This is a genomic window from Bradyrhizobium centrolobii, from assembly GCF_001641635.1.
GTDB classification, from domain to species: domain Bacteria; phylum Pseudomonadota; class Alphaproteobacteria; order Rhizobiales; family Xanthobacteraceae; genus Bradyrhizobium; species Bradyrhizobium centrolobii.
Window position 1 is genome coordinate 1 of sequence record NZ_LUUB01000061.1, and the last position, 56,785, is coordinate 56,785.

General features: G+C 62.2%; 51 protein-coding genes and 1 tRNA gene (1 of these 52 cut by a window edge). 22 read left to right on the plus strand and 30 right to left on the minus strand.

What is annotated here, in order from left to right:
• Both AYJ54_RS18770 and chpT read right to left on the minus strand, forming a co-directional pair.
• Positions 1-410: Hpt domain-containing protein (locus AYJ54_RS18770; protein WP_201724222.1), on the minus strand; the 410-nt coding region annotated here is incomplete at its 3' end.
• A gap of 196 nt (positions 411-606) precedes the next feature.
• Complete coding sequence (gene chpT, locus AYJ54_RS18775) at positions 607-1,260, minus strand: histidine phosphotransferase ChpT (RefSeq protein WP_063700973.1); 654 nt, start codon at positions 1,258-1,260, stop codon at positions 607-609.
• A gap of 192 nt (positions 1,261-1,452) precedes the next feature.
• Between chpT and AYJ54_RS18780 the strand changes: the two genes are divergently transcribed.
• The gene (locus AYJ54_RS18780; RefSeq protein WP_063700975.1) at positions 1,453-2,277 is read left to right on the plus strand and encodes a 3'(2'),5'-bisphosphate nucleotidase CysQ family protein; all 825 of its coding nucleotides are present in this window, start codon (positions 1,453-1,455) and stop codon (positions 2,275-2,277) included.
• Here AYJ54_RS18780 and AYJ54_RS18785 read toward each other — a convergent pair.
• Complete coding sequence (locus AYJ54_RS18785; RefSeq protein WP_063700977.1) at positions 2,271-2,756, minus strand: YHS domain-containing (seleno)protein; 486 nt, start codon at positions 2,754-2,756, stop codon at positions 2,271-2,273. The genes AYJ54_RS18780 and AYJ54_RS18785 overlap by 7 nt on opposite strands.
• A gap of 139 nt (positions 2,757-2,895) precedes the next feature.
• On the opposite strand from AYJ54_RS18785, the gene AYJ54_RS18790 reads away from it, so the two are divergent.
• The 3 genes from AYJ54_RS18790 to AYJ54_RS18800 all read left to right on the plus strand — a co-directional run bounded on the left by AYJ54_RS18790 (position 2,896) and on the right by AYJ54_RS18800 (position 5,159).
• Positions 2,896-3,501, plus strand: a complete 606-nt coding sequence (locus tag AYJ54_RS18790) for a DUF1134 domain-containing protein (RefSeq protein ID WP_063700978.1) — start codon at positions 2,896-2,898, stop codon at positions 3,499-3,501.
• A 119-nt stretch (positions 3,502-3,620) separates the two neighbouring features.
• The gene (locus tag AYJ54_RS18795; protein WP_063700980.1) at positions 3,621-4,919 is read left to right on the plus strand and encodes a coiled-coil domain-containing protein; all 1,299 of its coding nucleotides are present in this window, start codon (positions 3,621-3,623) and stop codon (positions 4,917-4,919) included.
• Between the two features lie 165 nt (positions 4,920-5,084).
• Positions 5,085-5,159 (plus strand) — tRNA-Val (locus AYJ54_RS18800).
• A gap of 331 nt (positions 5,160-5,490) precedes the next feature.
• On the opposite strand, the gene AYJ54_RS47430 is transcribed toward AYJ54_RS18800, so the two are convergent.
• Together AYJ54_RS47430 and AYJ54_RS18805 are read right to left on the minus strand one after the other, a co-directional pair.
• Positions 5,491-5,898, minus strand: coding sequence for a hypothetical protein (locus AYJ54_RS47430; RefSeq protein WP_082905733.1), 408 nt, complete (start codon positions 5,896-5,898; stop codon positions 5,491-5,493).
• A 15-nt stretch (positions 5,899-5,913) separates the two neighbouring features.
• Complete coding sequence (locus tag AYJ54_RS18805) at positions 5,914-6,114, minus strand: hypothetical protein (protein WP_063682169.1); 201 nt, start codon at positions 6,112-6,114, stop codon at positions 5,914-5,916.
• 685 nt (positions 6,115-6,799) lie between these two features.
• Here AYJ54_RS18805 and AYJ54_RS49480 point away from each other — a divergent pair.
• From AYJ54_RS49480 to leuD, 4 genes are all read left to right on the plus strand, one after another.
• The gene (locus AYJ54_RS49480) at positions 6,800-7,066 is read left to right on the plus strand and encodes a hypothetical protein (RefSeq protein ID WP_136623796.1); all 267 of its coding nucleotides are present in this window, start codon (positions 6,800-6,802) and stop codon (positions 7,064-7,066) included.
• A 309-nt stretch (positions 7,067-7,375) separates the two neighbouring features.
• Positions 7,376-8,362, plus strand: a complete 987-nt coding sequence (locus AYJ54_RS18810; protein WP_063682170.1) for a Bug family tripartite tricarboxylate transporter substrate binding protein — start codon at positions 7,376-7,378, stop codon at positions 8,360-8,362.
• A gap of 24 nt (positions 8,363-8,386) precedes the next feature.
• Entirely contained in the window at positions 8,387-9,793 is a 1,407-nt protein-coding gene (leuC, locus tag AYJ54_RS18815; protein ID WP_063682171.1) for a 3-isopropylmalate dehydratase large subunit, read from the plus strand.
• Positions 9,790-10,410: a 3-isopropylmalate dehydratase small subunit gene (gene leuD / locus AYJ54_RS18820; RefSeq protein ID WP_063682172.1), complete on the plus strand. Its 621-nt coding sequence runs from the start codon at positions 9,790-9,792 to the stop codon at positions 10,408-10,410. Before leuC ends, leuD begins: the two co-directional genes overlap by 4 nt.
• Before the next feature lie 30 nt (positions 10,411-10,440).
• On the opposite strand, the gene AYJ54_RS18825 is transcribed toward leuD, so the two are convergent.
• The 4 genes from AYJ54_RS18825 to AYJ54_RS18840 all read right to left on the minus strand — a co-directional run bounded on the left by AYJ54_RS18825 (position 10,441) and on the right by AYJ54_RS18840 (position 15,291).
• A complete protein-coding gene (locus AYJ54_RS18825; RefSeq protein ID WP_063700982.1) occupies positions 10,441-11,589 on the minus strand; it encodes an ABC transporter substrate-binding protein in 1,149 nt (382 codons plus the stop codon).
• 164 nt (positions 11,590-11,753) lie between these two features.
• The gene (gene hmgA, locus AYJ54_RS18830) at positions 11,754-13,100 is read right to left on the minus strand and encodes a homogentisate 1,2-dioxygenase (protein WP_063700984.1); all 1,347 of its coding nucleotides are present in this window, start codon (positions 13,098-13,100) and stop codon (positions 11,754-11,756) included.
• Between the two features lie 108 nt (positions 13,101-13,208).
• A complete protein-coding gene (fahA, locus tag AYJ54_RS18835; RefSeq protein WP_063700985.1) occupies positions 13,209-14,525 on the minus strand; it encodes a fumarylacetoacetase in 1,317 nt (438 codons plus the stop codon).
• A gap of 88 nt (positions 14,526-14,613) precedes the next feature.
• Positions 14,614-15,291: a GntR family transcriptional regulator gene (locus AYJ54_RS18840; RefSeq protein WP_063700987.1), complete on the minus strand. Its 678-nt coding sequence runs from the start codon at positions 15,289-15,291 to the stop codon at positions 14,614-14,616.
• A gap of 93 nt (positions 15,292-15,384) precedes the next feature.
• Between AYJ54_RS18840 and AYJ54_RS18845 the strand changes: the two genes are divergently transcribed.
• From AYJ54_RS18845 to AYJ54_RS18855, 3 genes are all read left to right on the plus strand, one after another.
• A complete protein-coding gene (locus AYJ54_RS18845; protein ID WP_082905736.1) occupies positions 15,385-16,170 on the plus strand; it encodes a helix-turn-helix transcriptional regulator in 786 nt (261 codons plus the stop codon).
• A 112-nt stretch (positions 16,171-16,282) separates the two neighbouring features.
• Positions 16,283-17,035, plus strand: coding sequence for an SDR family NAD(P)-dependent oxidoreductase (locus AYJ54_RS18850; protein ID WP_063700990.1), 753 nt, complete (start codon positions 16,283-16,285; stop codon positions 17,033-17,035).
• A 38-nt stretch (positions 17,036-17,073) separates the two neighbouring features.
• Complete coding sequence (locus AYJ54_RS18855) at positions 17,074-18,048, plus strand: tripartite tricarboxylate transporter substrate binding protein (RefSeq protein WP_063700995.1); 975 nt, start codon at positions 17,074-17,076, stop codon at positions 18,046-18,048.
• A gap of 357 nt (positions 18,049-18,405) precedes the next feature.
• On the opposite strand, the gene AYJ54_RS18860 is transcribed toward AYJ54_RS18855, so the two are convergent.
• From AYJ54_RS18860 to AYJ54_RS18880, 5 genes are all read right to left on the minus strand, one after another.
• Complete coding sequence (locus tag AYJ54_RS18860; protein WP_245329070.1) at positions 18,406-19,293, minus strand: type 2 periplasmic-binding domain-containing protein; 888 nt, start codon at positions 19,291-19,293, stop codon at positions 18,406-18,408.
• 12 nt (positions 19,294-19,305) lie between these two features.
• The gene (locus AYJ54_RS18865; RefSeq protein ID WP_245329071.1) at positions 19,306-20,733 is read right to left on the minus strand and encodes an MFS transporter; all 1,428 of its coding nucleotides are present in this window, start codon (positions 20,731-20,733) and stop codon (positions 19,306-19,308) included.
• Positions 20,734-20,827: 94 nt separating this feature from the next.
• Positions 20,828-21,859: an SMP-30/gluconolactonase/LRE family protein gene (locus tag AYJ54_RS18870; RefSeq protein WP_201724221.1), complete on the minus strand. Its 1,032-nt coding sequence runs from the start codon at positions 21,857-21,859 to the stop codon at positions 20,828-20,830.
• Between the two features lie 55 nt (positions 21,860-21,914).
• Entirely contained in the window at positions 21,915-23,117 is a 1,203-nt protein-coding gene (locus tag AYJ54_RS18875; protein WP_063700998.1) for a CaiB/BaiF CoA transferase family protein, read from the minus strand.
• Positions 23,107-24,075 carry a hydroxymethylglutaryl-CoA lyase gene (locus AYJ54_RS18880; protein WP_063701000.1) on the minus strand — a complete coding sequence of 323 codons (969 nt, stop codon included), beginning with the start codon at positions 24,073-24,075 and terminating at the stop codon, positions 23,107-23,109. Before AYJ54_RS18880 ends, AYJ54_RS18875 begins: the two co-directional genes overlap by 11 nt.
• A gap of 132 nt (positions 24,076-24,207) precedes the next feature.
• Between AYJ54_RS18880 and AYJ54_RS18885 the strand changes: the two genes are divergently transcribed.
• Both AYJ54_RS18885 and AYJ54_RS18890 read left to right on the plus strand, forming a co-directional pair.
• Complete coding sequence (locus tag AYJ54_RS18885; RefSeq protein ID WP_063682181.1) at positions 24,208-25,110, plus strand: LysR family transcriptional regulator; 903 nt, start codon at positions 24,208-24,210, stop codon at positions 25,108-25,110.
• 133 nt (positions 25,111-25,243) lie between these two features.
• Complete coding sequence (locus tag AYJ54_RS18890) at positions 25,244-26,584, plus strand: RidA family protein (RefSeq protein ID WP_161491880.1); 1,341 nt, start codon at positions 25,244-25,246, stop codon at positions 26,582-26,584.
• A gap of 107 nt (positions 26,585-26,691) precedes the next feature.
• Here AYJ54_RS18890 and AYJ54_RS18895 read toward each other — a convergent pair whose 3' ends face one another.
• Positions 26,692-27,690 (minus strand): LysR family transcriptional regulator, encoded by a 999-nt coding sequence (locus AYJ54_RS18895; protein WP_063682183.1) that lies wholly within the window; start codon positions 27,688-27,690, stop codon positions 26,692-26,694.
• A gap of 219 nt (positions 27,691-27,909) precedes the next feature.
• Here AYJ54_RS18895 and AYJ54_RS18900 point away from each other — a divergent pair, with 219 nt between their 5' ends.
• Genes AYJ54_RS18900 through AYJ54_RS18930 form a run of 7 tightly spaced genes read left to right on the plus strand, consistent with a single transcriptional unit; the run spans position 27,910 to position 36,816 of the window.
• The gene (locus AYJ54_RS18900; protein WP_063701004.1) at positions 27,910-28,815 is read left to right on the plus strand and encodes an NAD(P)H-binding protein; all 906 of its coding nucleotides are present in this window, start codon (positions 27,910-27,912) and stop codon (positions 28,813-28,815) included.
• Complete coding sequence (locus tag AYJ54_RS18905; RefSeq protein WP_063701006.1) at positions 28,812-30,116, plus strand: MFS transporter; 1,305 nt, start codon at positions 28,812-28,814, stop codon at positions 30,114-30,116. Before AYJ54_RS18900 ends, AYJ54_RS18905 begins: the two co-directional genes overlap by 4 nt.
• A 45-nt stretch (positions 30,117-30,161) precedes the next feature.
• On the plus strand, positions 30,162-31,784 hold the full coding sequence (locus tag AYJ54_RS18910) for a thiamine pyrophosphate-dependent enzyme (protein ID WP_063701008.1): 1,623 nt from the start codon (positions 30,162-30,164) through the stop codon (positions 31,782-31,784).
• Between the two features lie 30 nt (positions 31,785-31,814).
• Positions 31,815-33,326, plus strand: coding sequence for an aldehyde dehydrogenase family protein (locus tag AYJ54_RS18915; protein ID WP_063701009.1), 1,512 nt, complete (start codon positions 31,815-31,817; stop codon positions 33,324-33,326).
• A 41-nt stretch (positions 33,327-33,367) separates the two neighbouring features.
• Complete coding sequence (hpaE, locus tag AYJ54_RS18920; protein ID WP_082905738.1) at positions 33,368-34,909, plus strand: 5-carboxymethyl-2-hydroxymuconate semialdehyde dehydrogenase; 1,542 nt, start codon at positions 33,368-33,370, stop codon at positions 34,907-34,909.
• Between the two features lie 22 nt (positions 34,910-34,931).
• Complete coding sequence (hpaD, locus tag AYJ54_RS18925) at positions 34,932-35,912, plus strand: 3,4-dihydroxyphenylacetate 2,3-dioxygenase (RefSeq protein WP_063701011.1); 981 nt, start codon at positions 34,932-34,934, stop codon at positions 35,910-35,912.
• Between the two features lie 25 nt (positions 35,913-35,937).
• On the plus strand, positions 35,938-36,816 hold the full coding sequence (locus AYJ54_RS18930) for a fumarylacetoacetate hydrolase family protein (RefSeq protein WP_063701013.1): 879 nt from the start codon (positions 35,938-35,940) through the stop codon (positions 36,814-36,816).
• 61 nt (positions 36,817-36,877) lie between these two features.
• On the opposite strand, the gene AYJ54_RS18935 is transcribed toward AYJ54_RS18930, so the two are convergent.
• From AYJ54_RS18935 to AYJ54_RS18945, 3 genes are all read right to left on the minus strand, one after another.
• Entirely contained in the window at positions 36,878-38,971 is a 2,094-nt protein-coding gene (locus AYJ54_RS18935; RefSeq protein WP_063701014.1) for a methyl-accepting chemotaxis protein, read from the minus strand.
• A gap of 154 nt (positions 38,972-39,125) precedes the next feature.
• Positions 39,126-40,364, minus strand: a complete 1,239-nt coding sequence (locus AYJ54_RS18940) for a CaiB/BaiF CoA transferase family protein (protein ID WP_063701016.1) — start codon at positions 40,362-40,364, stop codon at positions 39,126-39,128.
• Positions 40,361-41,317, minus strand: a complete 957-nt coding sequence (locus AYJ54_RS18945; protein WP_063701018.1) for a hydroxymethylglutaryl-CoA lyase — start codon at positions 41,315-41,317, stop codon at positions 40,361-40,363. Before AYJ54_RS18945 ends, AYJ54_RS18940 begins: the two co-directional genes overlap by 4 nt.
• 291 nt (positions 41,318-41,608) lie before the next feature.
• Here AYJ54_RS18945 and AYJ54_RS18950 point away from each other — a divergent pair, with 291 nt between their 5' ends.
• Positions 41,609-43,030, plus strand: coding sequence for an MFS transporter (locus AYJ54_RS18950; RefSeq protein WP_245329072.1), 1,422 nt, complete (start codon positions 41,609-41,611; stop codon positions 43,028-43,030).
• A gap of 114 nt (positions 43,031-43,144) precedes the next feature.
• On the opposite strand, the gene purU is transcribed toward AYJ54_RS18950, so the two are convergent.
• The 11 genes from purU to AYJ54_RS19000 all read right to left on the minus strand — a co-directional run bounded on the left by purU (position 43,145) and on the right by AYJ54_RS19000 (position 55,158).
• Entirely contained in the window at positions 43,145-44,029 is an 885-nt protein-coding gene (purU, locus tag AYJ54_RS18955; RefSeq protein ID WP_063701020.1) for a formyltetrahydrofolate deformylase, read from the minus strand.
• Between the two features lie 54 nt (positions 44,030-44,083).
• Positions 44,084-44,974 carry a bifunctional methylenetetrahydrofolate dehydrogenase/methenyltetrahydrofolate cyclohydrolase FolD gene (folD, locus tag AYJ54_RS18960; RefSeq protein ID WP_063701022.1) on the minus strand — a complete coding sequence of 297 codons (891 nt, stop codon included), beginning with the start codon at positions 44,972-44,974 and terminating at the stop codon, positions 44,084-44,086.
• A gap of 234 nt (positions 44,975-45,208) precedes the next feature.
• Positions 45,209-46,003: an ABC transporter permease gene (locus AYJ54_RS18965; RefSeq protein WP_245315880.1), complete on the minus strand. Its 795-nt coding sequence runs from the start codon at positions 46,001-46,003 to the stop codon at positions 45,209-45,211.
• 11 nt (positions 46,004-46,014) lie between these two features.
• On the minus strand, positions 46,015-46,881 hold the full coding sequence (locus AYJ54_RS18970; RefSeq protein ID WP_063701023.1) for an ABC transporter permease: 867 nt from the start codon (positions 46,879-46,881) through the stop codon (positions 46,015-46,017).
• Positions 46,878-47,897, minus strand: coding sequence for an ABC transporter ATP-binding protein (locus AYJ54_RS18975; RefSeq protein WP_245329073.1), 1,020 nt, complete (start codon positions 47,895-47,897; stop codon positions 46,878-46,880). Before AYJ54_RS18975 ends, AYJ54_RS18970 begins: the two co-directional genes overlap by 4 nt.
• 109 nt (positions 47,898-48,006) lie before the next feature.
• Positions 48,007-48,585: an extracellular solute-binding protein gene (locus tag AYJ54_RS52485; protein WP_245329074.1), complete on the minus strand. Its 579-nt coding sequence runs from the start codon at positions 48,583-48,585 to the stop codon at positions 48,007-48,009.
• Positions 48,497-49,069, minus strand: coding sequence for a type 2 periplasmic-binding domain-containing protein (locus tag AYJ54_RS52490; protein ID WP_245329075.1), 573 nt, complete (start codon positions 49,067-49,069; stop codon positions 48,497-48,499). Before AYJ54_RS52490 ends, AYJ54_RS52485 begins: the two co-directional genes overlap by 89 nt.
• Positions 49,070-49,171: 102 nt before the next feature.
• A complete protein-coding gene (locus AYJ54_RS18985) occupies positions 49,172-50,851 on the minus strand; it encodes a hydantoinase B/oxoprolinase family protein (protein ID WP_063701025.1) in 1,680 nt (559 codons plus the stop codon).
• Positions 50,844-52,916 (minus strand): hydantoinase/oxoprolinase family protein, encoded by a 2,073-nt coding sequence (locus tag AYJ54_RS18990; protein WP_063701027.1) that lies wholly within the window; start codon positions 52,914-52,916, stop codon positions 50,844-50,846. Before AYJ54_RS18990 ends, AYJ54_RS18985 begins: the two co-directional genes overlap by 8 nt.
• Before the next feature lie 165 nt (positions 52,917-53,081).
• A complete protein-coding gene (locus AYJ54_RS47435) occupies positions 53,082-53,858 on the minus strand; it encodes an aspartate dehydrogenase domain-containing protein (protein WP_082905742.1) in 777 nt (258 codons plus the stop codon).
• A gap of 61 nt (positions 53,859-53,919) precedes the next feature.
• Positions 53,920-55,158 carry a pyridoxal phosphate-dependent aminotransferase gene (locus AYJ54_RS19000; protein WP_063701031.1) on the minus strand — a complete coding sequence of 413 codons (1,239 nt, stop codon included), beginning with the start codon at positions 55,156-55,158 and terminating at the stop codon, positions 53,920-53,922.
• 190 nt (positions 55,159-55,348) lie between these two features.
• Between AYJ54_RS19000 and AYJ54_RS47440 the strand changes: the two genes are divergently transcribed.
• Positions 55,349-56,245 carry a LysR family transcriptional regulator gene (locus tag AYJ54_RS47440; RefSeq protein WP_082905739.1) on the plus strand — a complete coding sequence of 299 codons (897 nt, stop codon included), beginning with the start codon at positions 55,349-55,351 and terminating at the stop codon, positions 56,243-56,245.
• A 13-nt stretch (positions 56,246-56,258) separates the two neighbouring features.
• On the opposite strand, the gene AYJ54_RS19010 is transcribed toward AYJ54_RS47440, so the two are convergent.
• Positions 56,259-56,785, minus strand: partial view of a hypothetical protein gene (locus tag AYJ54_RS19010; RefSeq protein WP_063701035.1) — the 3' portion only. 121 nt of this gene lie beyond the right edge of the window; the window shows 527 of its 648 coding nt (coding positions 122-648); its start codon lies off the right edge, out of view; the stop codon is at positions 56,259-56,261.

Consider the following 56,785-nt stretch of genomic DNA (forward strand, 5'->3'; position numbering starts at 1 on the left):
GCGATCGGCGGAGCCGACGCTGACATCGCCGCCATGCCCTGCTCGACCATCGCTTCCAGCTTGTCGATCAGGTCGCGGTCATTGCCCTCGGGCTCGGCTTCGGTCGCCTCCAGCCCGGCCAGGATCTCCTTGATGCGGTCGATCGAGGACAGGATCACCGTCACCGCCTGTCCCGTCACCGGCATGCCGTCGCGGAACTTGCCCATCAAGGTCTCGCCGGCATGCGCCAGCGCTTCCAGCCGCGGCAATCCCAGAAAACCGCACGTACCCTTGATGGTGTGGACCAGGCGGAAGATGTTATCCAGGATCTTGGCGTTGTTCGGCTCCTGCTCGAACTTCACCAACTGATTGTCGACGGTGTCCAGGCTCTCGCTGGTCTCCGTCAAAAACTCCCGCAACAGATCATCCATGAAAAACAGGCCTTCATACAGTGAGGGCACGCACGCCGCGTGATGCGCCATTCAGAATGGGGCCAGCTTCACCGCAAAGCGTTTAATAATGGTTGAGTATTTGCAAAAGAACGGAACCAACAAAGAGATAAGGCGCTCCGGACAAGCCGAAGCGCCCCGTAAAGCTTTGATTAACTGTCCGAGAACGACGCCGCGCTTACGAAGCGGTAACGATGATGGCTTCGCCTTCCGGCGCGAGCGTCACGGTGAGACCGCAGGCCTGCGCCAGCAGCCGCGTATAATAAGGCTGGATCGCGTGCGCATCCGCGGCGGGGCCACGCTCGCCGCTCAGCAGCTCGGCGATGTTCTGCGGCAGGCGCGCATTGTGCCCGGTGGACGTGACACGAAAGCTCATCGTCTCGCCCTCGCCGATCGGATCAACCGTCAGCGTGCCGCCGCGCGGGATCGTGTGCTGCGCGATCACGAGCATGTTGAGCAGCAGCTTGACGCGATTCTTCGGCAGAAGCAGCCGCGGCAGATTCCAAGTGATCGTGCACTTGCCGTCCTCGATGTGGCCGCGCGCCATGGTCTGCGCGTCGCCGAGATCGATCTGCGCGCCCGAGGATCCGGCCGCGCCGAAGGCGAGGCGGCAGAACTGCAACCGGGCAGACGCCGTCTTCGCGCTCTTGCGAATCAGCTCGAGCGCGAAGTCGCGGTCCTCCGGCTTCGGATCGTCGTCGAGCACCTCGAGCCCGTTGACGATGGCGCCGACAGGGCTGATGAGATCATGGCAGACGCGCGAACACAGCAGTGCCGCGAGTTCGAGCATATCGGGAGCAGTAGCGGTACCGGGTGACGAGGTGCCAGACATTAAAGGGGTCCTGGAGGGTTCCTGGAGTTGCACGGCGCGGACGCGGCGAATCACGCATGCTTGACGGATCGCGCGGGTTCTAACATTCGCAAGCCCGTTGCAGCTAGCTTGCGATAGGTTCGAAGCGGCCATAATGCCGCGGGCGAATCAACCGACGAGAGGGTGAAACTTGCCGATGAATGAGGCACTTAGGTGAAGCGGATCATCGACGCCGAGGCCGCGACCGGCCTGATGGAGCCGCTCACGGCGCTGGTGGTGCAGGCGGGCGTAGCCATCCTCGCGGTCAACCGCGCGGCGATGCGGGTCGACGGCAAGCAGGACGGCTCGCCGGTCACCGAAGCGGATCTCGCCGCCGACCGAATCATCGCGGACGGCCTGGCCCAACTCGCAGGCGACGTGCCGACGCTCTCTGAAGAGCGGACCCAGCTCGCCTCTCCGCCGTTTCGCGACAGCTTCTTCCTGATCGATCCGCTCGACGGGACCAAGGAGTTCGTCGCCGGCCGTGACGAGTTCACCGTCAATCTGGCGCTCGTCACTCACGGCGTGCCGCTGCTCGGCATCGTCAGCGCGCCAGCGCTCGGATTGCTCTGGCGCGGCATCGTCGGACGTGGCGCCGAGCGTGTGACGTTTGACGGCGCTGTCATCGGTGCTGCCGAGCCGATTCATACCCGCAAGCTGCCGGATCAGGGCGAGCCCTGGGTCGCGGCGGTGAGCCGCTCGCATGGAGATAAGAAGAGCGAGGCGTTCATTGATGCTCGGCCCAATGCCGTGAGAAGGACGGTCGGCTCGGCGGTGAAGTTCGGCCGGATCGCGGAGGGCACCGCCGATATCTACCCGCGCTTCGGGCCCACCTCGGAATGGGACGTTGGCGCCGGCTGCGCGGTCGTGACCGCGGCCGGTGGCAAGGTGACCGACGGCAAGGGCGGCGAGCTCCGATTCGGCGAGCGCAGCGATACCGGCTTCATCATCCCGGAGTTCATCGCCTGGGGTGACGCGGAGGCTGTACGGCTCTACTGACTGAGCTGTTCCTGGAGCGCCGGCCAGCGCTTGCCCACTTCATACAGGAAGCGTTCCGGATCGGCGGCGAAGGCATCGCGGTTGTCTTCCCGGCTGAACAGATAAAGTCGCTGCGCCGCGATCACGAAGAAGCGCGGATTGCTGGCGACGGTCACGCCCCGGGCGATATCGGCCGGATCATAACCGCCGAACTGCGGCCCGTAGATTTCGGGATGGGCCAGGAAGGAGGCCCGGTTGCCCTCGTTGCGGAAGCGCCAGACCGCCCCCCAAAGGTTCGCCTCGAACTCCGCCGTCCCCTGGACCGGCTGGCCCTCGACGAAATAGGCTACGGGGTCGAAGCCTTCGATTGCCACCCCACTGAAGCGGTTGACGACGATCCGTTCGGTGGTGGCGGCTTCCGCCGGCAACCCGGAGCAGACGATCCATGTGCTTGCCAGGAGGCCGACCAGAAGGCCGATCAAGGCAATTCCGGGGCGCAAAGGGCTAGCTTCCTGCCGTTGTGCCGTCATAGTTGCTGCGGATAACATCCGAGTCGAGGGGACATTCGGCGCAACCTAGAGCCGTGCCTGTTGGCGTTAGGTTAAGGGAAGCGATCGGATTCGGTACCAGGGGTTTTTTATGACTTTCGCATCACGTCTCGCTGCGGTCGCGCTTGCCGCGCTGGTCGGCTGGATCGTGCCGGCCTCCGCCCAGCAGCCGCCGCCGCCCAACCTGCCACCGCCGCAGCGGACCCCGTCGCCCAATACCTATGGGCCCGACGAGCTGGTGACTGCCGGCCATCGCTTCTTCGGCAACGTCTCGCGCGGGCTTGCCTCGATCATCGAGAAGGCGGTCAGCCAGTGGGGCCTGCCGAACGGCTATATCCTGGGCGAGGAAGGTTCCGGCGCCTTCGTCGCCGGCCTGCGCTACGGCGAAGGCACGCTCTACACCAAGAACGCCGGCGACCTGCGCGTCTACTGGCAGGGTCCCTCGCTCGGCTTCGACTGGGGCGGTGACGGCGCCCGCACCATGACGCTGGTCTATAACCTGCCCGCCACCAACGCGATCTACCAGCGCTTCGCCGGCATCGACGGTTCGGCCTACATCATCGGCGGCTTCGGCATGACGGCGCTCACCTCCAACAATATCGTGCTGGTGCCGATCCGCTCCGGCCTCGGCCTGCGGCTGGGAGCCAATATCGGCTACCTCAAATACACCCCGCGCGCGACCTGGAACCCGTTCTAGGGCCCGTTCTCCCGTCCCCATACGGATCAACGTTAACGACAGGCCGGGGCTGGCTTTTTGCCGGCCCCCCATGGCATTGTTGTTGGTAAATTTTTCCTTGATTTGCGGAGTCCTGCCCCATGGTCGAACCGATCATGTATCTGGCGATCGGTTTCCTGCTCTCGATGCTGTGCGGGCTCGCGGTCGTGCCGCTGGTGCACAACCGGGCGGTTCGCCTGACCACGCGCCGGCTCGAGGCCGCAACGCCCCTGTCGATGGCGGAGATCCAGGCCGACAAGGACCAGCTTCGCGCCGAATTCGCCATGTCGGCGCGGCGGCTCGAGATGAGCGTCGAGCAGCTCAAGAACAAGACCACGAGCCAGCTCGCCGAGCTCGGCAAGAAGAGCGACGCCATCAACCGCATGAAGATCGAGCTCGGCGAGAAGAACGCCACGATCTTCGCGCTGGAGGCACGCGAGAAGGCGATGAAGGAGCAGCTCCGCGCCACCGAAGAAGAATTCAACGCCAAGACCGAGGCGCTGCGCGGGGCCGAGCAGGCGCTCACCGACAAGCAGGGCGAGCTCGCAAAGATCAACTCGGAGCTTTCCGACCGCTCGATGATGGCGGAGAGCCGCCAGGTCGAGCTCGTCACGGTGCGTACGCAGATCGAGGAATTGAAGAACCGCGTCGGCGACGCGGAGAAGGAGTTCGCGGCGACCCAGCAGCGATTGACGCACGAGCGCTCGGAATCGGAGACCGCCTCGCGCGAGCTCGCGGATGCGCGCGGTCGCGTCGAGAATCTGAGCCAGCGCGTCACCGATCTAGATCGCCAGCTCATCGTGCAGGTCAAGGAGGCCGAGATGCTCTCGGGCCGCGTCGCCGACCTCGAGGGGCGGCTCGCGACCCAGGGCAAGCTGCTCGCCGAGCGCGACTACGAGAACAATCAGCTCCGTCAGGCCAATGAGGGCGCCGAGCGCACCGTCAAGGAGCTGCGCGTCGAGATCGCCGCGCTCAGCGGCGGCAAATCGTCGGCCGCGTTCGAGGCGCTGCGCGCGGAAAAGACCGCGCTGGAAGAGCAGCTGAGGACCGCGCGCGACGAGCGCGCAAAACTCCAGCGTGACATCAACGCGATCCAGCAGCAGGCCGAGAGCTCCTGGGCCACCGAGCGCATGGAGAATGCGCTGCTGCGCGAGCGCATCAACGACATCGCGGCCGAAGTCGCCAAGCTCGCGATGCAGCTCGAAGGCCCGAACTCGCCGATCGAGGCGCTGCTTGCGGCCGAAGCGGGCCAGCCGGCGAAGCCTGCTCCGCGCCCGGCCAATGGCGCTGCGGCGAACGGCGCGGCGGCGGCAGGCCTGCCCGAGGGCGGCGGAACACTCGCCGAGCGCATCCGCGCGCTCCAGGCCCACGCCTCCCGCGCCCGCCAGCAGGGGGCGTAAGGCGGCGCAGAATCTGCACTGTTTACGGGGATTGCGGGCCGGCGCGCCGACTTTTCTGCGCCACCCGCGCCTGAAAACTTGACACCTTCGGCCCGCACTTCTAAATCGCGGGCTCCACAGGATTGTCGGCCGGCCGAAAGGTCCGGCCGCCTGCATGATGGTCCCGGGCGCATAGCTCAGCGGGAGAGCGTTCCCTTCACACGGGAGAGGTCCAAGGTTCGATCCCTTGTGCGCCCACCATTCGCCCTTTATTTTCAACGACTTACTGAATTGATTCCCTAGAGGTGTGCCCCAGAAAAGCTGGGGCACAATAGGGGCACTTCGCGGCAAGAGAAAATCGCTCCGCGCCCGCCGAGACCTCAACGCCGCTTATCCGTTACGACGACATCGACCAGGACGAATGGAGTCGGAGAGTTCGCTTCTTTTTCGGCGCGCATAGCGGTTGCCTGGCAGGATCGCCACTTCATTCAATGCCGGCTGCGCTGTGTTCGAAACGCTCGGCCACTACAGCGAGACCCAAAGGTGATCCAGCAGTTGGTGAAGTTACAGGCCTGAAAAGAAACCCAGTTCGCTATGAGGCATTTGCTCGTGCTCGTTGCCGGGCGGCGCGCCGTCGCTCACGGCGTTCGCGACCGTGCCGGCGCTTCTCGACCCGAAATTGCAAGGGCGCCGTTGACGAATGGGACTGGCTGAGCTTGATCTTTGCGCTTGCCTCGTCTGCAGCGGCAGGGCGTGCTTCCATGAGTGCCAATACAGCGCGCCCTTTATCGGTGATCCGCCATCCACCGTTTAGGCGCTCAACTAGACCCTGAGAAAAGATATCTAGATCCGGCACTCGCGAACCTAGGCGTTTGGTACGCTTGGCCCAGTCGCTGCCGCTGGTAGCTAGAATCGCCATGTCGCGCTTGAGATCGGCCATCGCAGCGAAGCCGCCGGGATAGCTCTCCAAAATCTTCAGGACCGTGACCTGAAAATTCACCTCGGCCTCGCGCGACTACCGCCACATGGTCGGAGCGTCGGACAAAGCTGCTCGGCCAGCCCGCTTGAGACCGTCTGGCGACGTCTCGCCTCTGGTGGCGGCTTCCAGAATTTTGGAGGCGACATGGGTCCGGGCGCCGGTCTCATGACGGGCGACGTTCTCACAGACCTCGTCGAGGACCGCGCGCAATAGCGCGGTGGTAGCGGCATCGAACATGGTACACTCCAAAAGGAAAAGCTTATCTTAGGACAATCAGTTCGAAGTCGGATTCAAGAGTGTTAAAGGTCGTCGGAAAATACTGACAACTTTACATTCCAAGCGACGCTTTGCAACGGCTGGGCGCATGCGTGGCAGGAGACTATGTAGCTGCCATTGGGGCGACTAGGTGCGGACCCGCCGCTAGATGCATCCTCACGAACCGCTTCTGCGAGGGTGCTGAAGCCTTCCCAAAGTTATTTACCACTCATCGATAGGCTAATAGGTGTGATGATATCGTCCCAGTCGCGCTCTTCCGTAGCCAGCGCGCAGTGAAATCAATCCATTCGAAGCATACTATGCGCCCGCCAATACATGCCTGAAGATCGAGCTAACAAGATCGCGCTATGCCTGGGCGTCGTTGCTCCTAGCCGTCAGGAGAGCCGCGACGAGCAAGCTGCAGGTCGATCTGTCAGTTGCTCGCGATGCGAGTGAATTGCTATTAGTCGTGCGACGATCCATTCCGTCGGCCCTCTCACCCGAGCGCGGCGCTCTGACAGATCCCGAGGCATAGCTTACTCGCATACTTGAACAGCCACCTGTGCCAAACCCATCCCATGCACCGGGGCTTCAGATTAGAGATCGAGGAATTTCCAGTCCCAAGCGGCGCAGCTCACTCAGACGGTGGTGGGACTGCACAGGGCAATTGGCCTTCTACGTGAAGCGAAGGCTTGGTCGGCATTGCCGTCGCGCTACCAGCGCGTATTCGAGGTGGCGGCCGCAGGGCCTCCTCGGACATGCTGTCGCATTACGACGCCAGCAACATGGCTCCGCTGCGCCGGCTGATCGCAACGGCACCGAGCTCAAGCCATTCTCGCGCGAGATCATGGAGGGCGGTTACCGCGCGGCATTTTCGCTCTCCGCAGAAGACGCGGAAAAGAAGCTGGATTTCCGCAAGATTTACTGCAAATAGCTCAAGTTTCGCGAGGACATCGTGACCTGGTTCAGGGTCGCGGAGGCAAGCTTCGAGTCCAGCCTGTACAATCTCTACAAGACGTGAGCCGGACTGCCAGTCTCGATCGACCAGGTCATCAATCTGGTTTCCAGATAACCGCTATCGCTAAGTTCTACTGGTGCGGTCCGGCTGCCTCCGACAAAAATCTTGCAGGCTGGCACACGATCAGCCGGCCAAGACTCGTCTGCGATGACGAGGGCGGACCAGCCCCGGAGGAACCATGGAGCGGCATTTCTCGGCGCGGATAGCACCCTGCGGGAGCGTGGCATGATTACGCGACGCTCCTTCCTGGCCACTCAGGCCGGCATGCTGGCAACGACAGCGATCGCCACGCGAACGGCAGCAGCCCAGTCGCTTCCCCAAATCTCGCGAGTTGTGGTCGGCTTCCCGGCCGGCGGAGCCGCCGACACGATGGCACGCCTGTTGACCGACAGGATGAGAGAGCAGGCGCCAAAAGTCATCGTCGACAACAAACCTGGCGCCGGCGGTCGCATCGCGCTCGATGCGATCAAGAGCAGCCCTGCCGACGGCTCGGTTGTCATCCTCACGCCGGCATCGATGATCGTGCTTTATCCGCACGTCTACAAGAAGCTCAGCTATGATCCGCTGCGGGACTTCACGCCGATCAGCACGGTGTGCACCGCACCCCTGGTGATCGTCGCCGGTCCGAAGGTCGGGCCGGACGTCAAGTCGATTTCCGATTTCGTCGCCTGGTGCAAAGCCAACCCAAATCAAGCCTCCTTCGGCACTCCCGGCGCAGGCTCGATGCTGCACTTCATCGGCGACATGCTCTGGCGCGCCGCCGGCGTCCAGCCGACTCACGTTCCCTACAGGGGCGGCTCTCCCATGATGCAGGACGTGATTGCCGGACAAATTCCGGCAGCGCTGACCGTCCTCTCCTCCGCATTGCCGCTGGTCGCATCCGGAACGCTGCGTGTGCTGGCCATCACGGGAGCCCAGCGCTCACGCTTCCTGCCCGACGTGCCAACTTTGCACGAACTCGGCTTCAAGGATGTGATCGCCGAGGAATGGTACGGCATTCTCGGTCCGGCCGGGCTGCCTTCGCCGATCGTCGCCAAGCTGAACGACGCCATCCGTGGCGCATTGAAGAACGAGAAGGTGCTCGAAAGTTTCAACACGTTCGGATTCACCGCGACGGGCGAAAGCCCGGAGGAGTTTCTGGCGCTGATCAAGGCAGACACCGAACGGTGGGGCCAGATCGTCAAGGCGTCCAGCTACGTCCCCGAAGATTGAACAAAGGAAATCAAGGGGAACTTTGTGACGACAACGCCGCGAACCCTGTTCGAGAAAATCTGGGGACCTCACACCGCCACCTCACGCAGCGGCAGAGACCTGCTGACGCTAGACCGCGTCTTTCTCCACGACATGACGTCGCTGCCCGCATTCGAGCAATTGCGCCAACGCAACCTGCCCGTGGCGGATACTGCGAGGACCCTCGCGGTCATCGACCACACGGTCGCGACGGCTTCGGGCAGGACCGAAGAGACCTATCCCGTCATGGCCCCGACCGTCCGCTCGTTCCGCCGCGAGGTCACAGATCGAGGCATTCAATTGTTCGGGCTGGGGGATCCGGCCCAGGGAATCGTGCACGTCGTCGCCGCCGAACAAGGCGCCATCCTACCGGGAATGACGGCGGTCTGCGGGGACAGCCACACCTGCACCAACGGCGCACTCGGCGCCATCGCATTCGGTATCGGCAGTACCGAAATCGCACACGCGCTGGCGTATCAGGCACTCTGGCTCCCGCGGCCAAAAGCCCTGCGCGTGACGGTAGACGGTTCGCTCAACCCGCTGGTCAGCGGCAAGGACGTCGCGCTTGCGATCATCTCCCGCTTCTCGACCGACGGCGGGGTCGGCTGCGCCGTCGAATACGCCGGCAGCGCAATTCGCCGCTTGACGGTCGAGGAGCGGATGACGCTCTGCAATCTCTCGATCGAATTCGGGTCGCGTATCGGGCTGGTCGCGCCCGACGATGCAGTCTTCTCCTATCTCGAGGGACGACCGAGAACACCGAAGGGAGCGGCGTTCGAAACCGCGGTGGCGGCCTGGCGCAACCTCGCCAGTGATGAGAACGCCGCCTACGACAAGGAATATTCGCTCGATGCGGGCTCGATCGCGCCGATGGTGACGTGGGGCACCAGTCCGGAGGATGCGATTGCGGTCGACGGATCCATTCCACAATTGAACCAGGCGCGAAATCCAGCGCAGCGCGCGCGCTGGGAGCGCGCACTGTCCTACGTCGACCTGAAGCCCGGCGCACCCATCGCAGGCACACCGATCGACGTCGCCTTCATCGGCTCCTGCACAAACGCGCGGCTGTCCGATCTGCGCGCGGCGGCGCGCGTCGTTCGAGGCGGCAAGGTTGCCAGCACGGTACGCGCGCTGGTGGTCCCGGGCTCGTCCAGCGTGAAGCGCCAGGCCGAGGCTGAGGGGCTCGACAGGATCTTCCGCGAGGCCGGCTTCGAGTGGCACGAGTCCGCCTGTTCCCTCTGTGCCTCGCTCGGCCCCGATATCGTCGGTCGCGGAAAGCGATGCGCCTCGACGTCGAACCGCAACTTCGAGAACCGCCAGGGCCCCGGCTCGATCACCCATCTGATGAGCCCGCCCATGGTCGCCGCCGCCGCGCTAAATGGCGGGATTGCCGATGTCAGGACGCTCGCATGACTGAAAAGCTCACCCGCATCCAGGGCATGGCCGTCCCGCTTCTGTGGGACAATGTCGACACGGATGCGCTCGTCCCCGCCGCCCCGCACAAGCGGATCAGCGGAGGCGGGCTGGAGCGTCTTGGCGAAATCCTCTTCTACGAATTCAGATTCAATGCCGACGGAACCCCCAAACCGGACTTCGTGCTTAGCGATCCCCGATTTGCGCAAGCACCCATTCTGATCGCGGGCGAAAATTTCGGCTGCGGCTCGTCGCGCGAGGTTGCCGTGTGGGCATTGCAGGACTACGGCTTCCGCGCCGTCATCGCCCGAAACTTTGCCGACATCTTCGAGCAGAACTCGTACAAGAACCAGTTTCTGCCAGCGGCCGTCGACACGGCGACCCACGCGCGGCTCGTCGCGCAACTGCGTCGATCGCCGGGCCCGATATCGATCGACCTCGTCGAAAAGTGCATACGAATCGGCGATGAAAGCGTTGGGGTGTTCAGTGCCGATGAAATGGGGCTGGACATGCTTATCAACGGCGTGGACGAATTCGCCCTGACGGCACGCTATGCCGCGGACATCAAGGCGTGCCAGGACCGGCTGGTCGAAGCGTATCCGTGGTTCGCGGTATGAACAAGTGCCCGAAATCTGATTGGCGCGCCGCTACTTTGCCAGGCGGAACTTGCCGCCTTCAACCTTGATCAGAAAGGCCGACCGTTCGTCGTAGCCATTGTGGTCGGCCTTGCTCATGTTCGACAGCCCGTTGTTGAGATAGACGTTCTGCCCGCGCTCAAGCTCATCCCGCAGAGACATGCGAAACTCGGGCGTGCCCGGCTTCGCGGCCTTCAGCGCATTCGGTGCAGCTTTTCCGATCAGCGCGACGACATCCCAGAGGTGAGCGGCGAACATGTTCGGCTTCTGCCCGTTCGCCGCTTCATACGCGGTCACGAACTCCGCCGTTGCGCGACGGAACGGATCTCCAGCCGGAAGATCGGCGGCAATGGTAAAGGCCTCGCCGGCGAATACGGCGCCTTCGACGTTCTCGCCTCCAAGCTTGATGAACTCCTCGCTGGCCACGCCATGCGTTTGAAAGATCTGTCCGGTGTATCCGCGCTCGCGGAGCGCCTGTTGCGGCAGGACCGCTGGCGTTCCCGCAGAGGCAATGAAGACCGCGTCGGGATTCGTCGACATCACCTTCAGCGCCTGGCCGGTGACGCTCGTGTCGGATCGCGCGTAGACCTCATGCGTCGTGATGGTCAGCCCCAGACCTGGCGCGAGGCGGCTCACCTCCTTGTAGTAGCCCTCGCCGTACCCATCCGAAACGCCGACATAACCCAGCGTCTTCACGCCGGATTTCGCGATATGCTTGAGGATGGCGCTTGCCATGAGATCATCATTGGGAACGACCTTGAAGGCCCAGGCGCGCTTCTCGTCCATCGGTTGAACGATGGCTGTGGCGGCCGCGAGCGACAGCAGCGGCGTCTTCGATTCGAGCGCGACGTCCAGCATCGGCATGGTTACCGGCGTCACAGATGAGCCGACCAATACGTCGACCTTGTCCTGGATCACAAGCCGGCGTGCGTTCTGTATCCCCTTGGTCGAATCCGACTCGTCGTCCAGGGTAATGTAGGTCACCTTCTCTCCGCCGATCTCCTTCGGAAGAGCTGCGACCGTCTTGAGCTGCGGCTGCCCGAGTGCAGATCCCGGGCCAGTTGCCGAGATCACAATTCCGATCTTGATCTCCGCGTTCGCCGGGTATCCATAGAGAACGCATGCCACGAGAAGACAAGCTCGCGCGAAACCGATCTTCATCCGCAGTTCCTCCGCCTTGATGCCTTCGCCGGTTGCCCCGGGTGAGCGATCCTAGACGGGGTCGGAGGTCCGTGTCTGTCCCTATCCCTAGGGACAAGACATTGGCGCCCGAAGGCCGGGCGCAGGAACCCGCCTCCAAAATCTTCGGTTTGCTTTCCGAAGCGCTATGATCGATCGAACTTGCGCGCGAGGCCGTCCCAGCAATCGGGATAGGCGCCATCGAGCAATTCGAGCTGCGACGCATAGGCGGTCGCGCTCAGGGGATAGCGGGTCTCGAACATGAAGGCCATTGTGCCCGACAGGCGTTCCGGGACGAGATCCTTGCGCGATGCCTTCTCGAAAACTTCGGCATCAGGTCCATGCGCGATCAGGGCGTTGTGGAGGCTCATGCCGCCCGGCACGAAGCCGCCGGGCTTGGCGTCATAGACGCCGTAGATCAGCCCCATGAATTCGCTCATCACGTTCATGTGGTACCACGGTGGACGGAACGAGCTTTCCATCACCACCCATCTCTCGGGGAAGATCACGAAATCGACGTTCGCTGTGCCTGCCATGTCGGAAGCCGAGGTCAGCACGGTGTAGATCGAGGGGTCCGGATGGTCGAACAGCACCGAACCGACAGGCGAGAAGCGGCGCAGATCGTACTTCACGGGCGCGAAGTTGCCGTGCCAGGCGACGACATCGAGCGGCGACTGCGGCAGGTCCGTCACATAGAGCCTGCCGAGCGATTTGACGTAGAGTTCGCAAGGTGTCTCCTTGTCTTCATAGCCGGCGACAGGCGCGAGAAAATCGCGGGGGTTGGCAAGGCAGTTCGCGCCGATCGGTCCGCGCTCGGGCAGTGTGAGATAGCTGCCGTAGTTTTCGCAAACATAGCCGCGTGCAGGTCCGTTGGGCAGATCGACCTTGAACTTCATGCCTTTCGGAATGATCACGATCTCTCCAGGACCTGCGTCGATCACGCCGCATTCCGTGAAGACCCGGATCAAATTGTGCTGTGGCACGAGCAGCAGCTCGCCATCGACATTGTAGAAGTAGCGGTCTGCCATCGAGCGGTTGGCCACATAGACATGCGCGGCCATACCAAGTTGCAGATGCGCATCGCCCCCCGTCGCGATCGTCCGAAGGCCGGAAAGGAAATCGCACGGCTCGTCAGGGATGACGATCGGCGGCCATCGGAGCTGCGCGATCGGAAGCCGCGATTCGTCGCGGCAAGGCGCCGTCCGGATCAGTCCGGCATGGACCTCGCGAAAGCCTCGGCCGTGCAAGACCGAGGGGCGCACCCGATAGAACCATGTACGCTTGTTGCTGTGGCGAGGCGCGGTGAAGGCGGTGCCGGACAGTTGCTCGGCGTAGAGGCCCAGCGGCGCCTTTTGCGGTGAATTGCGCATCACCGGAAGCGCGCCAGCAACGGCTTCGGTTGCAAACGAATTCTCGAAGCCGGTCATGTAGGCCGGCGAGCCGTCACGGGGCGACAGCACCGCCTCGCTGAAAGCATTGGTATGAACGGTCATGGGCGAACGAGCCTCGCGGCAAATCATGTGGAGCTGACCGCAATCCTGCCACCCCGCGCGATCTGGTCAGTCACATGCGCGGGGGACAACGCGGGGGGCTCGCCGGATTCAGCCGGCGAGCGCGGGAAGGATCCGTCCGACGCAACGACCGAAGCCGATCGGCACGAAGCCGTCGCGGATGCATCGGCCGGTCATGGTGACTTCGTCGCCGTCTTCCAGGAATGTCCGCTGCTCGCCGCTCGGCAGCTTCAGCGAACGTGCACCAGCTCTCGATATCTCAAGCAGGCTGCCGAGACCACTCTCGTCGTCGTCGGAGACGGTGCCGCTGCCGTAGAGATCGCCCGCCTCGATGCTGCATCCGTTGCTGGTGTGATGAGCGACCATCTGGCCGACCGACCAGTACAATTCGCGCGTCGAGGCTCGTCCGAGACGGACCGCCTCGCTTCCCTGTTGCCGCATCCTTGCGGTTGCCAGCCGGGTCTCCAGCACGATGTCCACGGCGCCGGTAGCCTGGTCCTCGTCGTCGGCAAGATAAGGCAGCGGTGCTGGGTCGCCATCCGGGCGCGCCCGCACGGGCACGCGAAACGGACGCAGCGCATCCACCGTGACCACCCAGGGCGAGATGGTGGTCGCAAAGCTCTTACCAAGGAACGGGCCGAGCGGCTGATACTCCCAGGCCTGAATGTCGCGTGCCGACCAGTCGTTGAGGAGGCAAAAGCCGAACACATGTTGCCAGGCTCGTGCCAGCGGCACCGGCTCGCCCTGCACCGAATGTCCGCCGAGGAAGACGCCAAGCTCCGCCTCGAAGTCGAGGCGCCGGCTCGGACCGAATGACGGCGCATCCTCGCCGGCAGAACGCGTCTGGCCGCGAGGCCTGCGCACCTCGCCTCCCACGCCGATGGTCGAGGTCCGGCCATTATAGGCGATCGGCACGTATTTGTAGTTCGGCAGCAGCGGATTGTCCGGCCGGAAGGTGCGACCGGCATTGGTCGCGTGCTGGATCGAGGCGAAGAAATCGACGAAGCCGCCAGGCTTGGCGGGGAGAAACATCTCGACAGAGGACATCGCATGGAGATGGTGCTCGGCCCGACGATGCTCGCCGTGGCCGGCAGACAAGAGATTCGAAAGGGCAAGGCGCAAGGCGGTCCACGCGCCCGGCGACAGCGACATCAGTGGCTGCAGGGTTGGAGCGGCCAGGAGCGCCCCCAGAGCCTGCGCCTCTCCGAGCAACGGCGCGACCGCAGAGACATCGAGAATGTGATCGCCGATCGCGACCCCGCCGCGGGGCGTGCCGTCATCAGCCGCAAGGCGAAAGATGCCGTACGGCAGATTCTGGATGGGAAAATCTGTGGAGGCCTGGTTGGCACTCGGCACCCAGCTTCGGCGTGACGCGTCGTGGCTCGCGTCGAGGGCAATGTTCGGCATACCGAGGATCTCCGCGCGTCAGCAGCCGACCTAGCATGCACGCCGCATCTCTTCTGTCACATGCGCGGGGGACCAACGGCGAACGCGATCATTCCTGCCGGACGTCTAACGGCTCCGCAAGACCAGTGACCCGCCAAAACAAGGCGAAGGTTCGTTGAATATGCGCCCGCATCGCCTTTTCGGCGGCCGGACCATCTCGCTTCTTGATGGCGGCAACGATCAAGGCGTGATCCGCATTGCCGAGCGCCAGCTCCTCGCCCGTGGTCACGCGAGCGATCGGCGCGTTGAAGTAGAATTGCCCCGAATGATAGATCGCATCGGTGAGCCTTGGATTGCCTGAAGCCCGCATGATGGCATCGTGGAAATCGCGGTTGGTCTTCACCCGCATGGCCTCGTCCGAGCTGCGCAATTTCAGCCGCCGTTCGTGGATGGCCACGATCGCGGCGATGTCCGAAGGAGAGCCGCGCAATGCGGCAAGGCTTGCGGCGTAGCCCTCGAGCGCCATGCGCACCTCTGCGTTCTGCCTGATCTCATCCGGCGTGAATTCGCGCACCGCCCAGCCGCGCTTGCGCGGCACGACGAGGCCCGCGTGGGCGAGGCGCTGAAGGCTTTCCCGCACCGGCGTGCGGCTGACCTGCAACCGTTCGGCGATATCCAGCTCGATGAGGGGTTGGTTCGGGCGCAGCTCGCCAGTCACGATCTGGCGACGCAGCACAGCATACACGTCGCTCGACAGACGGGATGGCAGCGGATCGTCGGGAGGCATGGGTGGGCCGCTTTGCACGCAAGTTTGCATACAAATTTCATTTCGTCTATAGAAAGCTTAAAGTCAACGTGAGGGGGAACACGAGGAGCGTGCATGCGGACACACCGCCTCATTGGACCGCCATCGACGTCAGCGGACATGCCCGGGCTTACCGATCTGATCGAGCATCTCGGCACGCCGGCTTTTCCCGCGACACTGTTCCGTTCGACGTTTGACTGGGCGAAGGCCAGCCACCTCACCGCATTCGCTTTCGAGCCCCGTCAAAAGCCTCGCCTGATCTTCGCTGAAAACACCGGCACGGCACCGATCGCTCGCGGGGTCGCCGATCAGTATTGCCGCGACTACTGGCGGCACGACCTCGCCAATCGCGTCCCGCTGGACACCGGGACAGCCGACCGCAGCGAGAGCTGGATACTGCATACGCAGGCCTCGGAGATCGTTCACTCCGACTATCGCCGCGCCTGCTACGCCTCCGTATGTCTCGATCATCGCGTCAGCCTGATCGACATGAAGGGCAATCACACATTGCGCATCAACATCTATCGAAGCAAGGGCGACGCCTTTTCCGATGACGATGTTCAGCGTATCGCCGATCGTGCAGGCCTGTTGCTGGCACTGACACGCCGCCACGCCGACTACGGCCTGGCCGACCGGCAAAACTCCTTCACGCGTTATCGGGACCGCCTTGCCGGCGTCGCCCCCGGGCTGACACGTCGCGAGAGGGAGGTCTGCGCCGCCATCATTCTCGGCCTCACCTCCGAGGGTATTGCCCTGGAGCTGGGTGTAGGGCTGAACACAGTTCTCACCTACAAGAAGCGGGCCTACGCGCGTCTCGGCATTTCCTCGCAGAATGAGCTGATGCGCCTTGTGCTGAATTGACGAGGTTCGTTGCAAGTCTACCTCGCCGCAGGGTGCCGCCGCTGTCCCTCGATCAGGTGACAGACTTCCCTGCGCGACCGGCTCAAAATCGCAATCCGAACGGGGATCCTCAATGAGCGCTATCGATAATTTGGCCGGCCGCCTCGCCGTCGTGACCGGCGGCAGCAACGGCATCGGCGCGGCCACGGTCAAACGCCTTGCGGCCGCGGGAGCAGATGTGATCATCGGCTATCACAGCAGCGAGGTGCGTGCGCAGGAGCTGCTGCGCAGCCTGCCTGCCGGTCGGCATGCAGTCGCGCACCTTGCGCTGGAGGATCCCGCCAGCTTCCAGGCGCTTGCCGCACAGATCGACGGGCGGGGCGGAAAGCTCGATATCCTCGTGAACTCGGCCGGATTCACCCGCGCAATTCCACATCACGATCTCGAGGCTCTGACCGACGAACTGTTCGAGCAGATCCTGATCGCCAACATCCGCGGCCCCTATTCGGCTATCCGCGCGCTGCGTACGCAATTGCGGGCGTCCGGCGACGCCGTGATCGTCAACGTCTCGTCGATTTCCGGCTTTACCGCCTCGGGCAGCAATGTGGCCTATTGCGCCTCGAAGGCCGCGCTCGACAATATCGGCATGTCGCTCGGCCGCGCACTCGGACCGGAAATTCGCGTGATCAGCGTATCGCCCGGGGCCGTCGCCACCGACTTCGTTCCGGGCCGCGACCGGGCGGCGTTGGAAGCGGGCGCGAAGTCGACGCCGCTCCGTCGCGTGGTCGAGGCAGACGACGTCGCCGCGGCGATCCTGGCATGTGCCACCCATCTGAAGGTCAGCACCGGAACCACCATCGTGGTCGATGGCGGCCGTCATCTCTAGGTGCAGCGCAGACGACGTTGATTGGAGAGACAGGTTCCATGCTTCGCAATCTTGCGGCAATGACCGGCGCGTGGCTGTTGACAGTCATGATCGCCTCGCCCGCCACTTCTGCCGACCAGTGGCCGCAGAAACCGATCACGCTGATGCACGGGTTCGGCGCCGGCGGCAACGCGGACACGATCTCGCGCCTCGTTGCCGCGGGGCTTGCCGAAAAGCTCGGAGCTACGGTGACGGTCGATGCGAAGCCGGGCGCCGGCGGAAACCTTGCATCTGAGTTGGTGTCCAGAGCGGCGCCGGACGGACACACGCTGATCCTGTTGACGGGCGGCCATGCCGTCTCGGGCGCGCTTTACAAGAGCCTCAGATTCGACCCGGTGCAGGCCTTTAGCTTTGTCTCGCTCATCGGCACGTTCCCCTTCGTCGTCGCGACACGCGCGGACAGTCCCATCACGGATCTGTCCAGCCTGATCGCGGCGGCCAAGGCCGCGCCCGGGAAGCTGACCTTCAGCTCGGTCGGATTTGGTTCGACCCAACATCTGATCGGCGAGCTTCTATCGCTGTCCGCCGGCATCAAGCTGACGCATGTGCCGTATCGCGGCGGCATGCAACCGCTGACCGATCTGCTCGGCGGCAACATCGACCTGATCGTCGATACCATCACAGTGACGCGTCAGGGCATCAACGGCGGCACGCTGCGCGGTCTCGGCGTCACGAGTGCCGAACCCTGGCCCGCCCTGCCGACCGTTCCCTCGATCGGCACCCGCATTCCCGGCTTCGAGGTGATCTCCTGGATCGGCATCGCCGCACCCGCCGGCACGCCGGCGCCCGTGATCGCGCGGCTGAACGAAACATTGCGCGCGCTGGTCGAAGACGCGGCGTTCCAGCAAAAGCTTGACGATCTCGGCGTGCGCGCCAAGGCGAGCTCGCCGGCCGAAATGCGCGACTTCGTAGCGGGCGAGATCACGCGATGGAATGGCGTGATCGATCGAGCCGCCCTATCGAGGATCGATTAACGACGCGCGGTCAGACCTGACTGCCGCAGAAGAGGATTTGAATCGAACTCTACGAGATAAAATGGTCGCCGCTTCGTGCCGGCAACGGGCTTCGCGCTGCTGGCTCATCTCGCAAGCAAGGATGCCCAAGTACGCTTAGCCTTCTGATTCCAAGATGGATGCTATCGCCAAGTTCTGCTGGTGCCGAACGCTTCCGCATGCTCTTTCCTGAAGCTGCGCATCGCGACTGCTCGACGCGGTCGCACTGGCGAGACATTTTCTCCTCCCATACTGCCCGCCCCTTCGGGGCGGGCTTCTTTTTTGTTGCGATGGATCGGAACACGGCGGGAAGCCGTTTGCCGTCCGGACGGCAGGCTGTCAGATCAGGCCCAAGGTCAGGTCACTGAACAGCTCTTCGACGCGAAACGACCGCGACACCAGATTCTGCTGCACCGCATAGTCGATCAGCATTTGCAAGGCGGGACGCATGGCTTCCACGCCAAACGGCGTCGAATCCCGAGACAGGCCAAGATCGTTCGATTGCTTCAACAAACGGACCACTTCCTGCACCGAACCGGGGTCATCGTCGTGCATCGCCCGGGTGACCACGACCGAATGATTGATCGGGGTGACACCATATTTTCGAAACCAGGCCTCGCCCGCAGCGCGCGGATCCGGAAACAGAGGTTTCAGCCGCGGATCGGCCGACGTCTCGCCAAGGACGACGTCCACCTCTCCATCGAGCAACATCTGTAAGATGGTTCGTCCCGCAGGCGCGCGCGTGCCATCCTCACGGCATTCGGCGACATGAGGGTCCTCGAATGTAACCCATTCGATGCGATGGAGGTCAACGCCGTAGTCGTTGGCGAGTATGCCGCGCAGCCAAACGCCGGTCGTCGTCGTCAGCGACCGCACCGCGACGCGCTTGCCGGCAAGATCCGACGGCCAGAGCCGGCCCCGCTCCCCGTTGTAGAGCGCGCGTGCATGCGGCAGCCGTCCGGTCGTCGTCACCGGCAAGAGCACCAGCGGCTTGCCGAAATCACGGGCGACCAGATAGCTGACGATTGCGAGTTCGGACACGTCGAACGCCCGGTCCCGGATCATCGGCTTGAGGCCATCGACCACCGAAGGATAGTCGGCGAAATCGAACCTCACACGATCGGAGGTTAGCACGCCGCTCCTGAGCGCAGCGGTCCCCGGATAGTCGCCCAGCAGGGTTCGCAACCGTCTCGGTCCGGCCATCGTCTCGGGCATCAGCTCTGACATCGTGGCGTCGACCTATGCGGATACCGTCTCCAGCTTGAGCCCGTTCGTGCGCGGGCCGAAGATGCCGATCGTCGCAACGACGATCGCCATCGATCCAGCGATCAGCGCAAAGACGCCCGTCACACCGAAATCGCGAAGGCAGAATGCGATCAGGAAGCCCGAAAACATCGCGCTGATGCGGCTGATCGAATAAACGGCCCCGATCGCCCGGCTGCGCATGCGGGTCGGAAAGAGCTCAGCCTGGTAGGCGCGATAGGAGAATGTCAGGCAATTGCTCGCCAGCGCCATCGCGACTCCCAGGGCGACGATGAGCGCAGCATCGTCCTGCCGCGAGAAGATCAATCCAATGATTGCCATCGACGTCGCCGAGCCTACCACGATCCACTTTCGCTCGATCCGTTCGGCAAATGTCATCGAAAGCAAGGGGCCGATGGGATTGGCGATCGCGATCACGAACGAATAGAGCAGGCTATGCGTGACGTTGATGCCCTTGGCGATCAGGAGCGTCGGGACCCAGCTCGCGAAGCCATAATAGCCTATCGACTGAAAGAAATTGAACACCAGCATCATGATGGTGCGCCCGCGGTATCGCGATCGCCACAACTCGGCAAAACTCACCTCCGCTTCCTGCACCACGGGAGGTTGAGGCTCGGGTTCGGGCAATAGCGACCCGGTCCGCGCAACGATCTCACGCTCGAGCCGTGAAACGATGGCATCGGCTTCGGCGATGCGGCCCCTCTGCGCCAGCCAGCGCGGACTTTCCGGCAAGCCCAGCCGAATGAACCAGACGGCCACGGCGCCAGCACAGCCGATCCAGACTACCCAGCGCCAGCCATCGATACCGAGCGGCGCCGTCGGCACGAAGTACCAGGCGACCAGCGCGACGGTGGGAACGGCGGAGAACTGTATTGCTTGCAGGAAGGCAAACGATCGTCCGCGCGAATTGGCCGGGACAAGTTCGGTCGTGTAGGAGTCGATCGTCACGATCTCCGCACCCGCGCCGATGCCCGTCAGGAACCGGAAGAAGATGATCCACTCCGCGGTGTGCTGACAAGCGAGCAGGACGGCCGCCGCGGTGTACCAGAGCAACGCGCCCGTAAAGACAGCGCGTCGACCGAAGCGGTCGGCCAACTGACCGAATACCAGCGTCCCAACGAACAAGCCGGCGAACATCGCGGCGACGAAGGCACCCAGTCCAGTGAAGCCGAAGAAGTTCACGGTCGAGGTCGTGAAAATTCCGCTCCTGACGAGGCCCGGCCCGATATAGGCGGTGAAGAAGACGTCGTAGATCTCGAACCAGGCGCCGAGGGCGACCATCAAGACCAGTCTCCAGATCGGCCAACCCATCGGCAGGCGATCCAACCGTGCATTGATCAAGGCGGCGGCCGCAGCATCGACGGCAGCTCCGACGCTTGCTCCGCTGCCGCTTGTCTGTTCCACGTCGATTTGCTTTGCTGGCCCGTGCATGCGCTGCCTTCCCGTCAACATCTTTGTTTCTGGCCGGCGCAGGAGAAGCGCCAGCGCTTGATCGGCGTCACTTCCGCTCCGCGTCTGCGTAGACGCGGCGACCGGGGACATGCCATGACGCCTTCAGGATTGCGCCTGTGTCGGATTGCGTGATGTAGACCGTCTTCCGATCCGGGCTGCCAAATTTGGCGTTCGTCGTCGTCTTGCCTTTCGGAGACACGATACGCGCGATCGGCTCGCCGTCCGGGTTGATCACGAACACCGAGCCGAGCGAGGCGTGCGGCACGAACAGATTGGCCTGCTCGTCGATGAAGATGCTGTCAGGCCCGCTTACGCCGTAGAAGGACGCAAAGCGCCCGACCTTTCCGGTCGTTCCGTCGGGAAACAGCGGGACCCGCCATACCGAGTTATCGCGCGTCATGGCGACAAACAGCACGGTTTCGTTCGGATGCAGGACCAGGCCATTCGGGCGGATTCCGGTCGACAACAACAGATCGAGCTGCCCGTTGGTTCGTAGCCGGTAAACCCGCCCGGTAGGATCCTGCAATCCGGTTTGCCCCTGGTCGGTGAAGTAGATGTCCCCGTTCAGCGCGAAGGTCAGGTCGTTTAGTCCCTTGAAGCGCTCGCTGTCGCGGCGGCCGAGAAACGGCTCGATCTTGCTGGTGGCGGGATCGAAGGTGAGCAGACCCTGCTTGTAGTCGGTGATGAAGAACTTCCCATTCGGGTGCAGCGCCATGCCGCCGGGTTCTCCATCCCATTCCGCGAGCTGCGTCCATTCGCGGTCGGCCGAAATCCTGAAGAGGCGCCCGAACGGAACGTCGACGACGTAGAGGTTGCCCTGGTGATCGAGCGTGAGTCCTTCGATGAAGCTGTCGACCGGCGGCTGGCCGACCTTGTTCACGGTCGACCATTCAGACTTCACGCCGGTACGCCGGAATTTGCCCGGCATTTCCGTGTAGATCTCGGCCTTGATCAGCTGTGGCGACGGATAGAAATTCAACCCGGGTTGACCAGCAGCCTCCTCCGCGAATGCCTCGGAAGAGAAGCACTTGCCGGCCACGCCATGCAGCACGGCGCATGCCAGCGCCTGTCCGAACATTTTTCGTCGCGATAGCAACGTCACCTCCCCTTTGTGTTTCTTGTCTGCATTCCCGCTATGGACTGGCTCCAAGCACCTGATCGGCGAGCAACCTTTCGATTTCGGCACGATCAAACCCGGCAGCAGCCAGGATCTCGCTTGTATGCTCGCCAAGACGCGGCGGCTGACGGGTCAGCCCTGGCCGCTCGCGTTCCGCGCCGAATTCGACGGGCATGGCGGGCAGGCCCGTCATCTCGGTCGCGCCTTCGGGAGTGCGAATCGCAACGTCGATCAGTCCGCCATGACTGCGCAGATGAGGATCATCGAACAGATCTGTCGGCTTGCCGACCGGTGCCCAGGAAACGGATGCGCGCTCGCACCGCGCGGCGATTGCCGCCTTCGAAAGCGATGCAAGCGCCTGCTGCACCGCGGGAATGAGCCAGCTTCGATGGCTCGCCCGCATCACATTGGTCGCGAGATCGGGATTCTCTCCGAGGTCGAGAAGCCCGAACTCTTCGGTGAACCGCGTCCATTGCTTGTCGCTGGTGACGCCGATGAAGATCTGATCGTCGCTCGTGTTGAACACGTCGTAGATCGCCCAGGCGTGACGCCGCTCCGGCATGGGCTTTGGCGGATGCCCGCTGGCGACCGCGCCCGCCATATGCGTGACCATGAAAAAAGCCGCGCTCTCGAACAGCGCGCTGCTTATCCGCTGACCTCGCCCTGTCACGTCGCGCTCGCGAATTGCAGCCAGCGCGGCCGTGACCCCGAAGATGGCGCCTGTGATATCGTTGACGGAAGCGCCCGCGCGCAATGGCCGGCCCGCGGGGCCCGTCATATAGGCAAGCCCAGCCTGAAACTGCACGACCTCGTCGAGCGCCGGCCGATGCTCGTAGGGGCCTGCGAGAAACCCCTTGAGCGCCAGATAGATCAGACGCGGGTTGACCGCTTCGAGATCGACGTAGCCGCACCCGAGCCGCTCCATCGTGCCGGGCGCGTAGTTCTCGATGAGGATATCGGTGTCCTTCACCAGCCGGTGGACGGTCGCACGGCCCTCGGGATGCTTCAGGTTGATCGCGATGCTGCGCTTGTTGCGATTGAAACCGGCAAAGAAGCCCGCGCCGAATCCCGGCAGGCGGCGGGTATGGTCGCCATCCGGAGCCGGCTCGACCTTGATCACGTCGGCTCCGAGATCCGCAAGGATCAAGCCCGCGCAGGGCCCCATGATGGTATGGCTGAACTCCAGGACCTTCAGCCCCGTAAGAGGTTTAGTGGACAACTGACGCTTTCCTTCGGAATGAATTGAGACTTCCGGCGTGAAGGAGCTCGCTCGGCAGTTGGTGGCCGACGATCTCTTCCGCCATCCGTCCGACTTCGATCAACGCATCGAGGTCGACGCCCGTGCGAATCCCCATCTCCTCGCAGAGCAGCACCAGCTCCTCCGTGCAGATGTTGCCCGCGGCGCCCTTGTGGCCTGCGAAGGGACAGCCGCCCAGTCCGCCGACGGTGGAGTCGAACCGCGTCACTCCCATCCGCAGACCGGCCATTGCATTGGCGACCGCGAGCCCGCGGGTGTCATGCAGGTGCAGCGTGATCCGCTGGTGCGGCCACTTGCTGCGTACCTCGCCGAGCAGCCGTTCGACCCGCTGCGGCGTCGCCCAGCCCATCGTGTCCGACAGCGAGATGCTTTCGATCGAGACGCCGCATTCGTCGGCGATGTCGAAGCCGTCCTGAAGCGTGCTGATGACCTGCGCAGGCGCGATATCACCCTGAAAATTGCAGCCGAACGCCGCCATGACTCCGATCCGCCGAACGGGAACGTTTTTCGACAGGTGAAGGCGGGTCTGCTTGCGCATCGCTTCAACGTTTTCGGCGTGACTGCGATGCAAATTCTTTCGGGTGAATGCATCGGATGCCGACAGCGAGATCGAGCCCGACAGCGTCAACTTGTCTGAATGCGCGAGCGCTCTGTCGAGCCCCTTGTCGTTGAACCAGAGCCCCACATAGTGAACGCCGGGCGCAGACCGGAAGCCCGCGACCACGTCATCTGCGTCTGCCCATCCCGGCACGAGGCGCGGGTTGACGAAGGAACAGACCTGGATGTGCCGAAGTCCGGTTTGCGCCAAAGCCTCGATGAGGCGGATCTTGTCCGCCGAGCCAATTGGCCCCGGCTCGATCTGGAATCCCTCCCGCGGTCCTTCCTCCTGGATCTCCACTTCGTTGGGCAGATCTCCCATTCGTTCCTCCCGCCCCGGCGGAATGCGCACCGGGTTCTCGATCCTGCTTTCTCGGCGCAGGATGGCGGGCGCCCTGCTATTTCGTCCAATATTTATTTGACGCTAGTAGCCATATGTTTTTTAAATACCAGAATGGACATCCGACAGCTTCGTTACTTCATCGCGGTGGCCGAAGAGCTCAACTTCAGCAAGGCCGCGCGCCGTCTCAACCTCAGCCAGCCTCCCCTCAGCCTTCAGATCAAGGCCCTCGAGCATGAGGTGGGCGCGCCGCTGTTCCTGCGCCAGCGCCGCGGCGTCGAGCTGACCCAGGCCGGACAGATCCTGCTTGGGCACGCGCGCGGCGCTCTTGCAGAACTGGATCGCGCGATGGGAACGGCGCAGCGCGCAGCGCGTGGAGAGGCGGGGCTGCTGCGCATCGGCTATACGGGATCGGCGCCGATCCATGCATCGTTCTCGAACATCCTGCGCCGCTTCTCGCAAACCTATCCCGAGATACGCCTCGAGCTGCTTCACGCCTCGACCAGCGAACAGGCCGAGATGCTGACGGAGCGACGGCTCGACCTCGGCTTCCTGCGACCGTCTCCCGTGTTTCCCCTGCCGAAGAACCTGACCATTCGCCGCCTCTGGCCCGACCCGCTCGAGCTGTTCGCACCGAAGGATCACCTCCTGCTGCGCAAGCGCGGGGCCATCGCCGTGCGAACCTTGGCGTCCCAGCCCTTCATCTTTTTTGCAAATGCTAGCCGACGCGGATTGAACGGCCATGTCGTTCACCTCTGCGGCGAGGCAGGATTTGCACCGAAGGTGGTTCAGGAAGCCGAAGACGGCGGCGCCATTCTCGGCCTTGTGGCCGCAGGCTTCGGGATTGCCGTGCTGCCGAATTGCTACGGTCAGATCGCCGTCCGCGATGTCGTCCAGCGCCCGCTGACCTCGACCGAGGCAAAGAGCCATCTCTGCCTTGCCTACAATCCGGATCGCACGTCCGATCAGCTCATGCGATTTGTCGAAGTCGGGTCCGGCGCGGCAATGGCCGCCTGACGCCTTCTAAATATCAGATAGATTGTATCTGGAGGTTAGGCTTGATCCACTGAACGCCATGCGTTTCGCTATTGGATGCCCCGACGCGGCGATATCCGCTATCTCGGGCTTCAAGGCAATCGTGGAAGCGACAGTGACGACAAGCAGCAGATTTCTCGCGATTTTCGTGACCCTCGGCTCTCTGCTATTGCCGCTTCCCGGCGCGCACGCTGAAGACATTCCATTCTCAAAGCAGGCATTCAGCGTGCTGCCCTCACATCAAGGGCACTTCGCCGACATCGTCACCGTCGCGGGCCGCAGTCGCACCATTTTTTTGTGGGGCGTCGGCGCGGAAGACGAGGACAGCACCACGCAATATGCGCCTCAAGTCCGTTTTCGTGGAGAATTTTCAAAGCAGTGCGACTATGCCTTCGACAAGATCGGCCGGATGCTCGCAACCCGGAGCGCGGGACTGGCCGACATCGTCATGCTCCGCGTTTATCTGACCGACGCGCGCAACGTCGGCGACCTCTCCAAATGCATCGATCAGCGTTTCGTCGACCTGCCTCGGCCGGCACTCACGATTGCGAACATCTCCCAACTCGCCCACGCCGGGATGATGATCGAGATCGAGGCAACGGCAGCGATCGCCAACGCGGACAGCGACAACACGTTCTCGATCTTCCGCAACAAGGAGACGCTCGGCAAATGGAACGTGGGTGCCACCGAGGTTCTCGAAGTCTCCGGCCGCGACAGTACCACCTATGTGTCCGGACTGCATGCCGCCCAGGGAGCGGCGAGCCAGGGACTGCCGGTCGCGATGTTCCCGCAGGACTTCGTCAGCCAGTGCGCGTATGTGCAGAAGAAGATGAAGACCGAGATGCTCGCCCTCGGAGGCACCAACGACAATGTCGTTCGTTCGACGACATTCGTAACGGGAGACGTCCGACAGCCTGACTCTGCCAAGTGCCGTGCGCAACTTCCCAAAGAGGACAAAGTCCGCGTCCCCGGCACGCTTCTCAACGTGCCGCAGCTCAGTGCACTCGGTGAGACCTTCACCTACGACATCATCGCGATGATGACCGACCCCGGCGACGGTCGGAGCTTCGCCAGGAAGAACCGTGCCGACGAGACCAATCCAGGTGTCGCCGCCACCGTGACCGTCTCGGGCCCGCGTCGCACTCTCTTTCTCTCCGGCCTCGGGGCCCCGGCCGAGGATGGCGCCGTTCAGTTTCTTGGAGACTTCCAGGGGCAATGTCGCGCGTCCATGCGCAAGGTCGAAACGCTTCTGTCGACGCAGAACGCCAAGCTCGCGGACGTCGCCAAGATGCTCGTCTTCGTCACCGACAGCCGCTATTTCGCCGACTACGGGCGGTGCATGGCGGACGTGTTCGGAACCGGGATTCAGCCGGCCCAGACATTCGTGAACGTGGCACGGCTGCCGACGTCGGACATGTTGTGCCAGGTCGACGTGACCGCCGTTACGGCTCAATAGATAGCTCCTCGACGTGCCACGATACTCATCTGGCGTTGGAGCAATCCTGCTGCCAGCACAGATCATCGACTCGCAAACACCGACGATGGCACACGTGTCGGCCGGACCTAGCTGCGTACGGGCTTTGCCTTCCCCGAACGATCGTTCTCTACGCTTCTGCCGGACCGCCTCTTCGGCTTGTCGAGCACCTCCGCTGGCCATCGGCCGCTTTTCGCGTCCTGAAGGACGACTTCCCTCAAGATCTTTCTCACTTCCGTAAAGGCTCTGGTCTGAGGATGGTCCGCGAGGGAGATCAGGCAAAGTTCGCGCATGAGGGTGGGTTCAACGATGCGACGCGCATGAATTCCGCTCGCTAACAGATCGTTTCCCACCGTTGACCTTGCCAGAATGGCGCATCCCAGCCCGGCTTCGAGTGCCGTGCGCATGATATTCAACGAATCGATCTCGAGCTTCGGGCTCGGCCTGATCTGATTGCGAAGAATCTGCGTCTGGATGATCGCACGCGAAGTCGGCGGTGTGAGTCCGAGCACTGCGCCTTGAGGTATGTCGGCAAAGGCGATCGGCGAATTCGAACGACCGATGATCTCAGCACGACCGATGAGGAAGAGCTCTTCCTTCAACAGTGCTTCCCGCTCCAATCGCGCGTCGTTCGACGGATTGAATACAAGAGCGAAGTCGAGCGCTCCAGAGAGCACCTGCTCGGTCAAATGCGGGCTCAATCCTTCGCTGATCGTCAGATGAACATTCGGACAGCCCACTCCCACCCCTTGCATGATAGGCAAAGCGCTGACTGCACCAGCGGTGTGGCTAACGCCGATCGAAACCGGTCCGGCGGCGACCTCCGTGAACGTCTTGACGTCGATTTCAGCCTTGGCCATCGCGGACAGGATCGCACCGGCATGCTCGTAAAGCCTTCGCCCGGCCGTGGTCAGCGCGATTCCCCGCGGTCGCCGGTCAAGCAGAGTTACGCCCAGCTCGGCCTCGATCTCGGACACATGATGGCTAAGCGCCGATTGCGCGATGTTGAGCGATTCAGCGGCACGGGCAAACGCGCCAGAGTCCGCGATCGCAACGAAGTAACGCAACTGCCTGAGACTAAGCGTCATGCGGACCCTGCGCTCCCCAATCTGCCGTGGCCTGCGCCGCCGGGCTTCGGATCAACATCTAAAATACAGATAGTCTCTATATGGAAGATATAATTGTTAGACGTTGGCAAGTCCATCACTCTGCCTCCAAACGATCGCTGGCGTCGACGAAGCAGACGGTCATCCGCCTGACTGCCTGGCTGTGCTCGCACGCAGGGCCTTCGATCGCGGGAGGATCGTATGATTGGGATTACCGGCGCGTCGGGCTATCTCGGCGGCAGGATACTGCGTTCGGTCGCAGCACAGCGTCCGGCCGGACAACCGCTCATCGCGATGACACGCCGGTTGGCGAACGCGGCCGAGCTGAAGCATTTCGCCGACGACGTCAGACAGGCTGACTTTGCCGCCCCCGAAACGCTCGACCTCGCCTTTCGCGGCATCGATACGCTGCTGATCGTATCGGTCGAAGGTCGCGACGAGGAGCGCATTCGCCTTCACCGCAACGCGCTCCAGGCAGCACTCGCCCGCGGCGTCCGGCGGATCCTCTACACGAGCTTTTTCGACGTCGATCCCAACTCACCCTCGAGCGTCGCGCGCGTTCATCGCATGATGGAAGCCGACCTCATGTCATCCGACGTCGATTGGGTGATGTTGCGCGACGGTCCCTATGCCGACAATTTCGCCAAAAGGGTCGCCGAGGCGGCGCGGCAGGACGGAATCTTCCGCATGGCCGCCGGTGAGGCTCGCCTCCCGCTGATTGGTCGTGCCGACCTTGCGGAAGCCGCGGCGGCGGCGGTTCTGTCTGATCGCAGTCAAGTGGCCTGGCGATTGTCCGGGGCGGAGCTCCTCGGCTGCGCCGAGCTCTGTGCCGCCTTCTCCGAAACATTCGGCTTGTCTGTCAGATACGAGGCGATCTCGGACGATGAGCAGGCCACCGACCTGCAACGCCAGGGCTTGCGGACGGACTTGATTGAGCGGCGCATTGCATACGGACGGGCCATCCGTGAGGGCTACATGACGTCCCTGACGGACGATTTTCAAGACCTCGTGGGCCGCCAACCAATGCGGATTCGCGACCTTCTTCCCACGCTCGACCTCGGCGCGGTGCGACAGGGCGTTCCGACGAATGAGGTGAAGGCATCATGACAGGAACGCAGCAGCCGACATCGAATCCCGTCTACGCCAAGGTCGCGTGGCGGATTCTGCCGATCCTCTTCGCCGTCCAGTTGATCGGCATCGTCGACCGCTTCAATGTCGGATTTGCCCAGCTCCAGATGTCGAAGGAGCTCGGACTGTCGAACGCCGCGTATGGATTCGGCGCAGGCCTGTTCTTCATCGGCTATTTCGTGTTCGAAATACCGAGCAATATGATCCTCGCCCGCGTCGGTGCCAGAGCATGGTTCACGCGCATTCTCGTGACCTGGGGCGCAGCGACGCTCGCGATGGCGTTCGTGAAGAACGAGACGTGGTTCTATGTCCTTCGCTTCCTGGTCGGTGCAGCCGAAGCCGGGTTCGCGCCTGGAACGCAGCTCTATTTTTCACGATGGTTTCCCAACGAGTATCGTGGACGCGTGAACGGTTGGTTCCTGATGTCCATCCCGCTTGCGGGAATGCTCAATGGGCCGATCTCGGGAAACATCCTCGGTCATCTCTCGGGCTTTGCGGGCCTATCGGGTTGGCAGTGGCTCTTCCTCACCGAAGGCGTGCTGACGATCCTTCTCGCTCCCTTGCTGTTTGCGATCCTGCCGAACGAACCGAGGGATGCCGCATGGCTCGGCAAGGATGAACGCCTCGTCGTCGAAGAGGGCGTGGAGACATCGAGACGGCTCGCGCATACGCATGCGATCGGAGACATGCTGAGGAGCCCTCGCACGCTTCTGATGGCTGCAGTCTACTTTCTGCTTCTGCTCGGCAATTACGGCATTGCGTTCTGGATGCCGCAGATCATCAAGGGCTCCGGAATTTCCGACCCCGTTGCGATCGGCTGGTTCGCGGCAATCCCGTCGCTCTGCGCGTTCGTGGCGATGCCCATGTTCAGTCGCCTGTCCGACGCCGGCGGCCGCAAATGGTTTCTGGTCGGTGGCGGGCTTACCTCGGCCATCGGTTTGGCGGTGACCTCTCTGAACAGCACCAACACGACACTCGCCATCATCGGCCTCGCCCTCACAGCAAGCGGTGTGCTCGGCTGCATTCCGGTATTCTGGGCCTATGCGGCCCGGGTCTATTTCGGTCCGGCCGCGGTCGTCGGTTTCGCGCTGATCAACTCTGTGGGCAACCTCGCCGGCTTCGTCGCTCCCACCTACATCGGCATCGTTGCGGACGCGACCGGATCGCCGGTGAACGGGGTTCACGCCATCGCCATCGGTCAGGTCGTTGCCACCCTTCTCGTCGCAGTCCTCTTCGACAAGGCCGAGCCGCAGCCCAGTCTTGAGCCACAAAGACTGTGAACCTCCTGCCACGTCGCCGCGAACATCATCCGAGAGAGCGAAACAATGCATCGTGAGACCACCGGCACCCTGATCGCTCAGTCCCTGATCAATCACGGGGTCGATACCATCTTCGGTATCCCGGGTGCGCACATGTATGACTTCAACGACGCGCTCTACGAGCAGCGGCACAGGCTGCGCTTCATCCACACCCGTCACGAACAGGGCGCAGGCTATATGGCCTACGGCTACGCCAAGTCGACTGGAAAGCCCGGCGTCTACACCGTCGTGCCCGGCCCCGGCGTCCTGAACTCCGGCGCCGCATTGTGCACCGCCTATGGCGCGAACGCGCCGGTCCTTTGCGTCACCGGCAACATCATGTCCGAGCTGATCGGCCGCGGACGGGGGCAACTTCACGAACTGCCCGATCAGCTCGCGACTCTGCGCGGACTGACCAAAGCGGCTGCACGCATCAATCATCCGAGTGAGACGGGCGATGTGATGTCCGCCCTGTTCACGCAGATGCTGAGTGGACGGCAAGGCCCGGTGGCGGTCGAAGCGCCCTGGGACGTGTTTGGCAAAGCAGGCAGTTGCGCCAACGCCGGTCAAATCGGACGCGCGCTGCAGGCGCCCCAGCCTGATCCGGATGAGATCAAGAAAGCTGCCGCCATAATCGCCGCGGCGAAGACTCCGCTCATCATGGTCGGGGGCGGTTCCGTCAATGCCGGCCGAGAGGTGCGAGAACTTGCAGAACGGCTGCAGGCTCCGGTCACGGCCCATCGCTCCGGCAAGGGTATTGTGCCGGACGACGATTCGTTCTCGCTCGATTTCGTGGCCGCTCGCGACTACTGGAAAACCGCGGACGTGTTGATCGGCATCGGCAGCCGGCTCGAACTCCAGTACATGCGCTGGCGCTGGATGCCCAAGGGCATCAAGGTCATCCGCATCGACATCGATCCGACCGAGATGGTGAGGTTGAAGCCGGACGTCGGCATCGTCGCCAGCGCGATCGACGGAACGCGGGCGCTTATCGACGCGCTGAAGGCGACCGCCCCGCCGTCGCGGCGCGATGAGCTGCTTCAGCTCAAGGCCGCGGCTCGCACCGCCATCGCCGACGTGCAGCCCCAAATGGCCTATCTCGATGCAATCCGCGCGAGCCTGCCGCGAGATGGCTTTTTCGTCGAGGAGGTCAGCCAGATGGGTTTCACGGGCCGATTTGGCTTTCCCGTATATGCCCCACGGCAATACGTGACGTGCGGCTATCAGGACAATCTTGGGTTCGGCTACAACACTGCGCTCGGCGTGAAAGTCGCGAATCCGGACAAGCCCGTCGTGTCCGTTTCCGGCGACGGAGGCTTTCTGTTCGGCCTCCAAGAGCTGGCCACAGCCGTGCATCACCGCATCAACGTCGTGGCGATCGTCTTCAACAACTCCGCATACGGCAACGTCCTTCGCGATCAACGGCGGGCCTATCAGGGTCGCTATATCGGATCGGACCTGACCAATCCCGACTTCGTTCGCCTCGCCGAATCCTTCGGCCTGAAGGGCTACCGCGCGTCCTCGCCTGCTGCATTGAAGAAGACCCTGGACGAAGCGCTCGCCCTGGATGCGCCGAGCCTGATCGAGGTCCCCGTGGAGAAGGGATCCGAAGCTAGTCCCTGGCCTTTCATCCACCCGCCCGCTTCCTGAGACAGCGATACCGATCACGAGGACATACCCATGACCGCACATGTTCGTTCTTCTTCCGAGCTACCCGTAAGCGAGGCGACCCGGACTTTCCTCGCTGCCGAACACAAGATGACGATCGGCGGCCGCGACGTTGCGGCTGCCAGCGGCGCGACGATCCCGGTGTACGACCCTGCCGCGGGCGGCACCATTGCCGCCGTGCCCGCGGGCGGCAAGGCCGAGGTCGATGCAGCCGTTCAAGAAGCGCGAAAGGCCCTGAGCGGCCCCTGGTCGAAGCTGCGGCCCGCCGATCGCGAACGACTGTTGCTGAAGCTCGCCGATGCGCCCGAGGCAGACGGCACCCTTCTTGCCGAGCTCGAGACCGCCAACAACGGCCAGTCAATCGGGATCGCAAGAGCCATCGAGGTCGGCGCGTCCGCCGAACATCTACGCTACATGGCAGGATGGGCCACCAAAGTTTATGGACAGACCCTCGACGTATCGATCGCGGTTCCCCCCGGGACGCGCTACCGCGCCATGACCCGCAAGGAGCCGGTCGGCGTGGTCGGCGCCATCGTCCCCTGGAATTTCCCGCTGTCGATGGCGATCTGGAAGATCGCCCCCGCGCTCGCGGCCGGTTGCACCATCGTGCTGAAGCCCGCGGAGGAGACTCCGCTCACCGCGCTTCGGCTCGGCCAGATCATCCGCGAGGTCGGCTTTCCGGAAGGCGTGGTCAACGTCGTGACCGGGTACGGTCACGAAGCCGGCGCGGCGCTCGCATCGCATCCCGGCATCGACAAGGTCGCCTTTACCGGGTCGACCGAAGTCGGCAAGATCATCGGACGTGCTGCGGTCGACAACATGACCCGCTTCTCGCTCGAACTCGGCGGCAAGTCGCCGATGGTGATGTTCGATGACATGAATCCGGGCCTGATCGGCACGGCCGCAGCGATCGGCGTCTATTTCAATCAGGGGCAGGTTTGCACCTGCGGCTCTCGCGTGCTGGTGCAGAAGAGCATCTACGACAAGGTGGCGGAGGCTTTCGTCGGCGTCGCCAACACTCTCAAGATCGGCTCCGGCTTCGATCTCGCCAACCAGATCAATCCTCTCGTATCGAAAAAGCAGCAATCGCGCGTTCTTGGCTTGATCGAGAAGGGCGTTTCGGAGGGTGCCCGCGTGGCGGCGGGCGGCGCAGCCACGGACGGCAATGGCTTCTTCGTCAAGCCGACCGTGATCCTCGGCGCCAAGCCCGACAATATTCTCGTACGCGAAGAGATCTTCGGACCTGTCGCTACGCTGATGCCGTTCGACGACATGGACGACGCGATCCGCCAGGCGAACGACACCGTCTATGGGCTCTCGGCGTCGGTCTGGTCGCGGGATATCAACCGTTGCTTCTCCTTCGCCGACGCGGTCAAGGCAGGCACGGTCTGGGTCAACATGCACAACGTCGTCGACCCCAACATGCCCTTTGGCGGCTTCAAGCAATCAGGCATCGGTCGCGAACACGGCGCAACCGCCGTCGACAACTATCTGGAGACGAAAACGATCTGCGTTGCGCTCTAGCTGCGCGACAACCGGCCGAATGGATCAACAGCGAGGACGGCATGCCTGACAAGTCTGCGAACAGTCTCGACGCCAATCAGGAACGAGCATCCGGTTACCTGGCGCGTTTCCAGGACAATACCGTTCCGCACCTCATTGCGGGCCAGCGGACGTTGTCGGTCTCGGGCGCCACGTTCGACACCATCGATCCCGTCACCAACGAAAAGCAATGCGCGGTCGCATCGGGCGATGCGGCCGATGTCGACAAAGCCTGTGATGCGGCTGCAAAAGCGTTCAGGACATGGCGTAGCGTCTCCGGCGCAAAGCGGCGCGAGATTCTCCACGCCATCGCGGACGCCATCGAAGCGCGATCCGACGAGATTGCGCTGGTGGAGAGTTCGGATACCGGTCAGCCTATCCGTTACATGGCAAAGGCCGCGCTACGCGGTGCGGAAAACTTTCGCTTCTATGCCGACCGTGCGCCGGGCGCAGCACACGGTCTCTCGCTTCCCGATACTGATCACATCAACTACACGATGCGGCAGCCCATCGGTCCGGTCGGAGTCATCACGCCCTGGAATACGCCGTTCATGCTATCGACCTGGAAGATCGCGCCAGCGCTCGCAGCGGGCTGCACGGTCGTCCATAAACCAGCGGAGTGGAGCCCCCTTTCCGCGGTGATCCTCACCGAGATCATGGATCAGGTCATTCAGGCTCACGGTGGGCCCGCAGGGGTCGTCAATCTCGTGCATGGCATGGGCGAGAGCGCCGGCAAGAGCCTGACCGAACATCCCGAGATCAAGGCTGTGGCGTTCGTCGGAGAGACCACGACCGGCTCGCATATCATGCGGCAAGGAGCCGCTACGCTGAAGCGCGTTCATTTCGAACTCGGCGGGAAGAATCCGGTCATTGTCTTCGAGGATGCAGACCAGGACCGCGCACTCGATGCGGTTCTCTTCATGATCTACTCGCTCAACGGCGAGCGTTGCACGTCGTCCTCACGCGCGCTGGTGCAGGAGGGCATCTACAGGGAATTCGCGGCCATGGCGGCAAAGCGCGTTGCAAACCTGAAGGTTGGACATCCGCTCGACCCTGCGACCGAGATCGGCCCCCTCATACACCCGCGTCACACCGAAAAGGTCCTGAGCTATCCGGCTTTCGCTCGCGACGCGGGGGCAACGGTCGCCGTCGGCGGCGAGCGCGCACTCGGCGGCCAGGGTAATTATGTCCAACCGACCCTCTTCACCGGGGCCAGGAACGACATGCGGATTGCACAGGAGGAAATCTTCGGTCCGGTGCTGACGATGATCCCCTTCAAGGACGAAGCCGATGCCGTGCGGATCTCGAACGATGTGCGTTATGGCCTGACCGGCTACATCTGGACCCGCGACGTCGGTCGTGCACACCGCATCGCGCGAGACATCGACGCCGGCATGATCTGGGTGAACTCCGAGAATGTCCGCCATCTGCCGACGCCGTTCGGCGGCGTCAAGCAATCGGGCATCGGCCGCGATGGCGGCGACTATTCCTTCGACTTCTACATGGAAACCAAGAACATCGCGATCGCTTATGACGGTCACAAGATCCCGCGCATCGGGCTCTGACCCAGAACTTCGGAGCAAAGACATGTCGATTCCCGCCAGTGTTCTGTATCCACCGTTCAACATTGTCCGGCTGAGCCACATCGTGCTGACCGTCACGGATATCAAGGTCTCCCGCGCCTTCTATGCCGATGTGCTGGGCCTGCAAGTGACCGCGGAGGATGACAAGAGAGTCTATCTGCGCGCGCTCGAAGAGCGAGGACACCATTGCATCGTCCTCGAGCAGGGTGACCATGGCGTTGCCAATGAACTCGGTTTCAAGGTCTTCGACGAGGAGCATCTCGATCGGGCGGCAAAGCATTTCGAGACGCAAGGCCTGCCGGTGCAGTGGGTGGATGCCCCGCATCAGGGACGTACCTTCCGTACCCGCGATCCACTGGGTATCCCGCTCGAGTTCTACGCCCGGATGGACCGGCTTCCGCCGATCCACCAGAAGTACGCGCTCTACAAGGGCGTCAAGCCGCTTCGCATCGATCACTTCAACTGCTTCTCGCCGGACGTGCGGGCCTCCGTCGCGTTCTACAATTCGCTCGGCTTCAGGGTCACAGAATACACCGATACCGAAGACGGGTCGGAACTCTGGGCCGCCTGGATGCATCGCAAGGGCGGCGTGCACGATATCGCCTTCACAAACGGCCTCGGTCCCCGCCTTCACCACGTCGCCTTCTGGGTGCCGACGCCGCTCAACATCATCGACCTGCTCGATTTGATGTCGACAACAGGCTACGTCGGCAACATCGAACGAGGCCCGGGCCGCCACGGCATCTCCAATGCCTTCTTTCTTTACATCCGCGACCCGGACGGACATCGCATCGAAATCTATTGCTCCGATTACCAGACCGTGGACCCCGACCTTGAGCCGATCCGCTGGGATCTGAAGGACCCGCAACGTCAGACCTTGTGGGGCGCACCGGCGCCGCGATCCTGGTTCGAAGAAGGCTCGAACTTCAGAGGTACCGAACTGCGCGTCTCCAAGCTGAAATCGACCCCGATCGTCGCACCGTAGCTTTGAGCCAGTCAGGGGCAGCACGATGAGCCAACCGAAGCTTTGCACGTTCTTCGCCGAGGGCAAGGTGCGCTACGGTCTTGTCCGTCCTGGCGGCGTCGTTGATCTCAGCGCTCGCCTTGATGCCCGCTGGCGCGGTCTGAAGGAGGCGATCGCAGACACGGTCCTGAACCAATTCGTGGAAGCGGGCGGGCGTCTACCCATTGATTTCTCGGATGGCGAATTCCGCTTCCTTCCCCCGATCCAGGCCCCGGAAAAGATCATTTGTGTCGGCGTCAACTATCCGGATCGAAACGAGGAGTACAGGGACGGCCAGGCGGCTCCCGGCAACCCTTCGCTGTTCGTCCGCTTCCTGCGCTCCTTCGTCGGGCATGACGTCCCGCTGACCCGCCCAAACGCTTCGCATCAGTTCGACTACGAAGGCGAAATCGTCTTCGTCATCGGCAAGCCGGGACGCCACATCCCCGAATCCGACGCGCTGGGACACATTTCCGCGCTTTCGATCGCCAATGAGGGAACGATCCGGGATTGGGTTCGGCATGCCAAATTCAACGTGACCCAAGGCAAGAATTTCGACGGCACCGGGTCCATTGGACCCTGGATCATCCCGTACACTTCGGAGGATCAACTTGCCGACGTCAGGCTCACCACGCGCGTCAACGGTGAAGTCCGCCAGGACGATCGCACCAGCCGGATGATCTTCAGCTTCCGGAAACTGATCAGCTACATCTCGACCTTTACGACCCTGGTTCCTGGCGACGTCATATTGTCTGGCACCCCGACCGGCGCGGGTGCGCGATTCGACCCGCCGCGTTGGCTCGTGCCGGGCGACATTGTCGAGGTCGAGGCCGAGGGAATCGGTACGCTCCGGAACGGCATTGTCGATGAACTCAATCAGCCGTAGATCGTGTCTATGGCACGATCCATCCGTTTGCACCGATTTGGATCGGCTGATGCTCGCCCCCTCACGCCGTCCTCAGATCCCCGACAAACCGATCCACGTCGCTGCGAAGATCGCTTGAGAGTCTTGCCAACATCTCAGCCGCATCCAGGACTTCGCCGGCAGCCAATCCCGTGTCGGCCGCCGCTTCCGATACGCTTGCGATATGACGCGAAACCTCCGTCGTACCCTCGGACGCCTGCTGGACGTTGCGCGCAATCTCCCGCGTGGCGGCCCCCTGCTCCTCGACCGCCGCGGCGATGGCTGCGGCGATCTGGCTTACCCGCTGAATCGTCTCGCTGATCGACTGGATCGCTCGGACCGCTGAACCGGTCGCATCCTGAATCGACGAGACCTGGCCGGTTATTTCGTTCGTCGCATCCGCGGTTTGGCTGGCGAGATTCTTCACTTCGAGCGCGACCACGGCAAACCCTTTTCCGGTTTCACCTGCCTTCGCTGCCTCGATCGTCGCATTGAGTGCCAACAGGTTGGTTTGCTTGGCGATCCCACTGATCAGCTCCACCACATCCCCGATTCTTTGTGCCGCGTCGGAGAGCGCCTTAACCTCACGATTGGTCAGCTCGGCTTGCTCAGCTGCCGCACTGGCTGTTGCCGACGACTCCGTCACCTGCCTGTTGATCTCGCTGATCGACGCCGAAAGCTGCTCCGTTGCAGCCGCAACCGTCTGCACGTTGGCCGAAGCCTCCTGTGACACGTTGGCGACCGCAACCGCCTTCGAACGTCCATCCTCCTCAGTCGCCGACATCGATCGCGCCGTAGCATTCAGCTCATTCGAAGCCGAGGCGAGCGTGTGCAGCGATTCGGTAACGGTGCTCTCGAATTTCTCGATCAATCCTTCCACCGCAATCCGCCGACGCTCCTTTACCTCCTGCTCCGCTTTCCTCTCCCGGGCAAGCCGGTCTCCTTCGATCATGCTGTCTCTGAACACGGCGACAGCGCGCGTCATCTCGCCGACCTCATCGCCTCGATCCTGGCCCGCGAGCTGGATGCCGTAATCTCGCTTTGCAAGACCGCGCATCGCCACGGCAAGATTGCGAAGCGGACCGGTAACCCGGAAATGAACCAGAGCGAAGCCGAACGCTGCGACGGCGACCGCCAACAGCATCATTCCCGCATCGGCGACGAGCCCCCACCTCGCCAAACTCATCTGTCGCTCGGCATGGGAAACCATTTCAGCCAATGCGACCGTGGCCACGTCGGAGCGCAGATCCTGGAGCGCCGATTCCAGCTTGGCTAGATCGGCATACTTCACCTTGATCGGTTGCCCATTGTTCAGGGAATTGATGTAGTCCTTGTGCTGCTCAGCCATCGCAATCGCGTCAGGCCGTTTCCATCTTGCGATTGAATCGACGATCGCCGGCGGCGCGTCGGATCGGGATGCAGCTTCCAGCACATCGTTCCAGGCACGATCGGCTCGACCGACGTCTTCCGCTGCGCCGACGATCTCGGTAACCGTCCACGGCTTTTCGGACGATGCCGCCGCCCCCATACGAATGATGACCTGCCCGGCCGCGTCGCGAGCCGCCCAGGCCGATCGCTTCATGCCGAGCAGATAATCGAGAACGGGATCGATGAGCCTGATACTTCCCTCGATCTTGTCGGTCAATTGGATAAGAGTATCGAGATAGGCCTGCGTCATTTGCGGGAATTGCTGCGCGAACGCCATCTCGCGCGAAGACTTTGGTTGGTGGATCGCAACGTCAGCTTTAGAGCGAAGCGTCGCCAGCGTTGCATGCGCAGCAAGCACCGCGCTCATCCGGGCGGTCAATCCGGGTTCTGAACTCCCGGCGAAGAGATCCTGCACTCTTTGATAGGCCGCTTCCGAGACCTCCCGATTGCTTGCGGCCCGCTTGTCCGCGGAAGCATCGGCCGTCCCTTCGGCGGCCAGCGCGGCCAGAATCGTCCCTCGCTCGCGGCGAAAACTCGAGACTGTCGCAAGCAGCTGCTCACTGACCGCCACCAGGCGCCCAACCCGCTGGGCGGAGTTGTTTCGGTTCAGGGCACCGCGAACCTCCATGGCGAGCTTGCCAATCAAAATGATCCCCAAAACGCTGATGACCAGACCAAGTATCGAGCGAATGGACAGTTTCGCGAGCATGTTGCCCCTGATTGCGAGAGTGACCAACCCACGCCAACGTGCACGAGGTTCTGGTTAGCGACGTGTTTCAGACCCAGGTATGAGCGAGCGAGAGCCCCACGCGCCGTTGGCTCCGGCGAGACCACCTGACCGATGCGATGCGGGTGTGGCTCTTCTAGGCGGCACCGCGCGTATCCGCCTGATCCGACGTTACCGGCGCAAGGACGCCTGAGGCGCGCAGAGTTACAATCTCGTCGTCTGAGTAGCCCGCTGCACGCAAGACCTCATCAGTGTGCTCGCCGACGCGCGGCGGCTGGCGCTCGAGGCCCAATCTCTCGCGCTGGTCGCCAAACTCCACCGGAAGCGACGGAATCCCGACCTTGGGACCGCCGCCAAAGCCTGAAATCGCGGTTGCAAGCAATCCGCCATAGGCCAGCAGATGGGGATCGGTGGAAAGTTCGTCCGGCCTTCCGACTCGCGAATAGGCAACTCGTGCGGCCTCGCATTTCTCAAGAATTTCGGCGAGCGAAAGCTTCGCCAATCGCTGCTCGAGCTCGGGCAACATCCAGTCACGCGCATCGCAGCGTTTGGCGTTGCTCGAGAGCCGCTCGTCATCCCGCCATTCACCGAGAGCGAACTGATCGCAGAAGCGCTGCCAATGCCCGTCCGAGGTGCAGCCGATGAAGACCTGTCCTCCGTCGCTCGACGTGAAGACGTCATAGACGCCCCAGGCGTTCTTCCGCGCCGGCATCGGCGGCATCGGCCCACCGATCACCGCGCTTCCGACGATCACGGCGCCGAGCATGAAGGTCGCGCTCTCGAAAAGCGAACTCGAGACTTTTTGGCCCTCACCCGTGCGGTCCCGCTCGTGAAGCGCCGACAGCGCCGCCACGACGCCGAACACGCCACCGAGAATGTCGATGACCGGAGCCCCCGCCCGGAGCGGTCGTCCCGGCGGGCCGGTCATGTACGCCAGCCCCGACTGCATCTGCACGACTTCGTCAAGCGCACCACGGTTCTCGTAAGGGCCTTTCAGGAAGCCCTTCATCGAAAGATAGACGAGACGCGGATTGATCCTCCGCAGATCCTCCCATCCGCATTTCAGCCGTTCGATGATGCCAGGCCCGAAATTCTCGAGGACGATATCGGCGTCCTTGACGAGGCGGTGCACGATGGCCTGTCCTTCGGCACGCTTCAGGTCGACCGCGATCGAGCGCTTGTTGCGATTGTATGTCGCGAAAAACCCCGCCGCGAATCCCGGGAGCCTCCTCGTCGGATCACCGTCCACGGATTCGATCTTGACGACATCCGCACCCAGATCGGCAAACAGGACGCCCGCGCACGGCCCCATGATGGTGTGGCCGAAATCCAGCACCTTGAGGCCAGCCAGCGGTTTCGGCGAGTCCGTCGTCATGCGGCGTTCCTTCTGAATGTGGCAAGAGTACCTGAACGGAGGGCCGCGCTCGGCAGGCTGTGTCCGACAATCCGCTCCGCCAACCGGGCGACCTCGATGAGGGCTTCCAGATCGAGCCCCGTCGAGATTCCCATCTCCTCGCAAAGCAGCGCGAGTTCTTCGGTGGCGATATTCCCGGGCGCTCCGGGCTGGCCGGCGAACGGACACCCGCCCAAGCCGCCCACGGCGGCATCGAAGCTGGTCACTCCGAGACGCAGCCCCTCATAGGCGCAGGCAATTCCCTGCCCGCGCGTGTCGTGAAGGTGCAGCGCGATCTTCAGTTCCGGCCAGCGGTCGCGAACCGCCCCGATCGCCGAGGCAACACGCCTGGGCGTCGCCCAACCCATCGAATCCGCGAGCGTAACGTCGTTGACCTCAATGCAGGCGTCGCGCGCGATTGCAAGCGCATCGGCGACCGTCTCGACGACCTTCGCCGTGGAGATATCGCCGGCGAAGTTGCATCCGAATGCCGCCATCACGATGATCTTGCCGATCGGCAGACCGGCATCGCGATGGACCTGCACATATCTGGTCATGGCCTCGATCTGGCCGGCGCGGTCGCGGTTGAGGTTCCTGATTGCAAAGGGCTCGGATGCGCTCAGCGAAATGAACCCCGCGAGGGTCAGCTTGTCCTTGAAGGCAAGCGCCCGACGTAGTCCGGCCTCGTTGAACCACACGGCCGAATAATCGATGCCTTCGCGCGGCACGAAGCCGGCGAAGACCTCCTCCGCATCCGCCCAGCCGGGCACATGCTTGGCATTGACGAAGGATCCCACCTGGATGTGGGCGAGGCCACATCCAGAGAGTGCATCGACGAGGGCGATCTTGTCAGCCGTCCTGATCGGCCCCTTCTCGATCTGAAACCCTTCGCGCGGCCCTTCTTCACTGATGATGACGCGCTTTGGCAGATCCATAGGCCGTTGTCTCCCGAGCGTATTCGTTGATGATCAAACGTGGATGCCCCGCGTTCCCCTGACAATTACAATTTGGAGATTGGCTCGTTCTAGGAATCAGATGCCGGCTGCGTGGACCGCAACCGGAAGCCGCGCCCGCCCATCCGCCCAAGCATCTGGTTTTTAGAACGCGCATATCGGATAGTTCTATTGGTGCTGCCGGAGCCTCTTCGGCATCCTGCCTCCCCAACAAGCAAGATGCCAATCTTGCGATCTCGGCCTCAAAGCAGGCCTCGAACGGGAGGACGGGACATGGTCGTGATGACCACCATGGCGGCTGACGCCGAGGTGCACGTGGACTCCGGCAGGGGGACCATCGAAGACATCGCCGGCCGCATGGAGCGGCTTCCGATGTGCCGCCATCTCTGGCGTCTGGTCGTCCTGATTTCGCTAGGCGGCTTCTTTGAGCTCTATGATCTCTTCTTCACGGGCTACATCGCTCCTGGACTGACGAGGAGCGGCCTGCTTGCAACGACGACGGCCAACTTCTTCGGCTTTCAGGGGATAGGCGCGTTCGTCGCCGTGACGTTCATTGGCCTGTTCATCGGCACGTTCTTTCTCGGCTTCATCCCGGACAAGCTCGGCCGGCGCTTCGTGTTCACCTGGGCGCTGGTCATCTATACCGCAGCGACCGTGATCATGGCCTTTCAGACCACCACGGAAGGCCTGCTGCTCTGGCGCCTGCTCGCCGGAATCGGGCTGGGCGTCGAGGCGATCACCATCGATGCCTATATCGCCGAACTCGTTCCGCGCCGCATGCGCGGACGGGCTTTTGCGCTCAACCAGACGATCATGTTCCTCGCGCAGCCGGCGGTCGCGCTGATGGCGTGGTGGCTGGTGCCGCAATCGCCGCTTGGCTTCGACGGTTGGCGCTGGGTCATCTGCATCGCGGCGTTCGGCGCGGTGATCGTCTGGTTCATCCGTCGCGCCGTTCCGGAAAGCCCCTTCTGGTTGTCGCAGAGGGGCCGGATCGCAGAGGCGGACGAGGTCCTTTCCGCGATCGAGGCCCGGGCCGAAAAGCAAATCGGCAGCAAACTGGCAGCGGCGAAACCGATGTTCATTCCCCGGTCCTCGACGACAGCGGCCCTGCCCGACCTCTGGCGCACTCCGTATCTTCCAATCGTCGTGACGCTTATCATATTCAACATCTGCCAAGCGTTCGGGTATTACGGTTTTTCGAGCTGGGCACCCACGCTCCTGATAGAGAAGGGCATTACGATCACCAAGAGCCTCGAATACTCCTTCGTCATCGCGTTTGCCGCGCCGCTCGCCCCGCTCATTGCGATGAGCTACGCGGACAAGGTGGAACGCAAATGGATCATCGTGACCACCGCTTTCATCATCGCATGCGCCGGGTACGGCTTTGCCGAATTCGTACAGCCTGCGGCCATCATCGCTTGCGGTCTTGCGATCACGTTTGCGAACACGACGCTGTCGTTTGCGTACCATGCCTATCAAACGGAAGTCTTTCCGGCGCGCATCCGCGCACAGGCCGCAGGCATCGTCTATTCCGCAAGTCGGGTCGGCGCGATGTTCTCGGGCTTCATCGTCGCTTTCGTGCTGCGCAATTCCGGCGTCTCAGGCGTCTTTGCGACAATCACGACGGCGATGGTAATCGTCATGCTGGTGATCGGCATTTTCGGGCCCAGGACCCGCGATCGGGTCGCCGCCTGACCAGGCCGGGAACCGCGAGCAGGCCGGCATCGCGTCGATAGAACGACGCGCGGTGCCAGCCGTTGAATGAGCCCGCCGCAAGCCCGAAGTTATCTTGTTCTGACCACCCGACCTTTAGCCCATTCGTTCCGCCGCATACGATCCCGGCGAGGCCGGAAAGACGACCGTCTTATCGTCGTTGACGAGCACACGGCGATGGATGTGCGCGTGGACGGCGCGGGCGAGAACCTGGCTTTCGACGTCCCTTCCCAGGCTAACGTAGTCTTCTGGGCTTTGCGCATGCGTGACTCGAATCGTGTCTTGCTCGATGATCGGTCCCTCATCCAGGTCGGCCGTCACGTAGTGGGACGTCGCCCCGATGATCTTCACGCCCCTCTCAAAGGCCTGCTTGTATGGGTTCGCGCCCTTGAAAGAAGGCAGGAACGAGTGGTGGATGTTGATTATCCGACCGGACATCTTCTTGCACATCTCATCGGACAGAATCTGCATGTAGCGCGCCAAGATGATGAGTTCGGCCCCGGCCTCCTCGACGATGCGCATCTGCTGAGCTTCGGCGTCTGGCTTGTTTTCCTTTGTCACACGGACGTAGTGGAAGGGAATGTCGTGGTTTACAACGAGCTTTTGGTAATCGAGATGATTCGAAATCACCGCGACGATGTCTATCGGGAGCGCGCCGATTCGCCAGCGGTACAGAAGGTCGTTCAGGCAATGGCCGAAGCGCGACACCATGATAACGACCTTCATCCGTTTCGACGCGTCGTGAATGGCCCACTTCATGTCGAACTGCTCGGCGACCGTCGGAAAGCCCTCGCGCAAAGTCGATAGCTTCGCGCCTTCCTGTGAGAGGAAGCTCACCCGCATGAAGAAGCGGTCCGTCTGCGCGTCGTCGAATTGCGAGCTGTCCGTTATGTTGCAACCGTTCTGCGCAAGAAACGTCGAGATCGCGGCAACGATCCCGCGCCTTGCCGGGCATGTAACGGTGAGGAGAAAACTGGCCATGAAGAGAACTCGAAGGGTTGCGGCTGTCGCCGGATGGTGAAGCGCTTGCGGCACTCAGGCCGTCAAGCCGACGGGTTCGGGGAGGTTTCTGGCTCGATGCGCCGCGGTCAGGGTGTTGACGAGCAGACACGCGATGGTCATAGGGCCGACGCCGCCCGGAACAGGCGTGATCGCGCCGGCGACGGAAGTCGCCTCACCGAAGTCGACGTCGCCGACGAGACGGAACTTTCCGTCGCGTTCGACGCGATTGATGCCGACGTCGATTACGGAAGCTCCGGGCTTTATCCAATCGCCGCGGATCATTTCGGGCCGGCCGACTGCGGCGACGAGGATGTCGGCTCGCCGACATACCGACGGGAGGTCGCGCGTTCGGCTGTGCGCAACGGTGACCGTGCAATTCGCTGCGATTAGAAGCTGCGCCAACGGCTTCCCGACGATGTTCGACCGTCCCACGATCACGGCCTCGAGGCCCGAAAGGTCGCCGTGGACCTCCTTCAGCATCATCATGCAGCCGAGGGGCGTACACGGCACCAAAGCCCGCTGTCCGGTCCCCAGAAGTCCAACGTTCGAGATGTGGAAGCCGTCGACGTCCTTGTGCGGTGCGATCGCGTTGATGACACGATCCGAACTCATGTGAGGCGGGAGGGGCAACTGAACCAGTATGCCATCAACGGCCGCGTCACGATTGAGCTTCGCGATCAGCGCCAGCAATTCGTCCTCGGACGCATCGGCGGACAGGCGATGCTCGAACGAGTTCATTCCGACTTCGCGGGTCTGGCTGCTTTTGTTGCGTACATAGACTCGAGAAGCGGGATCTTCGCCCACGAGCACGACGGCCAGGCCGCAGACGACGCCGTGATCATCGCGAAGCCTTGCAGCGATCTCGGCCGCCCGGCGGCGGATCTGGGCCGCGGCGGCTTTTCCATCGATAATTCCACGTCTCATTACGCTGCTCCGATTATCTTGAACGAATGTCTGCCGCGATAATGCATATGGTTCACCCTTTCGCCTCACATCGATGAGGCCGTTCTCCAAGCGCTCTGGCCGTGCTTCCAACGCGCTTTGGCCCTCGCGGGCGCCAATGACGACAGCCGCTTCAATGCGCTGTCGATCTGGAAACCTCTTTACGGGCCGGGCTATTCCGCGCTGCTGTCTCGTATCGGCCCTGCACTCCGATGATCACTTTGAGACGGCCTTTCCGAGCCCGATGGCCCGCTCCACGATAAGCACGATGCCGAGCGTGCCGAGCACCAGGAGCGCAGAGACGGCGGCGACGAGCGGATCGGTCCAGCTCTCCACGTAATGGTAGAGCGAGACGGGGAGCAGTTTGAGCTGCGTCCCCGCAATGAACAGCGAAATCACGACTTCATCGAACGAAACGATGAAGGCTAGCGCTGCGGACGCGACGAGTGCAGGCGTCATGAGCGGCAGAGTGATCTGACGAAAGACCTGCCACGGCGCCGCGCCGAGCGTTCCAGCGGCATCTTCGACGAATGAGGGCATGGTACCGAGGCCCGTCATCAGCACTCTCAAGGCATAAGGCAGCGTAATGACCAGGTGCGCAATGACGACCCCGGGCCAACTGCTCACCAGGCCGTATCCGGCGAATATGACGAGGATGGCGAGGCCCAGGACGATGCTTGGAAGCAGGAGCGGCGCGGTGAACAGGGAAATCAAGGCGTCTTGCCCCCGAAAACTCCATCGCGTCAACGCCACAGCCGCAGGCATCGCGACTACGAGCGTTATGACGGTCACGCAAGCCGCGATCAGCAGGCTGTTCCGAAAAGCCGTCACCATCTCTTCGTTGTGAAGAAGAGCGACGTACCACCTGGCACTCCAGGCCGATGGTGGCCAGGCGACATAGGCGTCGGCGGAGAATGATATGGGGAATACGAGGATGACCGGCGCAAGCAGAAACATCAGTATCAAAATGATGCTCAGTGCGTGAACACCTCTCGCGATCTTTGGCAGCACGACCGAGCCCCCTACTCTACGATCTTGGAAAGTTGGCCGTAGAACAGCAGGGCTGTTCCGAACACGATCAGAATCAGGACGGACAAGCACGCGGCAACCGGCCAGTTCAACGTGACGATGGCTTGGTCGTAGATCTCGGTCGCCAGCAGCGCGACCCGCCCGCCTCCCAGCATCTTGGGCGTAATGAAGCTACTCACCGCGAGCACGAAGCAGAGAAGGCACCCGAGCAGAATTCCCGGCATGCTGAGCGGGAGAACGATCCGGCGGAATACGGTAAAAGGGCCGGCTCCAAGCGTCTCCGCGGCCTGTTCCAGCGTCGCATCGAGTTTTCCGAACCCGGAGAGAAGCGACAGTATCATGTAAGGCATGAGGATTTCGGTCATGCCGATGATGACGCCCAGCTGATTGTTGATCAATCGCGGCGGCGTCAGATTGAACGAACGCAACACGGCCGGCAAGAAGCGCTGGTCGCCGAGGATCACCATCCAACCGTAGGTACGCACCACGGCCGAGATCAATAGCGGCGAGATGCAGAGCACGATGAGAAGCGCCTTGGCTCTTGTCGCACGGCTGACGAACAATGCGAGAGGATAGGAAAGCACCAGCGTGACGAGCGTGATCAATGCCCCGATCCAGACCGTTCGCCACAACATCGACCAGTAGTATGCATCCGAGATCAATGAACTCCAGGTCGACAGATCAAAACCCTCATTCATCGCTCCCGTAGCCGCCGCGCTGCGGAAGGACATGGCTGCGAGATTCGCCACGGGCGCGACGAAGACCAGGATGTTCACGAGAACGATCGGGAGCAGGAGGGTGGACAGCAGCGATCCCCCTCCGCTCTTTGCGTCGTTCGCTTCGAGCGCGGAAACGGTCATCCCGTCGCCTCCGAGGAGAAGGTAAGAGTGTCTCGCGTTTTCCATCGCAGCGTAACGGAATCGCCGGGCTGAAAGGGATCCGTCGCCGAGCTCGTGGCCTTTTCGACCTGCAAGAGACCAGCTGCCGTCGCGACCGCATACTGGAGCGTATCCCCGACGTAGTTGATGTGTCGGATCGTTCCGACAACCACATTCGCCTCCGGCGAGCCCACACTTGCTTCTCCGGCCGCTTCGAGATCGATGCGATGAGGGCGGATCATGATGAGGACACGCCCTGCACCACCGCTGGCGTTCGCGCGGACGAGCGAGTCGCCGACTGCGATGGCGCCGTCGTTACGCCATTGTCCGTCCAATCGGTTGATGCGCCCCACGAACTCGGCCACCATCGGCGTGGCCGGCCTCTCGTAGATATCGAGAGGAGTTCCGATCTGCTCCAACTTGCCGCGGTTCATCACGACGATCCGATCGCATATTGCCATGGCTTCCGTTTGATCGTGCGTGACGAAGACGGTGGTCATCCGCAGTCGCTGCTGTATCTCCCGGATCTCGTTGCGCATGTTGTCACGCAGTTTCGCATCGAGATTCGAGAGAGGTTCGTCCAGCAGCAGAATATCGGGCTCTACCACCAGCGCCCGGGCCAGGGCGACGCGCTGTTGTTGGCCGCCTGAAAGTTCGCGAGGCTTGCGATCCGCGACGCCCTCCAAACGAACCATCGCGAGCGCCGATGCGACCCGCTTTGCGATATCCTGCTTTCTTATCTTGCGCATTTGCAGCCCGAACGCGACGTTCTCCGCGATGGTCATATGCGGGAATAGCGCGTAGGACTGGAACATCACTCCCATGTTGCGTCGGTAGGTCGGCAGGCGGGTGACATCCTGACCGCCGACCTTGATCTTACCCGACGTCGCCTGGACGAGGCCGCTGATCATCCGAAGGGTCGTGGTCTTGCCGCAACCGGACGGGCCCAATAGGCCGAGCAACTCGCCCTGGCCGAGCGAGAAGGACAGATCGGCCACCGACGGCGCCAAGTGACCGTACCGCTTCTCTAGTGATTCAACCTCTAGATACAATGTCTTCCCGTCACTTGCGTGACGCTCCCGCGGTGCCGATCCTGGAACGAGATGCCTAGCTGCGGCTAATAACGTTCCTACGCCATTGCTCGGTGATCTTGTCCCTGAACTTGGCGACCTCGATCCAATCCACGTCGATCATTCGAGCCATCCGCTCCGGCGTGGTAGCAGTCCGTTTCCGCGCGTCCTCGGAAATTGATGCGTTCTTGTTCGTTGGAACGTAGGAGAGCTCTTCAGTGAACCTCGATTGCGTTTCCCCGCTCAACGCGTATGACATGAACTGGAGGGCCGCCTCGGGTTGCTTGGATCCGTTGACGAGATTGATCGTGTTGATCTGGGAGATCGAGCCTTCTTCGGGCATCGCGGCCGCCATGCGATCCGGATTCTGCTTCGAAACAGTCTGCGCTCGCGCATTGTATCCGCCCCCCAGATCGACGACCCCGTTCGCCACCGCCGCATAGGGATTAGGCTTGGGATCCCACGTCTGCACGAGGGGCGCCATCTCCGCCAGCAGTTGAATTCCCTTGTCTATCGACTGGCGATAGTCACCACCTCCGGCCAGTTTGTTGGCAATCAGCGTCAGTCCAACCCCCCACCAGATTCGGAGGAGCATCGATTGCGATGCGGCCCGCATGCTTCTTGTCCCAAAGCTCCTTCCATGATGTCGGCGGCGTTGCAAACTTGCCGGGGGCATACATCAGTACGAGCGCGTCGAATGTCACGGCGGGACCAGGCACTCCCTGGATCAGGGCCGCGGGAACCAACTCCTTCATCACCGGAAGCTGTTCGGCGGTCACGGGCTTGTAGATGTTTTCGTCCCCGCCGGCCTTGGCGACCACGACGTCCATGATGCAGACGTCGATTTGAGGAGCCGCCTTTTGCGCTCGCAGCATCCCGAGGTTTTGGGCGGACGTCGGCATCCCCATATAGTCCACGCGAATCCCGGGATTTGCCTTCATGAACGGTTCGATGACGGTTCTCTTGTAGATGTCCTCGAAGATATCGCTGTAAGCGGCGACCGTGATCTTCCTTTCCTGGGCGCTTGCTTTGCTCACCCACGGCATCGCTACACCGAGGGCGCCTAGAGCCAATACCTTGCGTCGCGTCAAATCTTGCATCGGACTTCTCCCTATCTTGGACTAAAAACTCTTCGGAGTCTTGTCCCGGCCAGCGCTTCAGTTTCCGGACGGAGATTTCTGCGGCCCGCTTCGGCGCGAAGCTCAGGCCGTACCGGAATAGTGTTGCTTCACATACGCCTCGGAAAATTTGCCCGAGGCGATGTCCTCGCGGATCGCTTCGGGGCGTCGCTCGACTGGCGGACCGTACCCGCCGGCTCCCGCGGTCTCGAGCACTGCGACGGCGTCCGGGTCCAGGCGAACACAGGAGGCTTTGGCGGCAAGCGCCGTGACTTGCCCGGTATCCGAACGGACGTAAAACCGTCCAGTGGCGCCGTCTTCGCCGCCGAACAGTCCCCAGGGCCGGTGAACGAAGCGTTCGCCGACTCCATTGAACTCGCACACTTGTCCAATCGGCCGAATCGTGCGCCGGATTCCCAAGCCGCCGCGGAAGCGGCCCGCTCCGCCGGTATCCTCGATCAAGGAGTACTCCTCGACGCGTAGAGGATATTCGAGCTCGATCGCTTCCACGGGGAGGTTCGAGGTGTTGGTAATATTGACCTGGACGCCGTCCTTGCCGTCGAATGTCGCGCGGGCCCCCATACCACCGCCAAGCGTCTCCAGGTAGACGTAGAGCTGTCCCGTCCTCGGATCCGTTCCGGCAAATACGGCGCTCGTGTTTGCTCCGTTTGTGGCCGCTACCACACGGTCCGGCACCTGCTCCGCGAGGGCGCCGAATACGCAATCGACGACTCTTTGGCAAGAGTTGGCACGCAAGGCGACCGCCGCGGGAGCAACGCAATTCACGAAGGAGCCGCGGGGTGCCTTGATTTCGATCGCATCGAAAATGCCTTGGTTGTTGGGCACATTTGGGTCGAGCAGAGCCTTGAGGGCGAAGCACACCGCCGACTGCGTCGCGTTGAAAACCATATTGAAGTTGCCAGGCACCTGCGGATCGCTTCCTTCGAAATCGAACAGAATGCGGTCGCCCGCTTTTTCGATTCTCAGCGCGATCTTGATATTCTCGGTGCCCGCGCCGTCATCATCCATGAAATCGGTGAAGGCGTAGACGCCATCGGGAAGCGTTGCGATCGCCTTCCTCATTCGCATTTCGGTGCGTGCAATCACTTCCCTGAAGATCACCGAAATCCTGTCGCCGCCATGCTCCCGCAGCACGTCCTCGAGCCTGGCAACTCCCAGCTTGCAGGCTGCGATCTGTGCGTTGAGGTCGCCGCGGCGCTCTTCCTCCAGGCGCATGTTGAGCAAGAGAAGAGTGAGCAGGTCCTGATCAAGCACGCCCTTGGAGTAAAGGCGCATGATCGGAATCCGCAGTCCCTCCTTGTAGATCTCGTTGAGACCTCCGGACATCGAGCCGACCGCCGCTCCGCCGACGTCAGCGTGGTGGATGATGTTGGCGACGAAGCCGATGAGGCGCGCACCCTCGAACACGGGCATCGCCATGTTGATGTCCGGAAGATGCGTTCCGCCCGCGACGTGCGGGTCGTTGGCGATGAAAACGTCTCCGGGATGGATGTCATTCCCAAATCTGTTCAGAATGAACTTCGTCAGACCTCGCATCGATGCGAGATGGATGGGCAGCGCCATTTCTGCCTGCAAGACCAGTCTTCCCTGCGCGTCGGCGATAGCCGTGGAGTGGTCATGGCGCTCCTTCACATTCGTGGAGAACGCGCTCCGCATGATGCTGATGAAGCATTCGTCGGCGATCGACTTCAGGCCGTTCCAGGAGATTTCGAGAGAAATCGGATCAATCACGATCTCAGACATTCTTGATCTCCATGATCATGTTGAGGGCGGCGTCGACCGCGATCTGAGCCCAGGGGGGAACCACGGTGGTCGAGTCGAGCTGGGTGATGATGGCCGGCCCCTTGATGATGGTTCCGGCGGGAAGCCCCGAGCGGTCGAACATGGGCGTCGGAACGGACCCTGCTTCGTCGAACCAGACATCCTTGGTTTCGAACGGCTCGAGTTTCTTGACGGGAGTCTCTGTCGCCGACTGACGCTGCGGCAGCTTAGCGATGGTCCGAAGCCGGACGTTCACGATCTCGATTGGCGCTTGTTGGTCGTAGTGGCCGTAGGCCCTCAGATATTCTGCGAAGAAGGCCGCTCGCAACTGCTCGGAATCCGGCAGGACGGGATGGCCCGAGCCGTTCGCGACCTCGACTGCAAGCTCATAGTTCTGACCGACGTACCGCATGTCGAGCGACAGGACGAGATGGGTTTCGAGAGCCCCTTCACTTTCCTGCGCGAGCCAAGCCTCTCCTTGCTTGACGAGGTCTGCAACGACGGCCGCGGCAGATCCCATGTCTCCGATGACGCGAGCGCGACAGCTCGCGACAAAGTCTTCCTGTAGATCCGAGAGGATCAGGCCCTCGGCGCAAAGAATGCCCGGAGCGCGCGGAACGACGATGCGGTTGATGCCAAGTGAGCGCGCAACGTCGGCCGCATGCAATCCCCCCGCGCCGCCGAACGGCATAAGGACGAACTTGCGCGGATCGTATCCCCTTTCAATCGTAACCGCGCGAATGGCGCGAACCATATTGGACGTGACGATCCCGACGATGCCGAGCGCCGCTTGCTCCACACTCAGGCCGAGTTCGGAAGCAATCGGCTCAACCGCCTTGACTGCCAAGTTGCGATCGATGGTCATGTCTCCGCCGGTGAGCGTTACAGGCAATCGACCGAGAATGACGTTGGCGTCGGAGACGGTAGGAAGCGTACCACCACGGCGATAACAGGCCGGTCCTGGCACGGCGCCAGCGCTCTCGGGTCCGACCTTCAAGAGGCCGTCCTTGCCCAACCTCGCGATGGATCCGCCACCCGCGCCAACGGTGTGGATATCCACCATTGGGAGCCGAATCCTGAAGCCTGAAATGTCTCGGGTGCTGGCAATCGCGGTCCTGCCGGCTTGGATCAGGCAAACGTCGGTGCTGGTTCCTCCGATGTCCAAGGTGATGACATCGAGAATCTCGGACATCGCGCCGGCGCCGGCCGCACCGACCGCTCCCGCGGCAGGCCCCGACAGCGCCGTGCGCACCGGGAATTGCGCAGCCCTGTCGACGGACATCAATCCACCACTGGACTGGAAAATGCCGAACTCCGCGTTGGGGGCGACCGTCGTCACCTCGAGCTTCAGGCGGTTCATGTAGCGCCCCACCTCGGGCTGGAGGAACGCATTGATCAGCGTGGTCGAGAACCTTTCGAACTCGCGAAACTCCGGCTGCACCTCGCTGGAAACCGAGACGAACACGTTCGGAAACGCCTCGCGCAACGCGGCCGCGATCCGCTTCTCGTGCGCGGGATTGAGGAACGAAAAGATCAGGCAAACCGCGACGCCCTCGATCTCCGGCTGCTTCCTCAATTGCTCCACCAAGCCGTCAATCGAGGCGTCGGACAGTTCGCGGACGACCTCACCGGTCGGGCCGATGCGCTCGTCGATCTCGAAACGAAGCGCACGGGAGGCGAGTGGCTGAGGCGCATCCAAATGCAGGTCATAGATGTGCGGCCGAACCTGACGGCCAATCTCGACGAGATCGCGAAACCCCTTGGTTGTGACCAAGGCCACCTCGGCGCCCTTTCGCTGAAGCAGCGCGTTGGTCGCGACGGTAGTCCCGTGCGCAAAACGCGTGATAGTGCCCGGATCGACATGGTACTTCTCGGTCAACTCTCGCAGACCGTGTAGAACAGCCCGCGAGGGATCGTCCGGTGTCGACGGCCTTTTGTGAATCAGGACGCGGCCTGTCGTCAGATCTCTGGCCGAGAAATCGGTAAAGGTACCGCCGACGTCGACGCCAACGACCCAATTTTGACGAGAGCTGTTCTGCTGAAGCATGTCGGCCTGCCTATTCGCCCTACATTGACTTGAGTGCTTGAATCGTCTCGGCGTCAGCCCATAGGCGATCCTCGAAACCCATGGTGGTCGATGACGATCTCATCAAGGCCACATGACTCGAAAGACCGCTTAGCGCGCCCGTCGAAGAAATTGCCATCGTGTCTCTCAGCTGTTGACGATTCCGCTGGACGCCAGAATACGCCGCACCGATCCCGCGGCTGACTTGGGAGTGTAAGCCCCTGTCACGCCGCCAAGGGAGTGCGATGCGACCGAAAAATCCCAGGCGAAACCTTGTCCCGAAACTTGAATGCGATGACGCATCTCGTCAGTCTCAGGCTTCGCTACAACGATGCTCTTGGTCCGATCAAAGCCGATGCCCGCGATTGCGATAGCGGCATGCACGTTGACGTTCCTCGGGAATCTCCGACAGGCCTCCCGGGCGCTACCCTCGAATACGACGCCCGAGACGCCGTTCTCAAGGCCGAGACCCGCAGCGCTTTTTGTCGTGGTGATCGTGACGTCTTCGATGCAGTCGCGCCCATCGACGAGTCCATCAAGTCCCAGGATCGCTCCGTGAGGCAGAAAAAACCGCGTGCCGTTCGCGCGGCAACTTTCTTCGACAGCGCGTTCTACTTCGGGCCGGGCAAGGGCGGAGCAGCTGAAGCCGCAAAGATCGGAAGACGCCAGCACACGCGGCGCGACAGCCGCCAGCACGTCAGCGTGGGCCGCCTCGACCACGAGGTCGACCGGCTGCGCGATTGCCTCGTCGAGGTCGGATATCAACAATGCCGGATCCAGGTCATCGAGGTCGCGCTCGGAAGCGGCTTTTGCTCCTGACACCAGGACACAAGCCACTTCGGCAACTTGGGAACGAGCAACTTCGCTATAGACGGATATTCCGATCGAGCCCGCGCCAATGATGCCAATCTTGCGATACTTCATCACGAGTAACCTGTCGGTAAGAGCGGACCGCCCGCCCGGGCGCCCATGTATGGCGATGTGATCACGCACTCCGCGCAACACGTCGGACACGATATCGCTCGATCAACGCAGCGACCCGCTCTACCGCAGCGACAGCGGCTTCGTGATCCTGCGAGTAGTTGAACCGGATGCTCCCGAAACTGTGCGGGCCGAACTCCGCTCCCGGCGTAACGGTGACGCCGGCCTGCAGCCGCAACGCGCGGACGAAATCGATCGCGCTAATCGTCAGGTCGGGAAGCCTTGGAAACAGATAGCTGCCGGCCTCGGGCTTTCGCAGCGCAAGCCCGTCAACCCGACGCAGGATGGCGAACAAGTCATCGCGGACTGCTTGGTGTCGCTGAATGCGATCACGCATCCAGTCTTCCGGTTCGGCGAGCCAGACATTCAGAACGGCCTGGCTGTAGCCTGCCGCGCGCAGCGAAACGATGGCTTGCAGCTTGGCCATGCGCTCGACGATCGACGCCGATCCGAAGGCGACGCCAAGCCGAAAGCCGCTAAGCGACTCGGTCTTTGACGGCCCCATGATCGTAATCAGATTTTCGCGGGCGACCGATTTCGCCCGCAGGTGGCTGTAAGCCTGACCCGCATAAAGCAGCCGCGAATAGAGCTGGTCGACGATGACCGTCGCGCCGTACTTGCCGGCGAGCCCGGCAATCGCGTCAATCTCATCGTCCGAGTAGACGACGCCCGTCGGGTTATTGGGATTGGAGAAGACGAGAACCCTGGCTCCGTCCCTGAATGCCGCCTCGAGCTGATCAAGGTTCAAACCCGCCCGGCCGGTAGCCCCGAGATAATCCATCTCGACCGGGACGAGGACGCCGTCAAAAAATCGGACGAGTTTCCGATTAGCAAAATAATCTGGCTCGACCACGGCGACCTTCGTCCCCGAGGTGACGGTTGCCCCCATCGCCAGAAACAGTGCGCCCTGCGTTCCCGGCGTCACGATCAGATCCTCGGCAGCCGAGAGAGGCGCGCCGGTAAAGATGCCCAGCCTCTCCGCAACGGCACCGCGAACCGCGGCATCGCCAAGATACTCGGTGTAGGCTTGGGATCCGCCGCGGCGATAACCTTCCAGAAACGCGTCGAGCGCCCCCGGAGTCGGCAGAAACGCGTCGACGTCGCCGTGAGAAAAGTCGACCGGCCTACCTTCGATCACACCGCCGAGAAAGGCACCATCGGAGGCGTGCGTCGTTAGCCGAACCTCCTGGCCTGGAGCATTTTCAGTTGCGAGCTCAGCGAATTTTCTCTGGATCGAATTCATCGTACGCTCGCCACCGTTTGCCCATTGATCCACCAACCGCTGACTGCTAGTTGGGCAGCGCACGCTCAAGCACGTGGGCCCTTGTTGCCGCGGGGATCAGCCCATCCCTTAATCGGTAGTACTTGCTTGATTACGCTCCAAGAAATAAAAACTGGCTCAGTGACCCTGTTTTCATTTGGCGGCGTTTTGAATGAGAAACTTGCCTCCTCTAAGCGGGCTTCAGGCGTTCGAGGCCGCAGCGCGGCATCTGAGCTTCACGGAAGCCGCAAAGGAATTGAATTGCACGCAAGCCGCAGTCAGTCAGCGTGTCCGCGGGCTGGAATCCTACCTTTCGCGGCAACTATTCGTACGCAGGCAAAATGGACTGCAACTGTCTGAGGTGGGCGAAGCCTACCTTCCCGGTGTAGCCGAAGCACTTAATCTCGCAGCTGCAGCAACTGAGGGGCTGCGTGGCAAGAATGTGCCCCGCACAGTGACCTTATCAGCCCCCCTATCGTTCGTTACTTTATGGCTTGCCTCTCGGCTCGATGGGTTTCTGAGCCAAAATCCGAATATCGAAATTCGCCTGAATAGTGCGATCTGGACTGACCCGAACGCTGAGCTGGCTGACATCGTCGTGGAAGTTCGCGACGCCTCGGAGCTGGACGCCGATACCCCTCATTTGCCCAATGAAACCCTGGAGCTGGTCTGCGCGCCGGCACTCATTGGCTCGCTTTCCACGACAGCGCTGCAAGACGTGCTGGACTCATCGAGGAAGATAGTCGTTCAGGGTCGACACAACGTCTGGCAGCGCTGGGCGACCAAGCTGGGCATCAATCTGGAGGGCGACGTTCCCGCGCTGAAGGTGGACAATTCCGCGACCGCGCTCGAAGCCGCTGCCCAGAACCTCGGTTTCGTCGTCACCTATTCGTCCTATTGCCAGCCGTATCTGAAGGACGGACGTCTTGCGACCTGGAGCAAGGCCAAGGTTCAGACCACGCTTTGCCTCGCACTCACCGGTTCGCCCGACAAACCTTCGTGGCATCCCGCGCACAAGGTTTTTGATTGGCTGAAGCAGGAGTTTCAAAAGGGAAAGTCGACGCCGTAAACCCGCGGCTCAGTTACGCGGCCCCCAGCTCCTTCAGGCTCGACATCATGAAATTTGCCGAGGCCACGTCGAAGAACAGGTCGAAGCCGTGGTCATTGGTGCGATCGGTACGTACGAGGATGCAGTCCATCTGCGCCACGCGGGTCTGCACCACGCTTCGTAGCGGCAATCGATCGGCATTCAGATCGACAGGGCACGTCTTTGCGAGAAAGTCCGCCACGTTGGCTCCATGAATGTGGAACCATGCCCAGACCTCTTCTCGCCAGGAATTGAAGCCTTTGCGCTCGCGGCCGTCGGATTCCCATTCCGATCGCAACGCAGCCAGGGATGCCGGTTCCCCGAGAGATTGAGGCAGGACCAGATAGTCCTCGGCTCCAAGACGAACAAGGTCGAGTTTTCGCGATGCAACCGGGGCAAGCGTATTGACCGGCTCTGGCAACGGAATCGCCTTGGACCTCAGCCAGTCGCTGGCGCCCTTGCCCTTAATGCCGAAGCGGGCATATCGGGTCAGATCCAAGACTTCGATTGGTCCTTCGCCGC

What these genes read in the sequence shown, in the direction of transcription:
- chpT (WP_063700973.1), bottom strand. Translation starts at nt 1,260, where the DNA reads ATGTCTGGCACCTCGTCACCCGGTACCGCTACTGCTCCCGATATGCTC.
- AYJ54_RS18790 (WP_063700978.1), top strand. Translation starts at nt 2,896, where the DNA reads ATGACTTTCGCATCACGTCTCGCTGCGGTCGCGCTTGCCGCGCTGGTC.
- AYJ54_RS18795 (WP_063700980.1), top strand. Translation starts at nt 3,621, where the DNA reads ATGGTCGAACCGATCATGTATCTGGCGATCGGTTTCCTGCTCTCGATG.
- AYJ54_RS18805 (WP_063682169.1), bottom strand. Translation starts at nt 6,114, where the DNA reads ATGTTCGATGCCGCTACCACCGCGCTATTGCGCGCGGTCCTCGACGAG.
- AYJ54_RS18810 (WP_063682170.1), top strand. Translation starts at nt 7,376, where the DNA reads ATGATTACGCGACGCTCCTTCCTGGCCACTCAGGCCGGCATGCTGGCA.
- leuD (WP_063682172.1), top strand. Translation starts at nt 9,790, where the DNA reads ATGACTGAAAAGCTCACCCGCATCCAGGGCATGGCCGTCCCGCTTCTG.
- AYJ54_RS18825 (WP_063700982.1), bottom strand. Translation starts at nt 11,589, where the DNA reads ATGAAGATCGGTTTCGCGCGAGCTTGTCTTCTCGTGGCATGCGTTCTC.
- hmgA (WP_063700984.1), bottom strand. Translation starts at nt 13,100, where the DNA reads ATGACCGTTCATACCAATGCTTTCAGCGAGGCGGTGCTGTCGCCCCGT.
- fahA (WP_063700985.1), bottom strand. Translation starts at nt 14,525, where the DNA reads ATGCCGAACATTGCCCTCGACGCGAGCCACGACGCGTCACGCCGAAGC.
- AYJ54_RS18840 (WP_063700987.1), bottom strand. Translation starts at nt 15,291, where the DNA reads ATGCCTCCCGACGATCCGCTGCCATCCCGTCTGTCGAGCGACGTGTAT.
- AYJ54_RS18845 (WP_082905736.1), top strand. Translation starts at nt 15,385, where the DNA reads ATGCGGACACACCGCCTCATTGGACCGCCATCGACGTCAGCGGACATG.
- AYJ54_RS18850 (WP_063700990.1), top strand. Translation starts at nt 16,283, where the DNA reads ATGAGCGCTATCGATAATTTGGCCGGCCGCCTCGCCGTCGTGACCGGC.
- AYJ54_RS18855 (WP_063700995.1), top strand. Translation starts at nt 17,074, where the DNA reads ATGCTTCGCAATCTTGCGGCAATGACCGGCGCGTGGCTGTTGACAGTC.
- AYJ54_RS18860 (WP_245329070.1), bottom strand. Translation starts at nt 19,293, where the DNA reads ATGTCAGAGCTGATGCCCGAGACGATGGCCGGACCGAGACGGTTGCGA.
- AYJ54_RS18870 (WP_201724221.1), bottom strand. Translation starts at nt 21,859, where the DNA reads ATGTTCGGACAGGCGCTGGCATGCGCCGTGCTGCATGGCGTGGCCGGC.
- AYJ54_RS18880 (WP_063701000.1), bottom strand. Translation starts at nt 24,075, where the DNA reads ATGGGAGATCTGCCCAACGAAGTGGAGATCCAGGAGGAAGGACCGCGG.
- AYJ54_RS18885 (WP_063682181.1), top strand. Translation starts at nt 24,208, where the DNA reads ATGGACATCCGACAGCTTCGTTACTTCATCGCGGTGGCCGAAGAGCTC.
- AYJ54_RS18895 (WP_063682183.1), bottom strand. Translation starts at nt 27,690, where the DNA reads ATGACGCTTAGTCTCAGGCAGTTGCGTTACTTCGTTGCGATCGCGGAC.
- AYJ54_RS18900 (WP_063701004.1), top strand. Translation starts at nt 27,910, where the DNA reads ATGATTGGGATTACCGGCGCGTCGGGCTATCTCGGCGGCAGGATACTG.
- AYJ54_RS18905 (WP_063701006.1), top strand. Translation starts at nt 28,812, where the DNA reads ATGACAGGAACGCAGCAGCCGACATCGAATCCCGTCTACGCCAAGGTC.
- AYJ54_RS18910 (WP_063701008.1), top strand. Translation starts at nt 30,162, where the DNA reads ATGCATCGTGAGACCACCGGCACCCTGATCGCTCAGTCCCTGATCAAT.
- AYJ54_RS18915 (WP_063701009.1), top strand. Translation starts at nt 31,815, where the DNA reads ATGACCGCACATGTTCGTTCTTCTTCCGAGCTACCCGTAAGCGAGGCG.
- hpaE (WP_082905738.1), top strand. Translation starts at nt 33,368, where the DNA reads ATGCCTGACAAGTCTGCGAACAGTCTCGACGCCAATCAGGAACGAGCA.
- hpaD (WP_063701011.1), top strand. Translation starts at nt 34,932, where the DNA reads ATGTCGATTCCCGCCAGTGTTCTGTATCCACCGTTCAACATTGTCCGG.
- AYJ54_RS18930 (WP_063701013.1), top strand. Translation starts at nt 35,938, where the DNA reads ATGAGCCAACCGAAGCTTTGCACGTTCTTCGCCGAGGGCAAGGTGCGC.
- AYJ54_RS18935 (WP_063701014.1), bottom strand. Translation starts at nt 38,971, where the DNA reads ATGCTCGCGAAACTGTCCATTCGCTCGATACTTGGTCTGGTCATCAGC.
- AYJ54_RS18940 (WP_063701016.1), bottom strand. Translation starts at nt 40,364, where the DNA reads ATGACGACGGACTCGCCGAAACCGCTGGCTGGCCTCAAGGTGCTGGAT.
- AYJ54_RS18945 (WP_063701018.1), bottom strand. Translation starts at nt 41,317, where the DNA reads ATGGATCTGCCAAAGCGCGTCATCATCAGTGAAGAAGGGCCGCGCGAA.
- AYJ54_RS18950 (WP_245329072.1), top strand. Translation starts at nt 41,609, where the DNA reads ATGGTCGTGATGACCACCATGGCGGCTGACGCCGAGGTGCACGTGGAC.
- purU (WP_063701020.1), bottom strand. Translation starts at nt 44,029, where the DNA reads ATGGCCAGTTTTCTCCTCACCGTTACATGCCCGGCAAGGCGCGGGATC.
- folD (WP_063701022.1), bottom strand. Translation starts at nt 44,974, where the DNA reads ATGAGACGTGGAATTATCGATGGAAAAGCCGCCGCGGCCCAGATCCGC.
- AYJ54_RS18970 (WP_063701023.1), bottom strand. Translation starts at nt 46,881, where the DNA reads ATGACCGTTTCCGCGCTCGAAGCGAACGACGCAAAGAGCGGAGGGGGA.
- AYJ54_RS52485 (WP_245329074.1), bottom strand. Translation starts at nt 48,585, where the DNA reads ATGCGGGCCGCATCGCAATCGATGCTCCTCCGAATCTGGTGGGGGGTT.
- AYJ54_RS52490 (WP_245329075.1), bottom strand. Translation starts at nt 49,069, where the DNA reads ATGCAAGATTTGACGCGACGCAAGGTATTGGCTCTAGGCGCCCTCGGT.
- AYJ54_RS18985 (WP_063701025.1), bottom strand. Translation starts at nt 50,851, where the DNA reads ATGTCTGAGATCGTGATTGATCCGATTTCTCTCGAAATCTCCTGGAAC.
- AYJ54_RS18990 (WP_063701027.1), bottom strand. Translation starts at nt 52,916, where the DNA reads ATGCTTCAGCAGAACAGCTCTCGTCAAAATTGGGTCGTTGGCGTCGAC.
- AYJ54_RS47435 (WP_082905742.1), bottom strand. Translation starts at nt 53,858, where the DNA reads ATGAAGTATCGCAAGATTGGCATCATTGGCGCGGGCTCGATCGGAATA.
- AYJ54_RS19000 (WP_063701031.1), bottom strand. Translation starts at nt 55,158, where the DNA reads ATGAATTCGATCCAGAGAAAATTCGCTGAGCTCGCAACTGAAAATGCT.
- AYJ54_RS47440 (WP_082905739.1), top strand. Translation starts at nt 55,349, where the DNA reads ATGAGAAACTTGCCTCCTCTAAGCGGGCTTCAGGCGTTCGAGGCCGCA.